This is a genomic window from Candidatus Dependentiae bacterium, assembly GCA_016191325.1.
In the GTDB taxonomy this organism is placed as follows: domain Bacteria; phylum Babelota; class Babeliae; order Babelales; family JACPOV01; genus JACPOV01.
In genome coordinates this window covers 57672-115342 of the sequence record JACPOV010000008.1, presented here as the reverse complement: position 1 = coordinate 115342, position 57671 = coordinate 57672, and the positions used below count along the sequence as shown (strand labels likewise).

The window sequence follows — 57671 nt, the reverse complement described above, 5'->3', positions numbered from 1 at the left end:
AAGCGCGCTTGTTTTTGGCTTTCTTTTTCTAACACAATGAGTGCTTTTTCTTTCGCTTTTTCCAGAAGCGCTAATCTTTTCTCTTCCTGTAATAACTCACGCTCTGCTGCTTGTCGTGTTGCAAGTTCTATTTTCTCTTGCTCGTTGCGCAATGCAGCAAGTTTATGTTCCTCTTGTATGCGTTTTTTTTCATCTTCAAGTTGCGCTGCCATCTGCTCTTTTTCTTTTTCTCGTGCGAGCGCTGCTAACTGCTTCTCTTGCTCAACTTTTCTTTTCAGCTCTTCTTTTTGTGCGAGTAAAAGTTCTCTGTGTTTTCGTTGTTCATTATTCGCAATGCGTTGTTCTTCCGCTCTTCTTTCCCGCTCCGCCTGCTTTTGGTTTAAAACAAGCACTCGTTGGCGCTCTTTCTCTGCTTGCGCTAGACGCGCAGCTTCATTCTGACGATCGCGCATTGCTTGCAGTTGCATATCCGTCATCTTTTTTTCGTGCTCTTTACGCATCGCCATCACACGATTTTCTTCTTCGATTCTTATTCTCTCAGCCTCTTTTTGCGCTAAAAGGTTAGCTTTCTGTTTTTCGATTTCCAGCTGCGCCAATCGTTTCTCTTCTTGGAGTTTTGCCCGCATCTCTTCTTTTTGTGCTAATAAAATCTCTTGCTGCTTTTTCTTTTCAAGATCGGCCAAACGTTTTTCTTCTATTTTGCGCTCTTGATCCAGCCGCTTTTGCGCAATCATCATCACGCGCTCACGCTCTTGTTCTAATTTAGCTAAGTGAGCTGTTTCTTTTTCGCGCTCCCGCATTTCTTTTTGTTGCATCGCTATCAATTGCTTTTCGTACTCTTTGCGCATTACGAGCATGCGATTCTCTTCTTCAATTCTTACTCGTTCAGCCTCTTTTTGCGCTAAAAGTGCCGCTTCTTCTTTTGCTATCGCTAATTGCGCCAATCGTTTCTCTTCCTGAAGTCTCGCTTGCATCTCTTTTTTTTGCGCTAACAAAATCTCTTGCTGCTGTTTTTTAGCAAGATCAGCCAAACGCCTCTCTTCTATTTTGCGCTCTCGATCTGCGTGCTTTTTTGCAAACATCATTGCACGCTCACGTTCTTGTTCTAATTTTGCCAACCGAGCAGTTTCTTTTTCACGCTCTCGCATTTCTTGCTGCTGCATAACCATGAGTTGCTTTTCATTCTCTTTGCGCAATGCAATCACTCGATTCTCTTCTTCAATTCTTACCCGTTCAGCCTCTTTTTGCGCTAAAAGTGCCGCTGCTTCTCTTGCCGTTGCCAATTGCGCCAACCGCTTCTCTTCCAGAAGTTTTGCACGCATCTCTTCTTTTTGCGCTAACAAAGTCTCATTGTGCATTTTTTGGGCGAGAGCAGCTAAGCGCTTTTCTTCCATTCTGCGTTCTTGATCCGCTTGCTTTTGCGCAACCATCATCGCGCGCTCACGTTCTTGTTCTAATTTAGCCAAGCGGGCAGTTTCTTTTTCACGCTCTCGCATTTCTTGCTGCTGCATAACCATAAGTTGCTTTTCATGTTCTTTGCGCAATGCAATCACTCGATTCTCTTCCTCTATTCTTACTCGCTCAGCCTCTTTTTGCGCTAAAAGTGCGGCCGCTTCTCTTGCTATCGTTAACTCCGCCATTCGTTTCTCTTCTTGTAGCCTTGCACGCATCTCTTCTTTTTGTGCTAACAAAATCTCATCGTGTCTTTTTTTAGCAAGGTCAGCTAACCGTTTTTCTTCTACTTTGCGTTCTTGATCCGCTTGCTTTTTTGCAATCATCATTGCGCGCTCGCGCTCTTGTTCTAATTTTGCCAAACGAGCAATTTCCTTCTCGCGCTCCCGTGCTTCTTTTTGTTGCATCGCTATCAATTGCTTTTCATGCTCTTTGCGCAATGTAAGCACCCGGTTTTCTTCTTCAGTGCGTATTCTCTCCGCTTCTTTTTGCGCTGAAAGTGCCGCTGCCTCTTTTGCTATTGCTAACTCTGCCACTCGTTTCTCTTCTTCAAGCCTTGCACGTATCTCTTCTTTTTGTGCTAGCAGAATTTCTTGCTGCTGTTTTTTTGCAAGATCAGCTAAGCGTTTTTCTTCCATTTTGCATTCTTGTTCTGCTTGCTTTTTTGCAACCATCATTGCGCGCTCGCGCTCTTGCTCTAATTTTGCCAAACGAGCAGTTTCTTTCTCTCGTTCTCGCATTTCTTTTTGCTGCATCGCTATCAATTGTTTTTCATGCTCTTTGCGCAATGCAATCACTCGATTCTCTTCCTCTAGTCTTATCCGCTCCGCTTCTTTGTGCGCTAAAAGAGCTGCACGCTCTTTTTCTACTTCCAGTTGCGCCAACCGCTTTTCTTCTTGCAGTTTTGCACGCATCTCTTCTTTTTGTGCTAGTAGAATCTCTTGTTGCTGCTTTTGAGCAAGATCCGCTAAACGCTTCTCTTCCATTCTGCGCTCTTGTTCTACTTGCTTTTGCGCAAGCATCATTGCATGCGTACGTTCTTGTTCTAATTTTGCCAAGCGAGCTATTTCTTTTTCTCGCTCTCGTAATTCTTTTTGTTGCATAACTACAAGCTGCTTTTCATGTTCTTTGCGCAAGGCAAGTACGCGATTTTCTTCTTCGATCCTTATTCGCTCAGCTTCTTTATGTGCTAAAAGAACTGCGCGCTCTTTTTCTATTTGCAGCTGCGCCAATCGTTTCTCTTCTTGAAGCTTTGCTCTCATCTCTTCTTTTTGCGCTAACAAAACTTCTTGCTCTTTTTTCTTGGCAAGTTCAGCTAGACGTTTTTCTTCAGCTTTGCGCAATTGCTCATCTTGTTTTTGTGCAAGAAGCGAAGTTTTAATGCGTTCTCGTTCTATTTGTGCGCACCTCGCTTCCTCTTTTTGCCGTTCGCGCAACTCTTGTTCTTGCAAAGCAAGCATTTTTTTCTCGTGCTCTTTACGCAAAGCAAGCACTCGTTGTTGCTCTTCTATACGAATTCGCTCCGCTTCTTTTTGAGCAACAACTAATTCTTTTTCTCTATCGAATTTGAGCTGCGCCAATCTTTTTTCTTCAGCTTTTTTTTCCTGAAGCTCTTTCTGCTGCACAATAAGCATTTCTTTTTGGCGATCTTTTTCAAGCTGAGCAATTTTTGCCGCTTCTTTTTGCTTTTCACGCGCTTCTTGTTGTTGCATTGCAACTATTTTTTTCTCATGTTCTTTACGGAGAGCAATTATTCTATTTTCTTCTTGGATTCGTAAGCGCTCCGCTTCTTTTTGAGCTAAAGTAATAGCTTTTTCTTTCTCTTGCTTAAGTTGTGCTAATTGCCTCTCTTTTTGGATTGCTTCGTTTCGGGCAAGCAGGGCCTCTTTTTGTGCTTTGCTTGCTATCTGTGCTTCTCGTTGAGCTCGCAATTTTTCTTCTCGTTCTTTTTGCTCTTGCATCGCAATAAGTTTTTTTTCTTGCTCCATCTTCAGTGCGATAATTCGTTTTTCTTCTTCTTGCTTTTCTCGCACCATTTCTCTCTGAGTCATTAAAATAATTTGTTGATCACGCTTTTTTCGTTCTGAAATTTTTGTTTCTTCAATTTTTCTGGCAGCTTCTATTTGCTTTTGCATCTGCTCAGCTTGCTGACTCGCTAAAAGCATCTTTTGCTCTGTCTCTTTTTTGGCAATCCGTTCCTGCTTTTCTTGGAAAGCTTTTTTCTGTTCCAATTTTTTTTGCGCAAGCATGCGAATTCGTTCTTGTTCACGCTCTTGGTGTACTAGTCGTTGCTCTTGTTCTTCTTTGCGGCGTATTTCTTCTTTTTGATGGGCGATAAGAGCGTCTCTTTTTTGTTGCTCTCTTTGTGCACACGCTCGTTGCTCTGCGTCTCGCTCTTGCTGCTGTTTTTTAATAGCGAGAGCCACTGCCTGTTCACGCTCTCTATTAAGCTGAGCTGCCACACGTGCATCTTCTTGTTTTCGACGCTCTTGCTGTTGCCTTTCGGCTAGCATTCGCCTCTCATCTTCTTTTTGCTTTGCTAAAAGTTGGCGTTTTTCTTCTAAGATCTTTTGCTGTGCTAATTTATTAATTTTTTCTTTTCGGCGTTCAAGCTCCGCCAGTTCTCGTTTTTGCTGGTCTCTTTTTTTTGCTTCTTCTTGTTGCTGCATCATCATTTGCTGCTGGCGCTCTTGCTTAGCAAGTGCCAAACGTTTTTTTTCCGCTTCCTTTTCAGACGCTTCACGCTTGAGAGCAATTGCTAACGCATCATCACTTTTGGTTGCCAATTGAGCACAGACTGGCGCCTGACGCATTAGCACGGCCAGCGACAATGCTCCATAACTCATCAACAATAGCTTTTTCATAAACAAATCCCCTTTTTATCGCACATCATACCATTGAATCATCTTCAATGTTTCACAATGCAAGGGATTTATTCAATAGTTTTAAATTTAAATGCTATTGTAAGTATATTATCAAATTAAATACGCGATATCGTGAATAGACCGCAAAAAATAAAGCTACCGTGCGTCTTAGATTTGAAATTATCTACATTAATGTTTTTGCAAGTTCCGTAATAGAATTCGCAGCAAAGACACCAGACCAGAATGGTTCCCAGTCTTCGCGATCTTTTACCATGAACGAAAGACATCCGCCAATAATCAATCCGATAGAATAGGTAAATGGCATTAATAAACCACCCAGCACCAGCATCGGATTCAATTTACATTTTTTAAGAATCAATCCAAAAATCCCACCGATAATTAAAACAAGCCAATTAAAATGAGAAACATTAATTAATAATGCGCGCGCTTGACCTCGTTGTGCCACCAAGGGTTCTCCGCCTAATCCGAATTTATGCACAAGGAGCCACATAATAACGCCAGCTGCAATTGAACTCACGACAAGACCAAGGATTTGAAACCAACGCAAAGTGGTACGATTTATTCCAGCCATTTGCCCCATTTTTCTGCCAAAGAGAACATCGGTAGCAACACCGCCACAAAGTTCCACAAACGTTGCTATTACTGTTACGCGCAATGGATCCACACCAAAGAGAAATAATGCTGGCACCATAACAAACGTCGCAAACCGGCCCAATTGCGCCAAACCAATTTTTCCTGCGATCACCACGATTTGGTATGCACAAACAAATGAGAGAATAATTAAATACAATTGTGAGAGCGCTGAAAAATGTACAGCACTCAAATAACCAATCACTAAAATTAAGGTAAGAAATGCTTGAATCATATGAGAACGCTGTTGCAATGGCGCAAAAAGTTCCATGTCCATCGATTTACGCGGACCCCCATCTCTTAATTTTCTAAACCATCCTCGCAGCATTTTCGGCAAATCAAAAAAACTTTGTACTGCGCCAACCGCTACTAATCCACTGCCAAATGCAAGTAAAAAATCGGGCCCAGAAATAGTTGGGAAAAATAAATTGTTAATTGGCTCCATTAAACCAATACGAGCAATTGCGCCAACAATTAATGGTATTGCAATTACATGCCCCGTAATAAAACCGATAGCTAAAAGCATCGGCAGTACATCGAAACGTAACTGAATAAGCGGAATCGTCACTGGCCCCAACGCATATTGTTTTGTGAGCGTGACACCCGAAGCCAAAACCGCTCTAAAAAGCCACGTGCCGCCATGAAGCGCGGTAAATATAAAGGTCGAGCATGCGCCGATAGCAAGCTCAAGCGCTTTGCGCGCCTGATTTTGTGCCGCAATCATTTTATATACCAACTGGCCAATCGGAAACGGCAGCTCATCTTTAACAATTAGATTGTGTTCGAGTAAGTCGGCAATCAATAGGCCAAAACTTCCCCCGGCTAATGAAAGCCCCGCGACAAGCGCGACAAAATAAAAGGGGCTAGCCATCCAACCACCAAAAAAAGATTGATCAAGAAAGTAGAGAGTTGGAAACGAAAACGAAAGCGCGGTTGCTAAAATACCACCAATAGATCCGCCGGCGGTTACCAATGCCAATCCATCTGAATACTGCTTGCCGCGCAAACCGATCAAATGAACTAAAAAAGTACCTATAAGTACCAGGGTCGGCGCAATCCACGGGCCAATGGGAGTAGCAAGTGCTATGTAACTCATTACACCTGTTGAAAAAATAGATAGACAAATAGTAATTATAACAAGGCCAATATTCATGCAATGTCCTCTTCCAATATAAAAAGTACCCCTGAAATCTAACATATATGGGCAAAAGCGCTACTCTCCTTTTTTGGCAAAAGCCACTAAATTTGATAGTATAGTAGAATCGTTATTACATAATGGGTTATGGGGGATTTATGAAATCATTACTATTTTTTTCTGTATTGTCGATCAGCTGCTCGATGATGACACGCAGTATGGCTGAAGATATCGGTTGTAATAACCAAGGTTTAAAAAAAAATGTCTGCGCTAGAGAAGACTACGGCGGTACAATTTGGCTAGAAGTTAAATCAACAGATCATAGTTCAACAATATACAATTTTACTATGGCTAACGAGATCCCCCTTATGCGTTCTTATTTTCAAAAATTAGGGCTTGTTAATGAAGATGGCACAATAAATGATTGCGTCTGCCATGTGATAATAAATAAGGAAAAATATGAATAACAAATTTTTATTAACCGCATTATTGGCACTGTCAATTTTGCCTCATTATTGCTTTACGCAAGAAAACCAAGATAATGAAATTAAGATATCGACAGATCAAGAAAAAGTATTAAACGTACTTATTGGTATCAATCAAACGTGTATTCAAAGAATTTCTGACGTACCACAAGTCACCATTAACCGCGTCGTAGAAGCTGTCAAAGAGGCAACACACCAAGATTTATTGAAGCCTCTTTTTCATATTTATCGTTTATGCGTTGATTCGCTTGTAAAAGACCAACAAGACGTTACGATCTTGCCAGATCCAATCTTCCTTCCTCACGATATTTGGGCTACACTTATTGAAGAAGGCTTTAAGCGCGACCTATGGACACTTAATGGCATAGCTCCTGCCCAGGTGCGCGATATCTTCTTAGCCTGTTACATCCCTTTTGGATTGCAACACTATGCAATTGTCGACCTTTCGCAACTAAACCGAGAACTCGCTCTGATTGAAAACAACTAAAGGACGATCATGAAAAAACTTTTAATTCTTTCGCTCATTTTTGCTTCTCAGCAAATCTACTGCGCAGCTACCAAGCTTCAAAATGGAAAGCGAATCGATCTTGTACGTTTTGATATCGTATGCTCCATTTTGGAAAAACTGCAAACTAAACATCCTGAACTACTCCAAGAGCTTTATTCTCTTATCAAAGAAACGCGCAGCAAAACAAAATGCTTTATTACTCCAGAACTTGCTGAAAAATTAACACTCGTTTTGAGTGAAATTGCAGATAATGAATTTGTTCTTTGGAGTGATAAGGGAGTTATTTACCCTGACGTGCGCCATCTTATTAAAGCTGCATGCAAGGCAAATGCCGGCGGCGCAATTGAAGTACGAACGCCGATTACTAAATCTTAATCTTAACTGATAGATAAACCATGCTTTTAATTGTTCTGATGTACGCCCTTTTTGCAGGAACCTTCTCGTTAGGAAAAGTACTTGCTTGCTATTCACAACCGATTTTCTTGGTTGGGATTCGCATGTTTTTAGCAGGAAGTTTTCTGATGGCTTACGAGTTTATGCAGCATGGATCAAATTGGCGCTTCGATAGAAAACACACGTGGTATTATGTTCAAATTATTTTATTCACGACGTATATTCCATATAGTCTTCGCTTTTGGGCGTTGCGAAGCGAAATGACCGCTTCAAAAGCGTGCCTTCTTTATAATTTATCCCCCTTCATGACCTATATTTTTTCATACTTTCTGTATTCAGAAAAAGTAACGATCAAAAAAATCATCGGGTTGATAATTGGCTTTATCGGTTTTTTACCAACTGTGTTACCGGCAATCAAATCTGAACATGGGCAAACAGCATTTCTCTCATTACCAGAAATTGCAATCTTATGCTCCGTCGCCTGTTTGAGCTACGGATGGATTATGATTCATCGCCTCGTTAAATTTCATAACTATGAAGCGACGACGATTAATAGTATGAGTATGTTCTGCGGTGGTTTACTTGCGCTTATTACTTCCTGGCTTTTTGAATCGGGCGAAGCGGCAATTGAAGTAGGCCATGTTGGTACATTTCTACTGATTCTAGCGGTAGTTATTATCGTTAGTAATCTGCTTTGCCACAATTTGTACGTGACCCTCTTAAAAACGTATAGCCCGACATTTCTATCGTTTGCAAGTTTTCTTTCCCCTCTTTTTGCCGCGCTTTACGGTTGGCTGTTCTTGAGCGAACCAACGCCTTGGACATTCTGGGCCACAGCGGTTTGTGTACTAACGGGGCTTGCAATATTCTATCACGATGAACTTTATGGCAATGTACCAATAAATAAACCTGCGCTTACGCAAGAATTGGAACCCGCATAGTCACACAGACTCCAATAGTACGAATTTAGTTTTCTTAAAAGATGAAAAATATTCCAACTTTTCCATGTACAATTTAAAGAGAAGTATTTTCATGAACCTCCAGTTTTCACCAAAGATATTATTAGCAGTTTCTCTTCTCACCTCATTAAGCTCGTGCTCGATCACTACAGATCATTATTCTGAAGCAACAGAGGATATATCGCCAATACATCAACCACTCGTTAATGAAAATCGACAAGTTTCGCCGGTGTTATTAGAATTATTAAATGAATTGCACGTCGAGCACACTGGAAATTTAGAAGGCATTGTTGCTGCTACGCAGAAAAAATTCTTACGACCTGCTGGCAAAGAGCGCTGGGAAATCGTGGATATTTATAAAGATGCGCATCCGGAAAAAATTAGAAGTATTATAGAAAAAATTGGACTTATTCATCAACACGCGCCAGAACAAAAAGAGTACGCGTATGCCCTCTTGCTTGGAGCTACCGTTCAACGAATGACCGATCGATTATTGTATCTGCTAGAGCTATCGCAAAAAAATATTATACCAGAAAAAATAATAGTCTTAGTTGGCGCTCGTCCATTGGATCCCAATATTGAAAACAGTTCAGCGATTATTACTGCTCTTAACAAATTACCATTAAAAAACGCGGTCGTAGAAAAAGATCTTGAAATTAAAACTGAAGCACAAGCCGCGCGACTTATTTTTGAAAAAGTGGCATTATCCGGACAATTAAAAAAAACAACAATTTCCATAGTGGAAACTCCAATGCAACAAAAAAATGATGGCTCGATTGTGCGCCCCACAACTGCCGATACCATCAATCAATGGTTAAAGGAAAACCCAACACCTGGCAAAGTCTTGGCAATTTCTAATCAACCATTTATAGGATATCAAAACGCAGTTTTGCAAACCCATCTGCCAAAATCATTCATTATTGAAACCGTGGGCGAACGAGCTGATGAAAAAACAACATTAGCCGTATACTTGGATAACTTAGCCCGCTGGCTTTACCAAGAAGAAAAAAGATTAGCTACCGATAACAATTGAATTAAGAAATATATTTATTCGCTCCCGATATTCATGCGGCTTATCAGTAAAGATTCTTGCATGGCCTGATCCAGAGACAACCCACAACTCTTTTGGTGCGGTGATTTCTTGATAAATTCTATGAGCATTTTCGATCGGCACTGTTTCATCATCTTCGGAATGAATCATGAGCACCGGAATTTTAAGTTGACGAGCAGAAGCGATCGAATCAACTTCAGTTAAATTGAAATTGCGCAATCGTTCTAAAAATTTTCTGCCAACTATACTAAAAGGAAAATGTGGCAATTTATAACGATGCGTTAGCATACGGTGTACTTGTTCATCCAAGCGCGCAAAAGGTGCATCCAGAATAATTACATCGCACAAATTCGATTCAACCGCAGCGCAAAGCAGTGTTACCGCTCCCATGGAAACACCAATACCAATAATAGGAAAATTCTCAGTTTCCTCATTGTTTTTTAGAAACTGCAATGCTGCAATAACATCATTTTTTTCATAGTAACCGATGCTCGAATGCTCCCCTTTACTTTCTCCATGAGCACGATAATCAAAAAGGAGAATGTTATCATTTGGAAACATGAGAGCGAATCGATGCATTCTTTCTTTGGCCATACGGTATCCGTGACAAACAAGAATATTTTTCTTTGCTTGCGGTCGCGTAAGCAGCAACCCAGAAATTTTAATTGAATCTGTTGTAACAAATGAAATTGGCTTTGCTTGAAAAATGTTAAGAAGCACATTGTTAAAAAGAGCATGCTCTTCTTTTCTGCGAGCAGGATATTCCGGCCGATTTGTATGCCGGTACAGCATTATGCAAAGCAAAGCAGATAGTAATAACGTTGCGATAACCAAAAAGATAGGAAAAATTCTGAGAAATTTGAAAACTTTATTTCGATTCATAGCACCCTCTTGGGCACTACTATACTGATTCAATACTATCGCCCGCTAGAAAATGCATATGCAGATGAGGAACATGCTGGAATCTTCCACTATTAATCGCTAGCTTAAATGAAGTGTTGCCAATCTTTTCAGAAAGCGTACGCACCATACCAAACATTTTACCAGCAAGCTCTTGATCGTTCAGCGAAAGAACATTTGAGATGTGTTTTTTTGGAATAATTAAATAGTGAATTGGCGCTTTAGGATAAAGATCTTTCAATACAACCAAATCTTTAGTTTCTGCAATAAACTCGGATGGGATTTCTTTTGAAATAATTTTACAAAAGATGCAGGAATCGAATGCCATAGAAAAACCTTAAGAATTAATGTTTAATGCCGTAATATTCTTCAATTTTAGCGCGCAATAATGTTTGTCGATTTTTACTTCCTTTTTTTACTGACTCTAGCATTGCCACGCTTTTTTGAACGTCATCGGGAGCGTCCACAAAAGTATTTATCACTTTTGCCCCAATCGCTACTTTATCAAAAAGAGGAAGCGCATCAACCACTTCTTTTGATTCGTAAAGAAGCTGTACAGCAGTATCACCACCAATCAATGCAGAGGCTTTACTTGCAACTCCCGCGGTCGCCGTTTTTATTCCTGTAGTAATCGCTGTTGCTTTTGCAGCAACGACAGTTCCAGGAAGTAAAACTGGTGCACATATTAAAAACGCACCTGTTGCCCCAATCACTACAACTACGCCTATAACAATTTTTGTTCCTGTGGCCATTCCTGTTTGATTTTGAGGAGGATGAGACCGCGATGCAGGAAGTTCGTCCATTACAGCATTGAATTCAGCATTAAATTTACTTAAAGGCTCAAAACCAGAGACTGCCGCATAGAAATCTGAAACTTTTTCGCAATTATATGGCAGCTGATTTTTTTCACGAAAATTATAAGCATTTTGAGAAACACATTTAATGAGCTCTTCTTCCGCTTTTTTAATTTCGCTGCCTCGATCATTAAAACGTTTTATTAATTGCTGCGATTCGGTTGGGTGCACGAAGCCAAGTGTCATATATCCTATATTGTATCCAGCTCTGGCGACTTCGATTCCACTTTGAATAGGATTAATGGCATCAATCGCGTAATCCATATCGAAATATCCTATAGACGCAGGCTTTGTAATCTCGATTCCATATCGAGTATTATCTATTGGCTCGATGGTTTGAGCAATGCTGATTAGTTGAAAGCTTGCTGAGCACAATAACCAAATTATGCGTAATTTATACTTATCTATTATTTTTGCTGAATGCATACGTAATCTTGTCTAATGCCTCTTGCCCTGCGACCGCTGCATAAAAATCACTTAACACCTCACATGCTCGAGGCAAGCCGTTGTGCTCTTTTTCACCTTTTTTATTTTTCACCAAACAACGATTTAATTCATCTTCAGCATCTAAGAGTTCTAAATTCTTTACAACTAATCGTTTGCGAAGTTTGGTTTCAGGACTTGGCGAAATAGAATCTTGAACAAAACTGATAAATTCATAACCAGATTTCATTATGTAAATAGTGGTTCCCGCGACAGTGATGACTTTAAATGCTGTCTCTGCTTTTTCCTTTAAGTCTCGAAATATTTCATTGTTTTCTTTTTGAGCGTCACCTATTTTATGAAGTCCAGCAGCGCATTGTTCAGTGTTTTGAACTATTTCTTTTTTTAGTGCAAGTTCTTGCTCAATACTTCTTTGCTCGTCGATATTTTTTCTCTCCTTTGAATGCCAAATATCGTCCGCTAAATTAATAATTTTTTTTACTGCGTCAAATATAATTTCCCCCGCAGAACAATGCGATTCGATTGGAAATGCGAGCAAAACAAAAAAGAATATCTTTTTCATCACAAAAATCCTTTGATTTTTTAGCTATTTTATTATTTTCTTACCTAAGCTGGCAATTTCTCTCATTATGATTTCCCATCGCTTAAGCAGTTCTTTCAAGGAAACTAATTCACAGCCATATCTGATTAGAAAATATTTTAGTACATCTATATCTTTATCAAAGAGCCGATCATCTTCGCTAAATAAAAAATTAGTTGCTATAAATTTCTTATCTTTGCCTTGCATCGCTTCCAAGCTCTCAAAAAAATCCCGACACTCTTTTTCTATAATTGAACTTATTTCTCGGCTATCAAATTTCTTCTCTTCATCAATTTTCTTTAATTCTTTTTCTTTTTGATCAAAAACAACTACGATCTGGTCACGGATACGCTTTTCCATAAAACTTATCAGTTGCTCTTTTTCAATAATTTCATCGTTCAAAGCATGTAACTGTTGTTCTTTTTCTTTCAGCTCAATGATTTTTTTATCATCTTTTGCATTAATAGAAACAACGAGAAATACCATCAACAACGCTGCTGTGTATCTTTTGATCATAAAACTTCCTAGTGTTTTTGTGCTCAACCATAAATAAGTAATTCGGCCTCTTATACTTATTTATTATCATTGAATGCATATTTAATTTTGTTTAATGCTTCATATCCCGCTACTGCTGCATAAAAATCGCCCACTTCGCCGCAGGCCCTCGGCAGTCCATTATTCTCTCTTGCACCATTTTCATTATTCGCTAAACAGCGATTCAATTCTCTTTCTGCTCGAAGGTTTTCCAAATTTCGGGTGGTCAATTCTTTGCGAAGCTCAGTTTCAGGATTTGATGAAATAGAATCACAGACAAAATCTACTAACTGATACACAGATTTAATTATTACAATACTACTCGCTACCATATTAATAGCCTTGTAGATGTTTTCCACTTTATTCGTGTCGTCTGCATTGGAGGTAAAAACTAAGAAGCTCATTAACAATGCTGTGAAACATTTTCTTATCATAAAGAACGTCCTAATTGGCTTTGTGTTTCGTAAACAAAAAATTAAAACAGATCCGATCAATATAATATAAAAAAAGCTTAGAGATTACTACCGCTGAATCGCAGTATTGAAAGAGAGAAAGATATTAAGATAGGTCAATATAGAATATATCGTGAATAGATCTTTAGAATTGATTGCCCTACTTCGCTCGTTCGAGCTTCGAAGGGCATACTTCGCTTCAATTTGCCTCTGATTGCTTATTGCAATCCATAAAAACTGGCCCGCCATAAGAAGCCTTGGCGAAGTATGGTGCCGGAAGTCGGACTCGAACCGACATGGTGTTAAACACCGCGGGATTTTGAGTCCCGTGCGTCTACCAATTCCGCCATCCCGGCACACTGAATAAAGAGTACCTAAAAAAACTAAGCCGGTCAACGCAAAATCGTGCTATTAACAGGTCTACTTCAGGAAATAATCATCGAAAGATCAAAAAGTGGAATATAAATTGCCACAATAAGCGCAAGAACCAGAAACGCGAGCACCATCATAAGAACTGGTTGAAAAAGAGCAGTGATCAGCGACAACTGACGGTTCACCTTTTCTTGATAAAGCTCAGCGCTTTTTATTAATAATAGACCGAGATTGCTTGATTGTTCACCAACGGAAACCAAACCACAAATCTCGGGCGAAAAAAGACCGCAATCTTCTAAGGCCTGACTGAGCGATTTTCCGTGATTTACATTCTCTTCAACGCTCATGAGCTCATACGCTATCCATCGGTTTTTTACGGCACTGCGCGCAATTTCAAGCGCGTACGCAATGCGCACTTTTCCAGAAACCAGCAGGCCAACTGCATAAAGATAAGAAGCTGCATTATTTTGGCGCACTAATGCACCAACGAACGGTATATTAAATATAATTTTACTGCTTTGAGGAATGCGGCGTATCGCATATCTAAAAATCAAAGCGAATAATACAAATGAAGAAAGAATCAGCGCTCCACCAAAACTGGTGAGAAGCGAACTGATAGCGATCATAATGCGTGTTATTTGCGGCAGCTCATGCCCTGCGCTGATAAATAATGAACTAATAGTCGGCACGATGCCAATCATGATAAAAATTACGATGAGGATAAAAGTCCCGAGTGTAATGAGCGGCACTAATGCCGCGCTTCGTAATTTTTTATAAAAGGCATCGCGAGATTCTGCATAGGCTGCGATCATCTCGAGTGCTTGCGCTAATTTACCCGATTCGTGGCCAGCTTTAATCATCTGGATCGAAACGTAATCAAAAATACCTGCCGATTCTAGAGCGTTTGCTATTGGAGTACCGTGCTGTACCTCTATGCTAATATCTTCAAGTAATTCGCGAAATGAACTATGCGCCGTTTGCAATGCAAGTAACCCGATGGCGCGATCAATATAAACGCCAGAACCGACAAGAATCGCGAGTTGTCTAAAGAAATTGATTTTCACCGCAATGGTAATGCGCTGCATAAACGATTGTTTCTTCAATCGAGCGTTCATTAATCCAATATCTTTATGCAAAAGCTGTTCATCAAGATCGCGTAAACTCCGCGCTCTTAAAACCCCTCGTAAAACACGACCATCAAGCGCTACGCCAGCCCATTTAAAATACGGCATGTTGCTCCCCTTGCTCGAGCCCTAATTTTTTATACACTTCTTGCATCGTCCACGTTCCTTCAAGCGAAAGCTTTTTGTTCCTGCTTGTAAAACCCGAAACGAGGCTCACCTGATTCTTTGCTAAACCCATTCGAGCTGCCACCAATCCGATAAGTTCTTCATTGGCTTTTCCCTTTTCAGCTTGGTTTTTTAAATAGCATTTGAGCTTGCCAGATTTATCCCTTATTAAGCGCTGAGTTCCTGATGCGGGTATCACTTTGATCTCAATAATAAATGCCATAAAACTCCAGCTTGAAAGAACGCCATAATATGGGTAAAATCATATAAGACTCTTGCATTAAATAGCAAATCATTTATCCTTGTTGCATGTTGAAATATGGCTCGCATGCACGATGGAGAGATGGCTGAGTGGTCTAAAGCGCTTGCCTGCTAAGCAAGAGCTCCAGAAATGGGGCGCGAGGGTTCGAATCCCTCTCTCTCCGCCAGTCTTCGCTTATCCACGGCATTTACCTCGGCGAGCGATACCTAGCACAGCAAGCTTCATCGGTGAGCTGTATTTTTGAAATTACACTGAAATTATACGCGCCTATAGCTCAACTGGACAGAGCGTCAGACTACGGATCTGAAGGTTAGAGGTTCGACTCCTCTTAGGCGCACCAGTCTTCGCTTATCCAGGGCTTCCGCCTTGGCAAGCTTCGCCTGGCGCTGCCAGTCTTCGCGCTCTGAAGATGGCAACGAATTTGAAATTATTATGTGGAGAGATGGCAGAGCGGTCTAATGCGGCGGTCTTGAAAACCGTTATCCTGAGAGATCGGGATCGAGGGTTCGAATCCCTCTCTCTCCTCCAGTCTCAGCCCTAAAGGGCTACGCCTGGCACGGCCAGCTAAATGCGGAGACTGCCCGGCATAGCCTTTCGCGACGACGGGCTAATCTGACTTTTCTCTACGTTAATCAAAAATAAAAACATCATCATATCTTCTGTTCAACAAAATAATTTATCTACTGTATCTTATTTTATTTATCTTGGTATCCCATTAAAATGGGCTTTAAATCTTTGGACAATTAAAGAGAAGAAATCCTCATGAAAAAAATAGTTATTATAGTAATGATCGTTTTAGCAAACCGTATTAGTGGAATGGAAAAAAAGGTTACTGAAACTGATCTAGTTTCTTTTGCCGAAAAAAACCTGAAACAAATGGCTCAGATTAATCAAGGCATTCAACTTATTGAAATCATTAAAAGTGTTGGTACCGATACAACTGAGTCAAAAAAAACAACTAAGAAAACATATCGAGTAGTAAGAAATCCGCAGACTGAAATTGCAGAATCAACGCATTCTATACGAAACAAAACCAGATTCAATACGGACGGCTCAGTTGAGTATCATGCCGCTCTCGAATTATATAAAAGCACATTACCAGACGAAAAGAAAAAAATATTAGAACAAGAACATGAAGAAGAAGATACACTTCTGGGATTATATAACATCGATTGCGCAAATGAATCGTTCACTCCAGAAAAAGAAGAGACAGCTGCGGTAGTTGATTCTAGTGAAAAAATCGAAGAACAAAATAAGATCGACGGTAAATAATGAATACTCAAGCTATCATTTCTGAACTTCATAACGATCTCCTTAAAAATAGCGATCCTGTGCGCCGCGAGCAAGCCAAACGATTTTTTAAAGAAGAGGTTAATCATCTTGGCGTTGCCGTTCCAGTTGTTCGTAAAATTTCTGCAGCGCATTTTTCAGAAGTTAAGCATCTTGATAAAAAAGAAATTTTTCAGATTTGTGAAAAATTACTAAAAAAAGAACAAGAATTTCAAATTATCGCATTTGACTGGCTCAATAAAATAAGAAAAAAATTTGAACCGTCTGATTTTGAATTCTTTCAATATTGCCTTGAGAACTATGTATCCAACTGGGCATCATGCGATGATTTCTGCGCGCATGCGCTTGGTTTTTTTCTTTATAAGTTTCCTCAGTTTTTACCAAAATTAAAAATATGGGCGCGCTCTGAAAACAGATGGATGCGCCGCGCAAGTGCCGTTTCTCTTATTTATTCGCTGCGTAAAGATTTTTATTTAGAAGATGCTTTTGAGTTAGCCACAATTTTACTCGAAGATAAAGATGATCTTGTGCAAAAAGGCTACGGCTGGATGCTTAAAGAAGCAACTAAAACAAGACAAAAAGAAGTCTTCACCTTTGTCATGAATCACAAAGCGAAAATGCCCCGCACTGCCCTCCGTTATTCAATTGAAAAACTCCCTTCGGCAATGAAGCAAGAAGCGATGAGATAAATCTCTCAATATGATAAAAGCCTTCGCTAAAATTATTTAATTTTATTGCTGCTTTCTTTATAGTGATCCCAAAAAGGACACTTCTATGAAGCGATTAATTTTACTATTAATTACGATTTTTTTTCCAGCCAATGCATCGGCGTACTTAAAGCTTTCAGTTTTAGATTCGCAACAACAATCAAATGAAATAACTCTTTCTGAACAAGATTCGAAACTATTAATCAAATTTTCACAAGTAATCGAAAATTTAGTAGGCGATATTGATTCCAAAACGCAATCAGCTTCTATCCCTTTACCTTTTTCTAAGCGACAACTTGACCTTATTTTGAGTTTCCTCAAATTTGAAAATGAAAAAGATGAAAAGCTGGTACATCGTGCTTCTCAATTGCCTCTAGAAACTATTGAATCTCTTTTGATCAATTCTGATTACTTGGGCATAGAGTCTCTTCAAACTATTTTTGAGAGAGCATTAGCAAGAAAGATTACAAGCCCAACAGAATTAAAAAAATTCTTGCGTGATCCTTCATATATAAAAAGCTTACGACTCCCCGACGTGTTAAGAAAAAGCCTTACGCAGGAAGTTACCAAACAAGCATGGGAGAATATGCTTCCCATGTTATCATCTCTGAAAGTAGAGAATAAGATTATAGCTCATGAAGGCGGTGAAGTTTTAAGCCTTGAAGCAACGGGTAATAAACTTTGTGCGAGCGTAGCCGATGGAAAAATTAGAATTTTAAATCTACAAACAGGAAAATCATCTACATTAACGACAAATCCCTCAGATTTCTCTGCACTCGTATGTAAAAATCCGTTCGCTTATTCTAGTGATGAATCAGGAACAATAACCGTTTGGGATTTAGAAAAATTAGCGAAACTTCAAGAATTGAAAAAGCATTCTTGGGCAGTTTTAGCATTAACATTGAATAATGATGGCACCTTTCTTTTTTCTTCAGGTAAGGATCACGCTCTTAATAAATGGGATACCAAAACAGGAAAACTAATAGCTACGCTTGAAACACCAAAAGAATATGCTTGGGCATTAGTCGCAAACGATCCCCTTTTGTTTATAGGATTATCAGATGGCGCCATTAAAGCGTATGATTTCATAAATGATGCACCCGCTTATGAGTTAAAAGGGCATGCCAAACGAATATCAAAACTTATTTTTGATCAAAGCAAAAAAATTCTTTTTTCTGCCGATGCCGCAGGAATAATCTGCGCATGGGATCTTGAAAAAAAAGAACCATTTTTTAGATCTTCAAATCATGACAAAGAAATTAATACCCTTGCGCATGCAACTGATGGCTTTCTTTTTTCTGGTGGCCAAGATGGAACCATTCGGCTCTGGGATGATAAAACAGGCCAATTGCTCTTCACTATTGCAAGCGTAACCCCTCGTATGATTTCTGGGCTAGCACTTCAAGATAATAATCTATTAATTTCTGGCTCTTTTGATAAAACAATTCGCCGCTGGAATCTGCAATCTTTAAAAAAAACCATCCATTCTTTGCGCAATAATTTGACGTTGGAGCAAGCGCTCATGCTTGTTGCACCGGAGACTATAGATTTCAAAAAATATCCCCATCTATTAAGCTCATTTAAGAATTTGGATGAAGAGATTCAATGTCTGGCTATAGAATCAAAGCATGTTTTGCCCCCAAATCTTTCATGGAGCGCCCCAGTTTTGACCGGTTATCAGTTCTTAAAATCAATTTTTGGTAATAAATAGTTGAATCGAATCAACCCACAGAAATACTAAGAGCCTTTTTTACAAGAATCGCAAAACGTGTTAGCATTTTATTAAGTTTAATATATAAACCTTAGGGACTTTTTTATGATCAACTATCTTTCACATCTTACGATTTTAGTAAAAAACCAGGACGAAGCGCTTAAATTTTACACCGAAAAAATTGGTTTTGAAAAACATACCGATGCTCAATTTGGGCAAATGCGTTGGTTAACGTTAAATCCAAAAGGAAGCCAGAATTTAGAGTTTGCTTTAATGCTTCCTGAATCACAAGAAGATTTAGCTCTGGTTGGCAAACAGGGTGGTTCTTTTCCACTCGCTTGCATGATTACCGATAACTGCAAAAAGGATTACCAAGAAATGAAATCTCGAGGCGTTGAGTTTATTATGGAACCAACCACCGAAGAGTGGGGAACGCAAGCTGTTTTTAAAGATCTTTATGGAAATATGTTTAATATGGTCGAATTACCAAAATAATGGATTTATCTTTTTTTATTAAAGGAATTATTATTGGAGCTGCAATCGCGTTTCCGGTAGGACCTATCGGAATTTTGTGCTTGCGAAGATTGTTGATTCAAGGCCCCCTTATGGGAATAGCTTCAGGATTTGGTGCAGCGACTGCGGATGTTGTTTTTGCAGTTGCTGCACTTTTGAGTCTTGGGTTTTTGTCGGCTCATCTAACACAGTTTGCTTTTGCCATACGGCTTTCAAGTAGCATTCTCTTATCAATTTTAGGAATCGTCATCTTATCATCTAAGCCGCCGCAAGCGATGCAGTCGAAAAGTCCGCTCAATATTTTGGAATCGTACGTTACTACATTTTTCCTCACACTCGCCAACCCTATTATTATTCTTACGCTTATTTTTCTCTTTGCTGCAGTCGGCATTGATCATGAACTTGATCGCACGAGCGAACTTATTTTAACTGCAAGTGGTGTATTCATCGGATCGGCTATTTGGTGGATTGTGCTTGGCATACTTGCCGCTTATTTTCAACCTAAAATTAAAGCCTCTACATTCAGGCGTATCAATCAATTTTCAGGAATTGGCATTATGAGCTTTGGCATTCTTTCACTCATCAAACTTATTTTGAAATAAGATCATTTTTTAGAAAACAAACCGCTCATACTGCAGAGCTCATATCTCGTATTTTTACCAAATGTCTTTTTTACCGCCAATAAATCGGGCTCCTTCAATACGCACCATTCTATTCTTGTATTGCTTGTGTTCAGAAGCTTCGTTTCAATTAAATTATTAACATCTGCCATTTTTAATTTATTTATTGATCCATCATTTAAAACGTTTTCGCCCACGTCAAAAAGAAAATATTTCTTATGAAACGAGCTACTTACAAGAGCAGCAATAAAATACCACGCGTCGTTTTTTACAATAGCCGGTTGATCTTTTGTTTCTTTATTCGTTTCCCCCAAGACTGTTAACTGCTTGGCAATAATTGGAGTGATTTCCACCTCGCTAATAACAGCTTTACCTGTAGTGGCAATGAGCAAAAAGATAATTGCACTATGAATGTGGTGTTTAGCCATATATTTTCCCTTTCTCTAGCATGTAAGTATGCATCGAATAAATGCACATCTCTATTTTTTTGATAGCTTTTATTCATGCGCGCAAATCATTTTCTGTTTGAAATAACAACTTGCTCAATTTATCGCTAATGTTTATACTACAACTATTATGCATTTATTTTCTGCGGGGGAACGGTATGTTAAAGAAAATCGGTATTTTCGTGGCTGTGTTGTTTTGCGTTGCATTCGGAGCAATTCTATTGCACAGACGGTACACGAAACAAAATCAAAACAGCCTAGGTACCATAGCTGAATATCCCCTACAAACAAAAACCGAATCTTGCGAGCCCGAAAAAATAGAATCAGAATTTATTCGCGGCAACGCTTCAGTTGGATTTTGTTCTGCAGCATGCCAAATCGCTCCCACGTATCTTCAAACAAAAGGAACCATACCAGTATGGCTCCATGGTTTTCTTTTGCGCACCGGCCCCGGCCTTTTTGAAGTGGGTGGTAATACTTTTAAATACTGGTTTGATGGTTTTGCACTCTTACAATCGTTCAAGTTTGATAAAGGAACAGTTCAGTATGCCAGCAAATTCTTACAAAGCGATTACTATAAAGGCGCTATGAAAAGTGGCAAGCTCCCCGTTCAGGAAGAAAAAAAATCATCATTCTTTTCAAAGATGGGCGCATTGCTTGCAAAACGAGAACCGTACGATAACGGCAACATTAATATCATGAAACTTGGCAACCAATTTGTTGCGCTCACAGAATCAACTTTTCCGGTTGCATTCAATCCTATAACATTAGAAACGTATGAATTCGATGATTTTGATGATGATTTAGATGGGCATGTAGTAACACCACACCCGATTATTGATCCGCAAACCGGAAATTCATTTAATGTGCTGACACAATTTGGCACAACGAGTTATTACCATGTTTACTCAATTGCACCAAACAGCACGAAGCGCGTAATAATTGCTTCAATTGAAGCAAAACAGCCTTCCTATTTGCATGGGCTTTCCATTACCCAAAACTATATTGTGCTCACGCTCACGCCGTTCGTAGTTAATCCACCAGATCTGCTCTTTGCAATTAAACCATTTCTTGATTACTTTTCTTGGAAGCCAGAGCTGGGCACGACGTTTATTATTATAGATCGAGCAACAGGGCGAATTATCGATTCTATGAAAGCAGAACCTTTTTTTGTTCTCAATCAGGTAAACGCTTTTGAAAAAAATAATGAGATTAATCTTGATATGATTGTTTATCCTGATGCAGGAATCATGAAAGCGACAACTATTGAACATTTGAGAAATCGTCCCGAGTCGTTTGGTGAACGATCTCAACTTACTCGTTTTATCATCAATTTAAAAACCAAAAATGTCACAAAGACAGTTCTTGGAGAAAGTTCAATAGAATTGCCACGCATTAACCCGTTCTTTAAAACGAAACACTATAGATATATTTACGGCATGGGAGCTGGATTTTCAAGTATTCAGAAAATAGATACCGAGAGCGATCGAATCATTGAATGGAAAGAAAACGGTTGCTGCCCAACCGAGCCAGTTTTCATTCCACGTCCTCATGAAAAAAAAGAGGATGATGGTGTGATAATCGCACAAGTGCTCGATACGATCAATTGCACTTCATTTATATTGATACTCGATGCACATAATTTACACGAAATAGGACGTGCTCAATTGCCGAGCATAGTACCATTTAGTTTACATGGCCTTTATAGCCAGGCTTAATATTTAGAAAGGATTTTATGATATTTAACAAAGCACTTATTCTTTTTGCGTGCCTGTTGCCATTTTCAATGTATGCGTCGGTCGATTGGCATCCTATTGCAGATCAAATCGCGCATACACACACGGGCGATTCAAGTTTCAATACGCAGCATGATATATGGATAGGCTCGCATCTTTATACTATTCGTGTAAAACAAGAACCAGTAGTGCAATGTACGATAAATGATACGTACGTCAATGTTCTTGAAAAGACTGTTGAAATTTTAGAAGGCGGTATTGTTATTGAACGAATGACGATACAAAATAACGTGGTAAAAAATTATTCGCGCCATTCGGTGTTCAGTAAATTCGCCTATGGAATTGTTTGGGGACTCTGCGCTCGCTTTGCGTTGCAATTCTTTTTTAACGATAACACAATAAGCCCTGAAGCTAAAGGCTGGATTGCCGGCGCTTACGGCTTTGGTGCTGCATTATCGCTGGATTAATATAATTTGTTTAATTTGTCGCTAGAGAGGGTAATTTTTAAACCCTCTCTTTTTTATTGCTTTTTTTTAGAAAATTGCACTAACGTAGTAAAGATTTAACAAAAAAAGGAGTTACTATGCTATTGGATTGGGTTGTAATTTTTCTGATTCTTGCAATTATCGCAGCGGTTTTTGGATTCGGTGGCTTTGCAGCTGATTTTGCTGGCATAGCAAAAATCTTGTTCGGCCTATTTATAATCCTCTTTGTTTTCTCACTTCTTCATAGAATGATGTACGGCCGCCCACCTCAAGGAATGTAATTCCCTTACGTATCTTGGATGCTTTCTAGCGCCATGATTATTGGATAAAAAAAAGAAGCAGAACGATGCATAAGCTGTTCTGCTTCTTTTAATTTTCTTATGCAAAACTTATGGTTTTTGCATTCGACAAACAACGTTAAAAACTAGGCAAATTACTTATTATTTTGCCAGTCGTTTTTGTTACCTTGTTTTTCGTATTGTTTATTTTGGTCGTGGCCTTGTTTCTTTTGTTGATCTTGGTTAGAAACATTACCTTGTTGACCTTGAGAAGATCCGTGTTTTTCTTTTTGACCTTGGTGCTTTGGATCTTGAACGTTACCTTTTTTGTCATTCCAATTGTTATTGTTATTATTGTGACTCATTGTATTTCCTTTTTTTATAAAAACATATTAATATAGTAAGCTAAATTTAGCGGTACGGGTTTCTGCCGTATGCGCCTTTTCCTTTAGCCTTAACCGCTTTTTTTGTAGTTTTACGTGCTGTAGCTTTTTTAGCGGTTTTCTTTTTGCTGTGAGTATGGTGAGCCTTTTTTCGTTTATTGGTATGTCCCAACAACAAGTCTAAAAGACTGTACTCGTGTTTTTTACGAGTCGATTTTTTTTTGTGTGCCATAAGAGTATCTCCTTTGTTAAACTATAGTTCTCAAGAGTTCTTTGTTTATAAGATTACATTTTTTATATTTCTAATAATGTTATTAAGAACTATTTTAAGCTTAACAATTATGTTCTTTTCCAATCAACACTATTACTAAATGAAATGTATAAAAATTGGCAAACAAGCAAAAACATGGCTATTTACCAGAGAAATAGGCGCTAAAAAAAAGGCCCACCGATAAAGGCGGGCCGTGATAATCGACAAATGTGATAGCAAATTACTCTTCGCGCTTGCTACCCATGACTCTCAATAAGAAAAGGAATAGGTTGAGAAAATCAAGATACATCGTTAAAGCGCCAATTAAAGCCGCTTTGTGTTCAACATCTCCTTGGCCAACCAAAGCATATCCCATCTGCTTAATCTTTTGGCTATCGTACGCCGCAAGCAGCGTAAAGAGGCCAACGCCAATAAGCGAGATGATATAATCAAATTGGGCACTTTTTAAGAAGAAATTGATCAACATAGCAATAATCATGCCAAAAAGAGCCATACGGCCTACTGAACCAATAGATGTTAAATCACTTTGGGTAAAGTAACCATAGAGAGCCATCACAGCAAATGTTGCAGCTGCGACGCCAAACGCTAGATAGATTGAAGTTGCTGTATAGATATAGAAAATTGAAGCAAGCGTAGCACCTGTCAGTACCGAATAACTAACAAATGCGCCGATCGCCATAGGCAAACTCATGCGCATAACCCAACCACTCAATGCAATTACGAGTGCAAATTGAGCTATTATTAAGCCAAAAAACAGAATCTGATTGCCAAATATAGCTCTAAAGAGCGTTGGTGATTGAAATATTGCGTACGATGTGCCCGCAGTTAGCGCAAGCCCTGCTGCCATCCAGCCATATACTTTATACATAAAGTCGGCTATTGATCCGCTCATAGAATAATTACGTTGAAACATAGCTTTCCTCCTTAACAAAAATTTCCATGTAACGATTTCATTCTACGAAAAAAAGGCATTCTAGGCAACAGCCCCCACCTGGAAGACGCGAGAAACACAGTGAAAATTTAGGGTTTGGCATGCACCTCCATAAAAATGCAAGTATCTTGTTTGCCAAGAAAGCGAGTGATATAATCAAAAAACATTCTAAAAAATCATTTTTAATGAGGGATAACAATATGCCAGTTTTAATAACAAAAGATAATTTTGAACAAGAAGTAACTCAATCCAAATTGCCTATTATTATTGATGTTTTTGCAACATGGTGTGGACCTTGCCAATACATGGCTCCAATATTTGATCAGCTAGAAAAGGAACTTGGCGCTTCATACAAATTCACAAAACTCAATGTCGATGAATCTCGAGAGCTCGCTATACAATATGGCGTCACTTCAATTCCAACCTTTGTTTTTATAAAAGATGGCCAAATAAAAGGCAAAGAAACTGGAAGCATCAGCAAAGAAGATTTGATTAAAAAAATAAATACCTATTTCAAATAGTCGCAGCAATTAACAAAAATACAGGGTATGCCAAAAAAGCGTACCCTTTTTTCCAAATTAAATAATTTCTAATTGAAAAATAATAACAAAAAATACCCCGTTTCTTGAGGGTATGCGGTTTCCATTTTTGATCGCTATGTTATACTTTCTAATGGGTTAGAATCAGTTCTAATCGATAATGGAGGTTATCATGCAATTCAAGTTTTTCATCCTTTCTTTAATACTTTCACTTTCATCTGTGCAAACGTATCTCAATGCTGTGCAATTGGCGCGGTTGCAGGTAGAGGAATTTCCGTTAGCTAACGGGCAGCCTCTTACTGGATATGGCGAAGGCGAAAATATTATCGATCAGAATAACAATTTTTACACCGTAGTTATTCGCGTAGAAGCTACGGAAACAAATCCGCTTGAAACCTTGTATCTAAAAAGAAATACATCACGCGAATGCACTGAGATGCTACATCTTCATAATGCCCCTAAATATGTGCGAATAAAGCAACGGCTTATTCATGAAGGCGTAAGAGCACCTGAAATTACTGAAATCACTCCCGTAACGGATGAGGAGGTTTTTCGTGCTCGCTATGAACAAATCCGATCACGATTAGGAAAAATCGGAAAAGAATTCAAATTATCTGATGGTGAGCTTTTTACACTGATTAAAGCAACAGTAAATGATGATACGTATATCGAAACATACTGGAAAGAAGCTGATGCTGTTTATCATAAGAATAGATCCTTTTTCAAGTATGATCAGATTGAACACCGTGCTCGATTGAATCCTAATCCAAAAGAAGATGTTGTCGATGAGAAATTAAGTACGCACTGGCGTAAAAAAAATCTCGCTCTTGCAACGGCGTGTGGAGTCGCTGTGGTTTATGCATTCGGGAATTTCTGGGCAAAGAGATAACATCTCCATAAGAAAAATAGTGTTCAAAAGGGAAGACATAAAAAGTCTTCCCTTTTTTTATAAAATCATTTTATGCATAAATATCAATCGTAAAAAACTATTGCATTCCACCTTAGTCAGAAAGTATCGTCAGAATTATCCAAACTCATTAAAGGAGAATTTTCATGGCCGCTACTTTTAATAAAAAGGGATACGATAACGCAGTTCGCTTAATTAAAGCTGGAGAAATTTCTACATTTGATGCTAATTGGAATGAAGAAAAACCAACGCAAGATGAAGTTGTTCGCTTTATCAATACACATTTTATGAGTGAATATGGATTATGGTTTTTAGGAACCGATAGCAAATTCCCTGCCGACGCAAAAGAGCATTATATTTATCCGTACGGCGATTTGAAAACAGTTCAACGATGCGCGATAGTCGATACGATGGAAAAAGCAAAAAAAAATAACGATGCTCAAATAGCAAACTCTGCAAAAGAACTCCTTGCCATGGTAGATAAGAATAAATAACGCCAGCCACAGAGCCGATATTATGGACTTCCATGCCGCAGATTTGTCATCTTATTAATGGTGTAACAAAATCTTGCAATGGGGGCACCATATGGTCAAACGACTTTTATGGTTTCTAGGGGCGTTAATACTATTTTCCTACTGCGGCAGAACAAAAACAGACGATTCTATTTCGCATGGCTATCTGCCTCATATCAGCGAGGGGCAAATTGTTTCATTAGCCAATAAATCTGAATGTGAAAAATATACGATTGTTTTAATTGAGCGGACACCGGGACAGACACATTTATTGGAGCCTCAAAATGACGCCATCAACATCTACTTAAGACCAACGCACCCTAATGCAAAGTACGCATTAGGAACTCTCAACTACAATGGGCAAAACCCAATGGTCACGTTTAATGCTGAAACAACAGGAACAGATGTAGTCAGCAAAAGAAAAAATCAGTTCAATCGCCGGCAAAAGGCTTTTCAAGAAAATATTAAAATCCCTTATTGGATTAATAACGAATGCTATTTTTTGCATTCTGCTCAAATTCCTCAAGAAGGAATAGCGACCGCTACCTATAAAAAAGAAAATTGGTTTTCCACCCAATGGGTTAAACAATGTGCGACCAACGAGCCTCCAGCTAATTATGAGCCAGTTTTTGAAACTGAATGGAAAATATATCACAAAAGAAAAATTCTTCTGACCAGTTCTACTCTGGCAGTTTCAACAGCAATCGGTGTTTATCTATTTTATAAAAAAGCATTGGATTCAATTTTTTTCTAGCAAGGCCCGCGGATGAAAATTAAATATTTTTTTTCAATAATTATGATTGCTTCATGCTCATTGCCACTAGTAAGTGCTCCATATGAAATTTCTCTCGAGGCTGGAAAACACGCACTAATGTTGAGCGAAGGCGACGTATTTGTCGATTCTCATGAAAAAAAACGTTACGAAATTGTTTCAATCGAAGATTGCCAGAGCGCAGAGGGAACAAGATTTTTAGTGTGTCGATTAATAGATTCCAGCCTTTCTCTCCACAAAAAATATAAAAATATAGAACAAGGCCCCAAAACCATTACCTCCATTAAACCTGTAGATTCTCTTGAAGCGTTCATGAGCAGATTCATAGAACTCAATCTCCGGAAAAATTACACGGGAGAAAATTTTATCATAAAGGGAGTTCCTTATACGTTGACTGAAGTTAAAATAGATGAAAAAACCCTCGATCGAACGAGACCTGGAGACGAGGATAAGAAAAAAGAAGAAATGAAGGAACTACAAAGCAAAAGACTATTTCCAAAAGATAAGTTCATCCGCGCAGATTACCTGCGCACTAGATTCTTTTGCGATGATCGCGTTATACAGTTCGCTTCTAATAATCCGCCATCCAATTATGAAACGGTAAGTGAACGATATCAAAGAAATTACCATTGGAAACGCATAATTCCCACAATAATAGCAGCAACAGCATTTACCGCTGCTGCATATTCTTTTTATAGAAAAATAAAACGAGCTAGAGGCTAAAATCACTTTTTTCGTGGGCGCCAGGGAAACATCGCATTTGTTCGTTTTGCATAAGCGAGAAATTCGGGGTTATTTGCAAACGACTTTTCTGCAAGCGGCACACCCGAAACAAGCCGCAAAAGAAGGGTAATTGTTACGGGACTAATAATTGCAGTCCATCCTAAATAAACGGGAAGTGTAATTAAAAAAATTGCCCACCACATAATACTTTCACCAAAATAGTTCGGATGCCGCGTATAATGCCAAAGCCCTTCTTGCATGATATGGCTTCTCTTTTTTTGACTGCGCAGAAATTTAGCCAATTGATAATCGCCAACGGCTTCCCAAAACATACCAAAGGCCCAAATACATACTGAAATCCAATCGAGCCAACGCAATGAAACAACTGGGGTGCTATTTACCAGCATGATAGGATACCCTATCACTAGCATTAGAAGCCCTTGTAGCATAAAAACATAAAAAAACGCATAGAGCGCTTGGTGCTTGCCCCATTTTTTTCGCCATAGCGCATAGCGCTCGTCTTCATCTTTATTGCGCGAACGCTTGAAAATATAATATGAGATGCGAACAGCCCAAATAAATACAAGCATTGAAATAAGAAATGCTCGCCCGGATCTGGCATAATGATAAAGAACTACTACTGAGCACATTGCCAGTAAAGCCATCGCACACGAACTTATCCTGTAAAAATTTGCATACTTCTTAGATAATAAGAAAAATAGGCAAATAAACAGCGCGACTAAAAATAAAAATGCTGCGTACAGATGAAACTTAGTCGACGCAATTGCTATAATTATAAATCCAATACCCCAACCAATATCTGCAATGCCGTTATTATGTTCTCGTTGAGCAATTAACCATAGAAAACTCATGTAGAGAAATACAAAAACACATTGAACCAGGAAGATCCACATAGTGCAAACCTCGGCAACTTGTGAAAGCTTATTGATTTAAGTTTTTAACCGAACGCCAATTGAGCAAACGTCCTTCAACAAGTGATTGATCTTGCTCACCAGTATAAACAACAATGCCATTCGATTGCATTGCGTGGCTCACCTTGTACCAGTGCATCAGTTTTTTAAAAGCTTGTGGCGAATAACTTTCGCTCGCGATAATCTCCATTGGCAAAACACCAGTAGATTTACTTACAAGGCATTCCACTTCATGGCCCGCTTTATCTTTCCAGAATGAGACGTTTCCTTTTTTACCAGCGCCAAACGCTTGTTTGTACAAATCAGAAATAACAAACGATTCAATAATTGCTTCACGCAATGGATGCTGTTTTAATTGTTCAGGTGTAGAAATACGCAAAAGAGAACACGTAATTGCCGGCTCAATAAAATAAAGTTTTGGGCTTTTTATAATTCGTTTTCCGTATGCTTGTTCATGTGGTGGCAATAAAAAAATAAGTTGTGTGAGTTCAAGCAACTCAATCCACGCCTTTGCTGTATGAATAGTAATATCGCATGCTCGGCGCAGTGATGAATAATTTACTGGTTGGCCAAGAGATTGTTCTGCGCAAAGTTCCATGAAGCGATAAAAAATCGTGTCGTTATGCAAACTTTTTGCCACACGAACATCTTGCTCAGTATAATTACGAACATAGGTTGTGTACCACTCAGGAATATCCCCTTCCCGCTGAGCCGCGGGAAATCCTCCACGAATAATAGCATCATCCACCGACTGCGGCAGAACTTGAGACATTTCCCGTTCCGTGATTGAAAGTGGCCAAAGTGTATATGTTTTTGATCGAGAACCAAAAAGCTCCTCTACCAACGTTGTGTGGTGGCGAAGCAAGCTCGTTGTTACTATAATTTTTTTGCCTTCTGGAAGCTCATACGTTCGTATCGCATCGATAATTGCAGGCGCATACTCACAATCATCTACAATCATTCCCTCGCCTTTTGAAAGCGCATCACGAATAAAAAATTCAGGATTTTTAAGAGCTTGTTGGCGCGGCTGCAATTCTCGCAATGAAAAATATGCAAAATGAGGTGCAACTGTTTTGACCAAGGTTGTTTTTCCAACAAAACGTGGCCCTTTGATACAAATTATTGAATAATTCGGCAAATCAATTTTTAACGTAGATTCTATGGTTCTTTTAAACACGGCATTCTCCTTTGGCATTTTGTATAGCCTAGTAATCTTTGTGGGTAATATTCAATAATTTGCCGTTGCCATCTCGATAAATTTTAAATAACGCGTATACTATAATAGTATTTATTTTTGAACTTTAGGAATCGCTCGTGAGTAATTGCTTTTTTAGAAATATCTGCCTGTTTATAAAAATGAGCACCATAACACTTCTTGCTCAAGCCAGCTTTCAGGATTTTATCCACTTAGCAAAAAAGCAAATAAATTTGGATCATTTACAAAAAAAATATTATCGAGAACAATTTATTTTACCATACAAATCTGAAATTCCATGCGCCGGAAAAAAATTGTGGATTAATAAAATAAATGGTAAAAAATACGTCACAATACCTATCGAAAAACCGTATAAATTGGAATTAATGTTTCCCTGTAGTAACATCGAAGACTTTGATGTTGCCAAATTTGGCAACATCAAATTTCAAAATCCAAGTGTATCTGAAGACGTCACCCCTTGGTATTGGAGTTATATACCTGATTTTATTCTTATACCAATGATCTTTCTAACCTCTCCGGGAGAGCCAGTGATCCGTTCACAAAAAAGAGACCAACTCGATTAATGGTTAAAACTCGTGGTACGCACTAAAGTGAACGCGCGTCGCCTCTTCACCTTTGCGTCGATCGAGCTTAAAGCCCCAATCAACTTTAATTGGCGTTGGGCGCAAGACGCGCAGCCCTAAACCAACAGCATGCCGATAGCTAAAATGATTGTTTCTCAAATTAGCCGGAGAAATTTGCGCCGCATCAAGCGTATCCCAACCAGCACCACCATCATAGAAAATGCCGCCCTTCATAGAAAAGTCTGCTGAGATTGGAAAAATCAATTCTGCGTTAATCCAGAATGCTTTTGTGGCGCCCAATGGATTAGATTTGCCGGCCAAGCCAGGGACAATCCATTGCGGCCCTATCTCGCCAAACTCAAACCCGCGCACCGATGCCGGACCGCCAATATTATACAATTCCCGATAGGGAACAGTTCTGTGTTTAAATGGCGCAATAAGACCAAGATGACCATGCAAACAGAATACCAAACTGCGCTCATCGATAAGTGGTGTGTACCAGCTCACATCAAAATCTGCCTTAAAGAATCCAAATCCATGGAGCGGCGTATCAATTGCATGCGTCGTTCTGCTAGGAAAAACAGTTTTTGTTAACATTTGCCATTGGTACCCGTTGCTTGGATGAACCGGATGATTACGAACATCTTTTGTTACGTTTAAAGCATAGCCAATAAATGTGCCACTTTGAAACCGTCGATTGATGATCCCTTGCAGCTCATCTTTCTGCGCTTGATTGATAAAGTTAGTACGCTGGTCAACCGCGGTATTGGTATAACGCACATCCTCTACAATAAGTCTGTTGATCCAAAGTGAATCAAATGCACGATGAGAAACAAATCCAAGATTAAATGCACCGCCTACGATATTTTCATGAATAGATGATTTTTCTAGAAAGAAGAAATCGCTATATGAGGTTCGCTTGGTAAAAATATCTATCCCAGCATGAATTGGTCTATCGAAAAGCCACGGCTGCGTTAAATTAAAATTAAAGTTAACTTCCCGTTTTGCATATTCGCCGCTGAGCGCAAACTGAATTCCTTTACCAAATAAATTCGAATCCGAAAGTGCAGCGCGTAATGATAGCGATTCAATAGGAGATGAAACATCGCGCGGCGAACCACCAAAACCAAGATTCATTTCGGCACGGCCGGTTTTCACTTCTTTCACCATCAAATCAAGCGATGCTCTATCTTTTCCTAAACGATTAATTTTCCAGTTGACGCCATTTCGCTGATCAAAGTAGCCAAGCAGTTCAACGCGCTGTTTGGAATCGTCCATCCCTTTGGTTGTGAGAATACCACCTTCTTGAAGTAACAATTGCCGACGAATAATTTTATCTTCAGTTTTTTCATTACCACGAATGTTGATGCTATCAAGGGTAACTTGTGAGCCAAGCTCCGTATAAAACGCAACGCTCACCGTTTTTGTTTCTTCATTCGGTTTAACTGATGGTTCAATATCGGCGTAAATATAGCCAAAATCGCCCCACAATAATCGAAGCCCTTCAATCGTCTCGCGAATTTTTTCTTTTGAATAAAGGTCGCATTCTTTAATTGGCAAACGCGACTTTAAAAATTCTTCCGAGATAAGATCATTTCCTGGAACAGAAATATCGGATATCGTATAGAGATCGCCTTCTTGAATATAGTAGGTAACCATAACTTCTTCTTGAGCTGCATCCGCTTGCACCTGCGCGTTTACTACACGCGCATTCAGAAAACCATTACTTTGATAATAGTTCTCGATAACTTGCTTATCAGCTTCGATCATATCGGGCTGATAACTTCCTGCGCGATCCATAAATCCAAGAATCCAATCTTCGCGTGTGTAAATTAAACTGCGTAATTTTTTATCAGTAACAGACTCATTTCCTGAAAAGAAAATTCGTTTAACAAGCGTTTTACTATTTTCTTGAATAGTAAAACGAACACACGCAGCGCCATCCACTGGCTGCAATTGCGCAGTTACCTGTGCATTGTGATAATCTTTGTCGCGATAGAGTTTTTTAATGATCGCAATGTATCGGGGCAAATCCATTTCATCAATGCTCGTTATTTTAGAAAAATTAATTTTCTTTTCTATTTCCTTGAGCGTTAAATGTTTATTGCCTTGAAATTCAAACCCCGCAAGTTTCAATTTCTCTTGCACCACGATAAAAAGATCTACTTCTTGGCTGCCGACCGGCTCACCATAAAGCTGCACATTTTTAAAATAATTAAGGTCGTTAACATTTTTAATAAGAGTATTGGTTTTTCGAGGATCAAATCGCTGACCTTCATGATAGGGAATGCGACTTACAATCGCTTGTGAAGGAACGGAAAAATTTCCCTCAACTGTAATTGATCTAATGATACGATCGGCCAGCGGTACTGGCGCAGGCGCAACTACCGCGGCAGTTATTTCATCTTCATCTTCGTAGTCGTCGTCAGATTCATTCTCCGCGTATTGATTATCGGATAATTCATCTTGATTTGCTGGTACAGATTGCATCGCAGCCAACGAAAATGGAAGGTTTCCACCACCGATAAATAAAATAATAAAGAGCCACAAAACACTCGCTCGTCGTGCAGACATCATGTATACGCTCCTGATTTGTTTGAAGGCGGACCTTTAAAAAGATCGTTTTTATAGAATACCTTTTTTTCTTAAATTGACCAGAGGAGCTGTTTTTTTCTACACTAAATTTCAGTAAGTGCCGATGGACCTTTCAAACGAATGAAAAATAGTATGATACAGCTTTATTCAACTCTTTCGACTCGAAAAGAAACTATAAGCCCGCTACAAGAAGGCAAAATTAAACTTTATGTGTGCGGTATCACGCCCTACGACAATCCACACATTGGCCACGGCAGAGTTTTTGTTACGTTTGATCTCTTGTATCGGCTCTTAAAAACAATTGGCTTGGATGTTACGTATTGCAGAAATTTTACCGATATCGATGATAAGCTGCTCAAAAAAGCGGAAACCGAATTTGGCGACCCTCTGCGCTATCATGAAATCGCTCAGCGTTACATTGCATCATTTAATCGAGATATGAAAGCACTTAATCTAGATACGCCATCTCACGAGCCGTTGGTTACTAAAACAATTCCTGAAATTATCGATTTTGTCGCACAATTAGTTGAGCAAAAAAAAGCGTATGCGATCGATGGCGATGTGTATTTTCGAATCAATAGTTTCCCATCCTACGGAAAACTTTCTAAACAAAAATTAGATGAATTACGAGCTGGAGCGCGCGTTGAGATAAACGATAAAAAAGAGGACCCGCTCGATTTTGCATTATGGAAAGGCGAGAAAGAAGGAACTTTTTGGGAAAGCCCGTGGGGTTATGGTCGGCCAGGTTGGCATATTGAATGTTCAGCAATGGCGCTCAAATATTTGGGAGAGCAAATAGATATTCATGGCGGCGGCGCAGATTTAATTTTTCCTCATCATGAAAATGAAATAGCTCAAACAGAAAGTTTAACCAGAAAACCGTTTTCAACTATTTGGAGCCATTGCGCATTTGTTCGAGTAAATAATGAAAAAATGTCCAAATCGCTCGGCAATTTTTTCACGCTCAACGATATATTCCAGCAATTTGATCCGATGGTAATTAGATATTATTATGCGATTCATCACTATCGAACACCGCTTGATTTCTCCTTTAATGATATTCAAGCAGCCCAGAAAGCGTATCAAAAAATATGTCTTTTCTTTGCGCACACAGAGGTGAAAAAAAATAGTCCTATCGATCGTGAGAATGCAACGCTTAAAAAAATGCTTACATTTCTCTACGACGATTTAAATACGCCCGGAATGTTTGGCGTTCTTTTCACTTTCATGCAATCAAAACCAAATGCGCACGAAAAAGCTGCCATTAAACAATTTTTAGTAAACGGATTGGGATTAACGCTTGAACCACTTCCAGAAAAAACGATCCAAATAACACCAGAAATTCAAAAGCTTCTTGATGACCGAGAAAAAGCACGCGAAGAAAAAAATTGGAAACGTGCCGACGAACTGCGTGCACAGTTAATTTCTCTGGGTGTCGATCTTCACGATAAAAAAAGCAAGGAAATCAAATGACGACAACTCAAATGCCGCGCGCACCACAACAAAACTTTTCACCGATTGTTCGCGTTGGCGTTGGCGTGCTTATTTTCAATAACGGAAAACTTCTTTTAGGCAAAAGAAAAAATGCGCACGGCAGCGGCACGTGGAGCCCGCCAGGCGGACATCTAGAATTTGGGGAAACGCCTTTTGAATGTGCCAGTCGAGAAGTGCTTGAAGAAACGGGGCTCACGATTAAAGAAATTATTGCCGGCCCTTATACCAACGATTTTTTTGAGCTTGAACAAAAGCACTATATTACGCTTTTCATGATCGGTGAGTATGCTGGCGGTGAACCAAAGGTTTTAGAGCCAAATAAATGTGAAGAATGGCAATGGTTTGATATAAACGAACTACCAAAACCATTATTTTTGCCGATGGTTAACCTTAATTTTTCTCTTATAAACCCTATTAACTAGCGGCTAAAGTTTTTATCCATATCTAATGAGATCTAATAGATAACAAGTTTTTTGATTTAATTCAATTTTAATATTTATTGCTATTCTGCATTATTAATTGATAAACTCTTAAAAGAATACCGGTTTAACAGGAATATATTATGCAAAAGAAATTCAGTTCTTTATTCTTGATTTTATGTTTATTGTCCACAAGTTCACTCTTTTCAATGGAATCAAACTCTGATGAAGAGGAGACCGGCAGTGATATCGAGCAAATGGCAATAACCCTAAATTACGGTGGCTTATCTGAAAAAGATCAGGACCTTATGGATGCAGTTGTAGCCGGAGAACCGAGCGAAATTCGCACTGCAATTCTAGCGGGCGCAGACCCGAATTCTTTTTATCATAATCCTTTAGCATTCGCCTTCAAAACAGCAAATTCAGATCTAGCTACCTTTCTAAAAAAACACGGGGCCTCAGCTGATACGCCAATTGCTGGCGATGCTACGCTAAGAGAACTGATGAAAAACACACCGAGCCAAAATGCTCTTAAAAGATTCAATGAGATGTTTAATAACCATTAACGTTAATACAGCACAAAGAATCTGCCGCATTTTTTACATGCAAACTATGATTCCTTCCGCAGTTATTAAAACTTCGTAAATCTAAACTCCGTATAATTGCTAAGATATCTTGCCGATTGATATAATTTATCAGGTAATAAAAAATGGAGATAAAAATGAAGAAACTTATTCTTATCAGTTCAGTAGTTCTTTTTGGTTTTTACTGCTTATATCAAAAATCGGCACACTCAATGGAGTACAGTTCCGATGAAGATGCACCAAGCGATGTGGAAATTTTCCCATTTTATCAAGCGTATGCTGATTTTACAGAAAGTGAGACCGATCTTTCTAACTCAGTGAGGAATAGTAGGCGTGATGGCATTATCAAAGCAGTTCAAGATGGCGCAGATCCAAATCAGTTTTATGATAATGCACTTTCATGGGCAATAACTAATAACGACTTAGAGCTCGCAAAATTTCTCTCAGATAAGGGTGCAACAATAAAGCAACCAATTTATGGCAACGTAACGCTCATTGAGCTTATTAAAAATATTAAAAGTGATGAAATAAGAAAAGAGTTTGAAACGTTGTTTAAAAAATATTTATGAATGAGCCCTATTAAGAAGCACCACGTATATCGGGCTTGTTAGTGCGTGCGCGCCACAATAGAATCCGCTTGATTTTCCGAATTCGGCCAGCATTTTTTTTGCTTCATTCATACTGATCATCTTTGCATTTTTCTCTTCGGGATTTTTCCAGAAATGCCATCGGGTTGGCACATGCCATGGATTAAATTCTAAAATAATTAATAAACCATTTGGCGTAAGAACACGCATCATTTCGCGCAAAAGATTTTTTTGCGAGTCAGTTTTTAAATGATGAAAAACGTATGCAGCATAAACGCAATCAACGCTCGCATCTTCAAATGGCAATCGATCATCGCAGGTAAAAAAATGCATTTCGGGAAATTCTTTTTGCGCATTTTCAATGGCGGTCTTATCGCGATCCACACCAATCACCTTTGACTCCCATAAAATATCTTGCACATAATGCGTGATCATCCCATTCCCGCATCCGACATCCAAGATTTTTTTGGGATCATTTGTGTGCGCAGAGATTAACTCTTTTATTCGTTGCGCTGTCCACTGCGCTAGTTCAATCTGGTGATCACTCGAATGCATTTACGCGTGTTTTTTCTTGAGTGTTGGAAATAAAATGACATCTTTGATCGAAGTGGTATTGGTAAGAAGCATTACAAGGCGATCGATGCCAATGCCGACTCCAACGGTGGGCGGCAGTGCATATTCGAGCGCTTGAATATAATCAGCATCATATTGATGCGCTTCTTCATCGCCCGCTTTGTGCGCCTCAAGCTGTTGCTTGAATCTATCTGCTTGATCAAATGGATCGTTTAACTCATTAAATCCGTTACTAATTTCCATACCACCAATGAAAAGTTCATAGCGCGCTGCAACAGCAGGATTTTCAGAATCGCGCTTTGCAAGAGGAGAAATTTCGATCGGATATTCGGTGATAAACGTTGGCTGAATTAACATTGGCTCAACAACTTTTTCAAACAATGCATAAAACTTAACCGCATTTGATGCGTTTTGAGCTAATTTAATTCCATGCTTTTTTAATAATTCATTAAGTACCGCATCCGTACATTGAGCGTCGGTCAATTGTTCAGCATCGAGCACCGATTGTTTAACCGAAATTCTTTTGAACGGTTTTCCAAAATCGATGACGTGATCCCCAAAACGAACTTCTAGCGTACCACATGCAAACTCAACCGCGGAGCGTAAAAGTTGTTCAACAAATTCCATAATATAAAGATAATTATGGTGAGCCATATAAAATTCAAGCATCGTAAATTCAGGGTTATGGCGCGTTGATACACCCTCATTTCTGAAATTGCGATTTATTTCATATACCCGCTCAAAGCCGCCAACAACTAATCTTTTTAAATAGAGTTCAGGCGCGATGCGTAAATAGAAATCATCGCCCAGCGCATTATGATGCGTAATAAACGGGCGAGCGGCCGCGCCGCCAGCGATCGGATGAAGCATGGGAGTTTCCACTTCCATGAATCCGTGCGCATCAAGAAAATTACGTACCGATTTTAAAATGCCGGTTCTTCGAATGAACTTTTCGCGACTTTCGGGATTACTAATCAAATCCAAATAGCGTTGGCGATAGCGTACTTCAACGTCGGTGAGCCCATGAAATTTTTCTGGCAAAGGATGCAAACATTTACTGAGCAGTTTAAACGATTTTACTTCTAAGGTAATTTCACCCATCTTGGTGCGAAACGCAGGCCCTGTAGCCCATAAAATATCGCCAATATCGATCATGTGCTTAAAAAATTCAAATTGCTCAGCGCCCACATGTTCATCTTTGAGATAAATTTGCATTTTCGCGGTACGATCCTGAAGATGTGCAAAAATAGTTTTACCATGTGATCGAATAGAAACGAGGCGTCCGGCAATCGTATAAGTTGGTTTTTGATCGTGATGCCCAAAATGCTTAAGTATTAATTCGCAGGTATCGGTAACATGTTGTGCAGCAGGCCACGGTTCAATCCCCTGCTTTCTTAGCGCCTCAACTTTTTGCGCACGAATCTTCGATTCCCCACTTAATTCCAATCTTTGTTGCCCTAAAGAATTGGCTTTATAAATTTCCAAAGGTGGCAAATTTGGTTCTTCCGGTTCTTGTAGCGACTCAAAAAATGCATCGTCAGTGTTAATTTCAGATGTCTCCTTATCAAGAAAGGCGTATCTTACTTTCCCGCCACAATACTTTTGTAACAGCCAAGCCAATTCATTAATGGCAGCTGCAATAATTTTTTGGTTTGCAGGGGGCAGGCCCTCTAGAACAAAAAGTGCATCTTCGGAATCTTCGGACAATTTAACTCTATCTGCTTCGCGCCAATTCCATTTGCAACAAACGGCTCCTTTGCCATCCTTATAAAAGATCTCACCTAGCTCGGGCTTATAGGCTTCGGTTTGACCAAGAATCCTAATAGGTTGTTCGTTTTCTCCTGCTATTGTAAGTTCCATATCTCCGTCAATTTTCTTTAAATCTTCACCGCCAGCAGGCAACAAATATTTAAACGAAATAGCATTATAGAGATCAACTAGTGGATTGATTGATTTTATTTCTCCCCCTTTTGCCACTCGCATTGAGATCGCCTCGATGGAGCTAAGATATTTTTTGGGATTCGCACCAAATTTTTTAAAGGCATCTCGCCACACGGTAATAAATGGATGATGTTCAATTTGATCTGCAGTTAAGTTCATTCGCAACTTCTGCTGGGTTTCTGCAAGAAATTCTCGCGCCTTTGTTTGGGCTTCACTTTGTTTGAGTCCGGTAGCGACTATTAATCCTACTTTGAGATCTGGAAACTGTGTAAAAATACGTCTATCAATTTTGAAAAGCATATATATTTAACACCATCATTTTGTGTGACATAATATATTGGAATATACTATAAAACAGATTTTTCTGCACGCTAGTTTTTTATTAATGGGCATATTTTCTATTTGTTTAATCTCTTTAAAAACCGGCTCCACCTAGATAAGCTGGTATCAAAATAGAAAGGTCTGCTCAGTGAAAAAAAGAACTTTTATCGCTTTTTTTGTAGGTGTCCATCTTACCTTTATCGTCCTTCTGATTCATAAGCAGAGTCTTTTCATCAGCCTTTCTTTTGAAAAACAGCGTCTTGAAAAACAAAAACTGGAATTGCTCCAGGAAAAAGATACCCTTTCTCAAGAGCTGTTTGCTCTCAACAATAAATCTGATATCAAAAAATTTGCTACCGAGCAGCTCAATATGAAACAACTTGCACTGGGTAGCCTCATAACAGGCACGCAGCATGAATAAACGGTACACCTTTCGAGCGGGTCTTGTTTTTCTTTTTTTTTGTTTTTTGTACCTCGCGATTGCGTGCAATTTATATTTGATACAAATCAAACAACGTGATTTTTTTAGTAACCTCGCGCAACAACAATACACACTTTCAATCACAACCCATCCGCCCCGCGCACTTATTCTAGATCGTGCAGGAGTCCCGCTTACTATAAATAAAGAAAGTATTTCGGCGTTTATTGAACCGTCTAAAATAACAAACATTGCACCGTTGGAAAGATTTCTAAAAAAAGAGTTTCCGCAAAGCTTAGAACGCTTAAAAGCGCATAGAGACGCACAATTTTTATTCATAAAAAGAAAATTGAGCCCTGAGCAACGAGCTGCGATCGAACAAAATGAACAAACGGATATTCAATTTATGAAAGAACCACACCGTTGGTATCCTATGGAATCGATGGGCCACATTATCGGCATTACCGATATTGATAATCATGGCCTCTTTGGTATTGAATCGCTCTTTAATAATCGTTTGGCAGGATTGCCATCAACATTCGCCCTCCAAAAAGATGCGCGTTCCGGTACGTACTATTTTGCAAAGAAAACAACTAAAGAGGGGCACGATGGCGATCAGGTCAAATTGACAATCGATTCCACGCTCCAGTTTTTAGCATATGAAGATTTGAAAGAAACGGTGAGCGCTTACCATGCACGAGAAGGTGCGGTTTTAGTTCTCAATCCAAAAACGGGCGAAATAATTGTAATGGCCCAATATCCAAATTTCGATCCAAATAACACGCATGAAGTTGCGATGGAATTAACTAAAAATCGGGCTGCCACAGAAAGCTATGAATTAGGTTCTGTTATGAAAGCGTTCACCGCGCTTGCCGCTCTTGAAGAACAAGTAGTAACTGCAGATGAAATGATCGATTGCCGCAATATGAAGGTTGGTTATTTTGATGGATTTAAAATTAGCACATGGAAAGCGCATGATATGCTCAGCTTTTCAGAAGTAATTGAACTCTCAAATAATTTTGGGATCGCCGATGTGGGCAAACGGCTCGGCCCAAAACTTTATGATCATTATAAAAAGCTGGGATTTGGCCAAAAAACTGCATTAAATTGGCCTGGCGAACAAACAGGATTTGTAAATCCACCAGCTTCGTGGTCTCGCCAATCGATTATTTCTCTCTCATTCGGGTATGAACTGAGCGCAACTCTTTTACAATTAGCGCTCTCATTTTGCATGATTGCCAATAATGGAATTCCGGTCATCCCATGGATTATTGCGCATCCACAGCAACAAATTGTACAACCAACAGATCCAATTTATCGGCCCGAAACAATTGAAACAATGCGAGGCATTCTAGAACGCACTGTAAGCCACGGAACCGCACATCGCGGCGCGATTAAAGGCTATAAAGTTATGGGAAAAACTGGTACTGCAAATATGGTGGTTGATGGAAAATATGATACAAAGCGAAATACGTACACCTTTGCTGGCATTCTAGAAAAAGGCGATTACCAACGGGTCATTGTAACGTTCATACGAGAAGTGCCAAATCCACACAGCATGCTGTATGCTTCTTCAGTAGCGGTTCCGCTCTTTGAAAAAGTTGCAGAGCATGTAATTTTGCACGATCGCGTTTTATAAAAAGGAAATTATGATAATCAAAAAAATATTTTTCCCCTTATTCATTTTTAGCATACATGGTGCACTGTTTGGGATGGAAATTAAATTACCAAGCGAAACAGATACGCCGAGTAGTGATAGAAAATTTGTACAATTGATCGAAAAGCTTGAGCCCGGGCAGTTAATAATTACGAGAAAATCGGAAGACGACAAAAAGGAATCTTGGCGCTTTATTGAAGGTAAGGCTTTGGAGCATAGTTTAAGCCATGAGGGTAAAGATTTAAAAACTCCTGAATTTTATTTACTTCTCAAATCTGTAAAAAATAAAAGTTGCTTGATCACGATTAAAGAACTTGCTGCAGTGGCTCTTTATTATGAAACTCATGAGGGAGTAAAGCTCGATGTTCCTGAGCGTATAAGGAATCTTAACGTAGGCGATAAAAAATTGCGCGATGTTCAAAAAAAAGGCCTTCATAAAATTGAATGTACCGACGATGTAAGAGCGTGTGAAAACAACTTGTATGATATTAAAACAAAACGGCTTGACGTTCTGACTACTGGAATCGAATATTTTAGCTATGAAGACCCTTCAACACGCCAAAGAGAGACTCTTGTGTTTAAAATCTTAAACAATACGTATAGTAAAACAACCGGTAATGGAATCGTTACATACGCTCGCTCAAAGGGTTTATTTTCTCCTTATCAGATAGAACGAACCGATATTTTTGTAAATCCCGACACCAATGGAAAGAATCCAAATAATTGCGCGTATTCATTTGACTGGAATCACAATGCGCTCAATTGGCGAAAAGTAATTGGCGTATCTGTTGCGGCGGCAACAACTGCTGGTGTTCTTGGTACAGTATATGTAAAGTGGTTCAAAAAATAAAAAATCGCCAATAATAAGTTTGTAGCGATGGCTTATTTATTATAATCAATCTTCATCGTCAAGTGGCCCATTTTTTTCTTCAGATGTAGTATTAAATTTCCAAGCCATGTTAAGCGAAAACTGAAAAGCAACTTTATTTTGCTGGCCATTTAAATGCTGCACAATAGGAAATGCGACCCCTGCTTGCACAAGAAATTGCTGTGTTGACCACCACAATGAAGGACCAATGAATACTATATGCTCCCCCGAATTGGGATTAATAATTCCACTCACTTTATCACGTTTTGAATAAAGGCCCGTCAATTCAACCATAGCGTTAAAAACCCATTGGCGTGGACCATAACTAATATTGCGCGAAAGTCCAAGCTGATAAAAATAATCATTGGCAAGTTGTGTTCCATCATGAGGGGTTACCAATTGAACCCCAAGCGCAGCAAATTCATACCAGACAGTATCCATATATTCAGCAGTGGTTCCAAGAAAAAATCCAACTGAGCCGAACCCAGTAGGGGGATTTTTTTTAAATGACCCGGATGGCGCAGAAATGGCTGCAAGCACTGTTGCTTGTGCACCATCATATAAACTGTCTCTACGATAATATGCATATTCAAAAGCGGTGAAAAAATCGCCGGCACCAGATGAAGTATTTGCACCATATTCAAATTTTGCAAAATACGGTACACCTGCAAGGATTGCCAACCTATCGGTCGCACCATAGAGTATACTGGGCATATATTCATCAATAAGAACCTTCTTCCCCCTGAAATGATCGATGTACATATATGCCTGCAAGTCTCCCTCATCAATAACGTTTTGCCCAAAACCAAAGAGGGGCCCAGGCTGCTGCGATGTTGGCAATGCGTAATTTCCAAAGGGTAACTGTATGGTCTCTTCAATTTTTGCCAATAAATGAATATGCAATATCAATAATAGCAAATAAACGTTTTTCATATTAATCCTAAATAACCGACTTAAGTTTAAAATCAGATTAATACGTTGACATTCATACACGCAAGTTTAAATTTAGTGATCGAATAAAAGAGAAGGAGTCTTATGAAACTAAAAAAATCTTTGTGCTTTTTGGCATCATGCGTAATTATGTTCAATGCGAGAATTCATTCCATGGATCTCGAGAAACAACGTGAAATCATCTTAAATAAAATTACAGAAAATCCAGATGCCAAAGAAAAATTGCGAAACTATCTAACTTCGGGATTTACCTGCGCATTTAATATTAAAACTGAACTCTCAAATGATGGAAAACTAAAGCTCAAAGGAACTCAAGAAAAAATCCTATGGGATATCGCGCAAGAAGAAGATTTAGCACCGATCGAGTCCTTGCTTAAAAAAACGCGGGAAAGCGATTGATTCCAAAAAACGTAAGTTTCTAATGGATCGCTCGTTACGAAAACAAATTCGGATAAATAACAACAATTATTTGAAGCGAAATTAATTATGAAAAAAATAATATTTTTGAGCGTATTGTCTTGCGCAATCAATTCTGCATTCACAATGGATGATTCTTGGCAGAGTACGGGTCTGCAGGTCGGCAAAACGATACAGATTACAACACAAACTCATTCTATCCAAGGAACAATCGTTCATATCGAGCATTTAACACTCTTTATTAAAGATACAAACTTGCTTAATAATCCTGATATTCCATGCCATGTGATTGATCTGTCAAATACCAAAGTTAAAAAAACAGGTGATAATTCTTTTCGCTTTGAACCTAATCAAAATTAAGGTTTTGCAAAAGAAATAGTCGGATAGCTACTCACGGCCAATTATCGTATAAGTTGCAATTATTCCTTTCATTTTGCTTATAATAAAAAGAAAAGAAATGGAGAAAAATGAAGCATAATGAAATTCCTGCAGATGTTGTGCAATCGGCCGCAGATGAATATATAAAAAATTATCGTGCTATCACACGAGATGCCAACAGATTATTTTTATTTTCTGGTGATCAAAAAATAGAACATTTGAACGAATATTTTTATGGGCCAGAAATTTCAGAGGAAGATAACGATCCATTGCATCTTTTCAAAATAGCTGACGCTGGATTTGTGGGTGCGTTTGCTACACATCTTGGATTAATATCGCGGTACGGAAAAAAATTTCCCTCTATTAATTACATTGCAAAATTGAATGCAAAAACAAATTTAATTTCATCAAAAGAGCACGATCCATTTAGCGAACAGCTCTTTTCGGTTAACGATGTTCTTAAAATAAAACAGTCCACTAATTTACCAATTCGCGGCGTTGGCTACACGATTTATCCGGGCAGTGAATTTGAAGGGCGGATGCTGCAATCGGCAGCACAAGTAATAATGCAAGCGCATGAACATGGGCTTATTGCAATTTTATGGGTTTACCCTCGCGGATCTGCAATAAAAAATGAACATGATGGCAGTCTCATCGTAGGAGCAAGCGGATTAGGATTAAGTTTGGGAGCAGATTTTGTAAAAATCTTAATACCCGAAGAAACTGATGAAAAAAGCTCTCTCGATTGGCTGAAGCTGGCAGTGCAAGCAGCAGGTAATACTAAAATAATTCTTGCCGGTGGCGATTCAATTAATGAAAAAAAATTTATCGAGCAAACGTATGAGCAGATTCACAAAGCAGGAACCGCGGGCTGCGCAATCGGCCGTAATATTCATCAAAAACCACTGCACAATGCTATTGCGTTCACGAAGGCCCTAGCCGCTATTATTTATGAAAATAAGCCGGTAGATCAAGCACTGAAAATGCTAGTCTAACAAACAATCCTCATCTGCGGTTGATCTAAATGTCGCAGGTCGAGAAAAAAAGCTATGCGAATGATCGCGCATCGGTTGAAATTCATAGCGTGCAATAGTGCGCGATGAACAATGCAAATAGTAAACACAAAGCGCCCCGGTGACACCGCCTAAGAAACACAAAAGAAACGCGTAGCGATACGGGAGTACCTCCACGGTTTGCGTTTTACTGAGTATATTTTGGCCATACCCAAGCATCTTAGCCACCCACTCACGCGCATTTTCTGCTCCTGAATATACCGTTGACCCCCAGCTATCATTTTGATCGGTAGGAGTCGCATTCGATTGAAATGGTATCAACACACAAAAAGAGAGGCTCATTATAATGAATAACTTTTTCATACTTTTTTCCTACCTCCGTAGCACGAGCTGCATCGCTTGCAGATCGATCTTAAACTCCTGATTCACTATAGCGCGCCTCGTACTATCAGTTCAAGAAAAATTGTTTCAAGAATTACTATAGGATGCAATCTCCGTCAGAAAATTTTATTCCCGGAATATTAGTACTTGCAGTAAAGTAACTCAAAGCTGCAATGGCGCTATCGGTTTTATCACCACGGGCCCCATAAACAATATTTTTGTGTACCTTTTCCATTAATTGTAAAAATGTTTTATCATCGTTTCTTTCCAGCATTTCAAATTTTCTTTTTTCTTTTTTTCCGTTCGTTGCTATCTGAAACAATGGCGGATCATCTGCATACGATACAACATCTCGCTGCACTGAAGTGATCAAACTAAACGAGATCTTTTCATTGTTCATGAGGCGAGATATTCTTTCTGGCGACGCGTAACAAGATTCTACCCCAATGGTGGATCGAGGAAATTCACTATTTAAATAGCAGAGCAACGAAGTCATTCTCTCTGGTACAAGGCCACAAAGAATTGGCAATTCAGATTTCTCAGGATTTCCATGCCCATTTAAATGAAATAAGAATTGGGCGGTTTCATCGACTGGTTGGCAATGGAGTAGGCAGTTCATTTCACACGCCCAGTTCATTGAGTTGCTCGGAACCGATGAAAGCCCTTCCGGATGATCGATGAGCGCAAACTTTTCTTTCTTTACGATATAATTTTCCTTAAGATCTGCAGGCTCTAAATAATAAAGACCGAGTTTAGTATCATAAAAGCACCACTGATTCTTATTGAAGGCAACCAATGCCCCATCATCATCTTTTATTTTCTCCTCACCTCCAAGCAAGTATTTTGCCACTTCCTTACTATTTTCGGCATACCAATACTTAGTCCCTAATTTTTGAGCACTTCTTTTTTGCAAATCCAAAAAAACTTTCCAAACCATATAGGAAATAAAAATATGGGATTGTGCCTTTCGCTTGAGCAAACGTTGAAAATCGGTTTGCAGCGGATCGATACTTTTACGCTCAGTCGTATCCAGCATGTTATTAATAAAGTTAATGCGAATAGTAGAATCAGAATACTGCGTGGCAAGATCAGTAACAACGTTGGGATTTTCCATTGCATAATGGTCGAAAGAAAAGAAAATAAGTACTGCGCAAAAAATCCTCAATAGGTTCATATTTTTTTCCTATTTTTTTCATACTGAAAACATTAAGAATTAAAGTTTTACCGTAATTTGAAAAAAAAGAAAGAAAAAGAATTGAATTTTGAGATTCGTTGAGCGAACAGCATTCCTTGTCTGTAAGAGTATGCGTTTTTAAAAAACCGCATACTTCTGCCCTTTTTACGGATACGGGGATCTGTTTTCTATCATTATTAACCAATTTATATATTTTCTATGAGAAATAATTATATAATTAATAGTAACTTATTGGGAAAACGTGTTTATAAAATAATTGGCGAGCGTATGAAGAAAATAAACAAAAAACAATTTCGAATGTTAGTCTTTTGCATTTTTATTGTGAGCATTCCCTTAAATGCGCAGCTTCCTAGCGATGAAAAAAAAGGCAGAAAACAAGAAGAAAGCGAATTAGAAACGCAATCTAAAAAAGTGCGCGTAATAGTTCCTGAAGTTACTCAAAATGAAAAAGGTGAAATACAGATCACCGTTCCTTCCTCAACTTCTGAAGCTTATAAAACACTTTTGAACTTAGTTAGTCATTCGGCCAAACTTAAAAAAATGGCGAAGGCGAACGCAAATTTATTAACAGCAGGGCAAATAATACAGCTTCCTAGGTTATCATCAAGTGCCATTGAAGCTATTTTAGATTTTGCGTCAGAAAACATTCTTGATAAGGCCCAAGCGATTCAAAAAGCATTAGAAAAATATTCTACTTCTGCACTTAGTTATATTATCCAAGCTGCCGATTATCTAGAAATGGAAACGTTATTAAACACGGCACGGCAAGCAAGTTGCTCTTTACCATTGCAAAAACAATCTTCAGAAATTACTATTCCTGAAATTACTGACGATGAAGGAATGATAACTATAATTGTTCCCGAAACAGGATCAACCGCCTATGGAACATTAAAAAAAGTTATTGCTAGCTCAAAAACCCTTAAAAATATGAGTGAAGAACATACCTCCATTCTCTTGCAAGGAATGGCTATTCCTCTCGCCCATTTATCGTTGAAAGCAGTCCAAGATATTTTTAATTTGGCCAATCAAAATACTCTTAATCAAAAAAAAACAATACAAAGCTATTCACTTATAGACCTTGCATATCTAGCCCAAACCGCAAATTATTTAGATATGCCCGCTCTACTTAATGCCACTGTACTCCTTTTAAGTGAACAATTAATGGACCCAAACAAACTCGCGCTCATTAATACAGATACTAACCTAATCAATCAGCTAACAACTATCCTGGGTCCGGATTTAGAAAAATTAATCTCGAACAGAATAATAAAAGCCAACCATTATTTTAGGCAAATAAGAGTGCTGAAAGATCATACTGGTTCAGTAAGGGATCTCGCGTTCAATCAAGATGGCAGTAAATTAGTATCTGGTGGTAATGATAAATTAGCCATTGTTTGGAATTGGGTAACTGGTGGCGTACTTAAAAAATTAAGCGAAACAGCCCAAGATGTAATGGGTTATATAACGAGTATTGCGTTTAGACCCGCTAGCACCCAACTAGCTATAGGATCGGAGAACGGCTCCATTGCCATTTATGATGATAACGGAGAAAGACTATTTAATATCGAGCCAGAATCAGATGAAACAAGTGTATCGTCTCTCGCATTTAGCCCAAATGGCATTCTCCTAGCAATTGGATGGTCTAACCATGGCATTTCCATACTAAACCTTCTTTCTCAAGAACTAAAATATCTACCAGAGTTAGAATCATCTACGGAACCCAAAATTATTTTTATTAATAATAATATATTAGCAGCCGCTTCTCCAGAAGGTTCAGTTATCTTATGGGATATTTCTAATAATAAAAAATTAAATACGCTAGAAAGTGGTGCTTCTAAAGAGAAATACGTAAATAAAGATGACATCTCTTCTATAGCTTACAATCCCTTAGTTCAGAAATTGTCCGTAGCGCAAGCAAATCAGGCGATAGTATGGGATCCGTTTCCCAATATGGGCAAGGAACTTCAAATATTTAAAGACCCGTTTGACAATAATCGTCAAGTCACAAGAGCTATGCTAAGCCCTGATGGCACTTTACTTGCAGTTGCATCTACGTATGCAATCACTGTTTGGAATTTTATTAATAGAAAAAAACAAATCTTAGTCAGTGGATACAGTGAAAAATTTAAGCATTTCTTTCCACCCATTGCTCTCGCATTTACGCCCGATAACAATGTACTAGCTACTGCACCAACTACGCAAAAAGAAATTACATTATGGCAATCTGACGCCGCAAAATTAAAACTGCTTTCATTCAGGCAATTACTTATTTTCTTAATCGCAAAAGAATTGGGTATCAATCAATTAAGCCAAGATGTAAATACCGAATTTGGTCAGCTTCCTGAAAATGTTAAAAATCTGGCGGAAAAAAAATAATATTTTTTAAGGGAAAAATGAACTATTCAAAATTATTGAGTTTGGTAATCGCCATGTTCATCTATTCAACAGCGCAATCAGCTCCCTATCAATTTCGCCGAATAGTCATCTTAAAAGATAATAAAATTATTAAAACAATCGATCTGATTTCTGATTTTCATCAACCCGTACATGAAATGGTAAAAAAACCATCACGCAAACAAAAGTTGCTCAGCCTTGATGAAAGGCATGCCTTCACCGCCGCCGAACGCACGTTGCTTATAACTTTGCGCAGACTTGCAAAACAAAATAAGCAAATACAATTATTATGGGAAGAAACTCTGGTTGAAAAAGGATGGATACTCCCAAAGCTTAATAATCCTGTCGAAATGGATTGGATAGTATACAGTCACCATTTAAAGGAAGAATTTAGTCCTTTAAAGAAGGCGGCAATCGTTTACGAAAATGGTGACACCTATAGAATACCCTCCTCGTCACAATATGACCCAGATAACCTCAGCCCTTCAGTTCCTAATGAATTAATAGAAAAAATGTTAGATACACCGGTAAAAGACACAACAGCTTTCATCGGATCGTTGTTGGATCCTCAATTTTCCAAAGCCTTAAAGGATTTAGATAGTGTTAAAAATTCACCTTATAAAGATTTCTATGATGAACTTGTACTGTTATGGCAACAATATGAGAACAATAATATTAAACCCCTGCACCACTATTTAGAGAGATTACTTAATAAAAACCCAAAAATAACTATTGGGCAAGCCCGTAAAAATATTATTAAACTTCACGAGGAAGACAAAATCGAAGAGTTGATTAACGCTTTTTCCGATCTTCCTGATATTGAATTTCTTATAAAACTTTTTGCATCGATAGATCACACAATAATATATGCGGGCGGTGATCATTGCGACAAAATTGCTACTTATTTACTAGATAATTTTAACGGAAAACTCCTTATCGATTTGGGCACAACTACTAAATCTTTCCGAGTCGATCCAAAAATAACGTCAAATGAAGTTGAGCTCACACCCGTCCTTCTATCAAAAACTTGGTTTTACTTGGCCGAAGAGCCGCAAAAATCTTTTTCTCGGTTTAAATCTCGAGCACGAGCTGTTACAAATCTGGCAAGCGATAAAATATGGGATGAATTTATAGAACTACGAAATCAAATGAGTGATGTGTTTGATAGAGTGCGCAATGAAAAAAATATTGCCGCCGCTCTTAAAAAAGAAGATCTTCAGATTTTGAGCAAATTGTCTCTTTTTTTTAATAAATCATCAAAAACCTTTATTGATTTTATGAATGTACGCGATGGATTTATGTTTACGTTGCTTTACTATGCAGTTAAAGGAAACTTATTAGAAACAGCCAAATTTTTGATAAAACACGGATCGAAAATTAATGCGCAAGATGGCCAAGGAAATACACCTTTATTTTATACATCAACCGTAGATATGACTAAGTTATTACTCGAAAATGGGGCGAGCATTGATATAAAAAATATAAACGGTGCAACGGCCATTCAGAATGCAATAGTATTAGAAAATACCGATGCCGTTTCCATTATGCTAAAATTTGAATCGTCAAAAAAGAAGGAAGAAATTAAAAGCGAATCAAAATTTTTGAAAGAATCAAAACAAGAGATTCCTGAATGCGAAACGCCAGAAATTACTATTCCCCAAGATGGTAACGATTAAATAGATCTAAGAGATTCTTCAAAAAAAAGAGCCGGTTTTTTACACCGGCTCTTTTTTGATCTTCTATTTTCTAAAGAAGGCTTTAGTACATGCCTCCCATGCCGCCCATTCCTGGAGCGCCATGGCCGTGACCGCCTACAGCTTCTTTTTTCTCTTCTGGAATTTCTGAAATAATCGCTTCAGTCGTAAGAAGCAAACCAGAAATAGATGCTGCATTTTGCAATGCAGTACGAGTTACTTTCGCTGGATCAATAATACCCATTGCGATCATATCAACAAACTCGCCTGATTTTGCATCAAATCCGATGTTGCCGCTTTCAGCTTTAACACGATTAACAATAACTGATGCTTCGTGCCCTGCATTTGAAGAGATAATTCTCAATGGCTCTTCAAGTGAACGGTACACAATTTGGCCACCAAGTTTTTCATCGCCTTCTAGTTTGAGCGAAGATACAACACCTTGTGCGCGAAGTAATGCAACGCCGCCACCAGCAACGATGCCTTCTTCAACTGCTGCGCGTGTTGCGCTCAATGCATCTTCAATGCGATCTTTTTTCTCTTTCATTTCAGTTTCGGTTGCTGCACCAACTTTGATAATTGCAACGCCGCCAGCTAGTTTTGCCAAGCGTTCTTGCAACTTCTCGCGATCGTAATCTGAAGTTGTTGCTTCAGCTTGCGCGCGAATTTGAGCAACGCGTCCTTTGATCGATTGCGCATCACCTTTACCTTCAACAATTGTGCAATTGTCTTTGGTGATGATAACTTTTTTTGCACGACCAAGATCAGCTACCGTTACCGATTCAAGTTTCAAACCGATATCTTCTGAAATCAATTTACCGCCAGTTAATACTGCGATATCTTCAAGCATCGCTTTGCGACGATCGCCAAATCCAGGCGCTTTAACAGCCGAAACTGTTAGCGTGCCACGTAATTTGTTTACTACTAATGTAGCTAGCGCTTCGCCTTCAACATCTTCTGCAATAATTAAGAGCGAACGGCCAGATTTTGCAACTTGCTCAAGCATTGGGAGCATGCTCTTCATGCTTGAAATTTTCTTTTCGTAAAGCAAAATCATTGGATCGTTAAGAACCGCTTCCATTTTTTCTGCATCGGTAATTAAATAAGGCGAAATATAACCGCGGTCGAATTGCATACCTTCAACCACTTCAAGTTCGCTTTCCATACCTTTTGCTTCTTCAACGGTAATAACACCATCGCGGCCAACTTTTTCCATTGCTTGCGCAATTTGTTGACCAATTTCAGCATCAGCTGCAGAAACGGTTGCTACTTGCTCGATCTCTTTTTTTGAATTTACTATTTTTGATTGCGATTTAATGAACTCAACAGCCGCCGTTACCGCTTTATCGATACCGCGCTTAAGTTCCATTGGATTCGCGCCGGCAGTAACAAATTTATTACCTTCGCGGAAAATTGCTTGCGCTAAAACGGTTGCAGTCGTGGTGCCATCACCAGCAACGTCTGCTGTTTTGCTTGCAACTTCGCGCACCATTTGCGCGCCCATATTTTCTATTTTATCGTGCAATTCGATCTCTTTAGCGACCGTTACACCGTCTTTGGTGATCGAAGGAGCACCGAACGATTTTTCAAACGCAACGTTACGTCCACGGGGCCCGAGAGTCACTTTTACTGCATCGGCAAGCGTATCAACACCTTTGCGAATCTTTTCGCGTGCTTCAACGCCAAATACGATTATTTTTGCCATTCTCATTTACTCCTAGAACAAACCGGCATGATCTTATAAGTTAGATCCAACCACGCCTAAAATTTCATCTTCTTTAACAATAAGATATTCATTACCAGCTTCTGTGCCTGCATATTTTGGAACGAAGACAATGTCATTCGCCTTAACAGTCATCGGAAGGTTTCTTCCTTCGCTGGTTGTTTTTCCTGGTCCTACTTTTACCACTTTGTAGGTTTGTGCTTTTTCTTTAGCAACTTCAGGGATATAAAGCCCACCAGCTGTTTTTTCTTCTACTTCTAACCTTTTAAGCAGAACTCGGTCTGCCAAAGGAGTCAGTTTATCGTACATGAGGCCTCCTTAAAGAATGTATGCCGTTTTTTTAGAGAAATTCTTTCAAAAACAGGGAGAACTTTCTATCTAAAAAACTCCCTGTTTCCAGTATACTTAAAAGTCTCTGCTTTGCAATATTTACATCAAAGCACTCAACTTTTATACAGGAAACGGTGTATATTTTAGCCACAAAAACATATGTGCGAATGACCCTAGAATTCCCCACTACTTAGGGAGACTTTCTCCTAAATACCTGTTTTCGCCTGGTCCATCGCCGCCTTTACTCTTTCAGGAGTTGGCTGCACTAAACCAATGATATTATTGCCGGGGTCTTTTATACGAGCAATATACGCATATTCAAGATCGGTAGGTGGGGTGACGAACGTAATTTTCTCTTTAAACTCTTCGTAAAATTTGGCGACATCATCAACATGCAAAACAAGACCGCTGTAATGATCCGGAAGCTCCTCATCAACTTGATAAAGAAAGAGCTTTACCCCGTGCAAATCAAATTCTGCCCATTTTGCTGGAACTTGAAAGGTTAAGGGAATACCCAACATTGAATAGAAAGCAATTCCCGCATCAAGTTTATTGTGCATCAAACTTACCATTGATACACGAAGATTAAAGTTCATAATAAACTCCTGAATAGTACTGTGTAGCACAAAAAAATCGGGACTATAAAACCTCATGCGGGTAGACGTATCAACGACTTGAAATATCTAGCTTTCTGAGGATAGAATAACATGTATCGTCATAGTATAAGCATGATCAAAAAAGGAGTCACGTTTTGCCAGGAGCCCTGATGAATCGATCACAACTAAAAATATTTCCCTCGCTCATAAGCGCCGATCTTCTTAATTTGAGGCATGAAATTGATCAACTTGCTCCGCACTGCGATGGCTTTCACATCGATGTGATGGATGGCATTTTTGTGCCAAACCTTACCTGGGGTTTTCCTTTTATTAGCGCAATAATGGGGGCCACAAGCAAACCGCTTGCCATTCACTTAATGGTGATAGAACCTGAATCGTTCGCTCGCCGCCTTGAGCTGTCCGCAAATACTATCATTTCATTTCATATTGAAGCGGTTACCGCTCCCGAAATTTTAATCAATTACCTAAAAAGCAAAAATTGGCGGGCAAGCATAGCGCTCAAACCATCAACAGATCTGAAAAAACTCATTCCCTACTTACCGATCGTTGACGAAGTTCTTTTAATGTCGGTAGAGCCTGGTTTTTCTGGCCAACCTTTTATTCAAAGTTCGTTAGAGCGGTTAAAAGAATTAGTTTCATTACGGGAGATAAAAAATCTGCATTTTACCATTGCAATGGATGGCGGGATAAACGTCGAAAATCTTCCAAAGCTTTTTGAGAGTGGATTACAAAGTGCTGCAATCGCTTCGGCACTCTTTTGCCACACCGATAGAATTGCTGCGTTAAAAAAATTATATCAATCTGCTCAATAAAATTAGCGCGCACCGTTCTTTTTTAGATAATCTCTAATACGCGGCGAAAGAGCATACGCAACTGATGATTGCCGATCTAAATCTCTCGCATTAATGAAACGCTCATAATCGATCGAGTCTCGCCCCATTGCCCCTAGAGTTCGCTCAACAAGTATTTTTATCATATCAAGAGAAAGTTCATCATCTGCGCTACGAAATGCTGCAAGTAGAAGTGGCGTAAAACCGTTCAACTCGGTGCGATGATTAATAAATCGATTAAAGGTACGGCGGTCATTGCCTAAATAGTCCTTCTCTATAGAAAGAAGTGTCTTAAATGCATCAAAGTGCCGTCTCGCGATTGCCAAATGTAAAGAGGTGCGACCATGCACATCAGCGTTATTTAAAACGAGACTAAACCAAAGGGGATCTTCTTGACGCTCTCCCTCTCTTCCAGGTGTTGCAACACGCGCGGTATCAGTTTTAAAAAGCTTGTGCGCATTACTCAAAATAATCCTAACATATTCAGCATTGCCATCAGCTGCAGCGTTCATGAGTGCCGTCCACCCGCCCTCATCGCGCGCCGTCAACACAAAAAGGAATGCTTGATAGTTCTCGGGGTATTTCTCAGCGAGCGTCTGGAAAAATTCTTCAATATCTTGCTCATGCCCATCATGAGACGCATAATGCAAAAATTTCAATCCCATTGTTTTTAAATCTTTAGTCAATGGATCTTGAGGCTCTACATCGTCTCGAGCACCATATTGCAATAAAAGCCATCGATCCCGGGGCGCAATGCTCAAAAGGATTGCACTTCTGCCAAATGACCCGCGTGCATTAAGAACATCATTATAATATTCAGTACCAACGCCAAGCACTTGTGCTGCAGCTTTCAATATCGCCTCAATAATCTCAGAAGCGCTATCATAAGTAGCTGCCATTAACGGCGTCCACCCTAAATGGCGATCACGATTATTAAGTATTTCAAAAAAAGATTTCTTATCGTTTTTAAAAAACTCTACGAACCGTTTAAGCAATAATCGTGCTTCGTCATTTTGCCGCCGCTCTGCAGCAAGATGCAGGGCCGTTCGGCCGTGAACATCTTGAAAATTTACAATTTTAAGGAGCGAGGCGGTATCATTTGCTAATACTTTTTGGAAAGCATCCATAAACATATTAAGACGCGAAGGATCGCCAATTTCTACTGCGTGCATAAATGGGGTCCAGCCACTGGCATCTGGAAGCGTCATAAATTTAACGAACTCTGCCGGGTTTCTTTTGCCGCGCACAACCGATTCGTTAAGAAGCTTTTGCAGAATAGCAGGATCTTTTTTATGCACCGCTTCTACAAATTGCTTATTAATTCTTATTTCTTCTGCAGGGGTTAATGTAGGGGCAACTCTCCCGAGATTAATTTGGGGTGCCGAACCCCCCTCATAATAATCACCAACCGGTACATTTTGTGCATATGGCCGCTGCACCAATTGCCAACCGGTGCCTTCAAGGCCCTGCTCCATTTCAACAACGCCAGCGGCGCACCCGCTGAGGAAAAAAATTACCATGAGAAATTTATTTAAATTCTTTATCATCGCTCCCCCTCCAAAACCTATCCCACTGCCTCTAGCATACAGAAAGGATAATTGAGGAAACAAGCATCCTCGATAATAATTGAGCCATTGCTTATTCTCTGCTTATAATTTATTTTTATCTCTCTTTGTAAATACAACAAAAATGAAAGCTTTTATTGACTATGATCAAAAGTTCGGTCTTTATTGCATTGACTTCCAACCCATCCGGCGAACCCCAATTTGAGAAGTGCTTTTTCCTTTTGAAAATGCCCTTTTTACCGCTTTGCTGTTCTTTCTTTATATAGAGCTATAAACAATAGATTAATTGCCAAATAGAACATTAATTGTTATAATCATAATAACTAATGTTTTTTGTGAGGCAAAACACTATGAAATTATATCCTATCTACATACTATTATTCGCTTTTTTCTTTTGCTTTCAACCGCAAATGAGTGCTGCCTTAGCGCCTGAACCTATTGAAGAAAAGTCTCCAAAAAAGGTGAAGCTCTATGGTCCTGAAGATCAGTACGGCTTTCAAGAGATGCTAACCGATTTAAATAATGCAAAACCGAATGATATAATTTTCGTTCACCAGTTTATGCTTTCTAATACAAATTATCTTAAAGCATTGGAGCAAGCAGTAATAAATGGCGCAATTGTTCAGGCTATTATTAATCCCACGCCGCAATCGATCCAAATGGGACTTGATTTACAAAAAAAAGGCGTCCAAGTATTTGTTTTAAATCCCAAGTTAAACCAATCATTACACACCAAATCTACCGGCTCCGTCGGTAAATTTCTTTATGATGGATCAGCGAATGCAACTCATCAGGCCTATTCAGGTAATAAAGAAACCGCTATGAAAATCACCAATCAAGATATGATCCAATCCGCATTTGACGCTCACAAAACTTTAATTGAAAAAAAATCTATTCCCCTAAAAGAATTTGACGAATCGTCGCTTGTTTCAGATAAGTTAATCGGTTCACCAGTAAAGCCGACGCTGGTTGAAACACCAAAAAAACCAACCCGCCTCACCAGCTTGGCAACAAATCTGAGAGGCACGCTTAAACGGCGGATAGAAAATACTCAAGAAGAAGATTTGTGGATAAATATGTATGGCATCGATCAAAAAGATATGGAAAAAGTCATCACAGGAAAACATAAAAACATTAAAGCATTCTGTGTCAATTTCCATAATTTAGCTAATGAAGAAACAAAAAAATTCCTTATTGATCTCAGAAAGAATGACGTTCCTGTATACATATATAACGTTGGTGGGAAAGAAAAATTCGCTAATAAATATTCACTAATAAACCATCAGAAAATAATAATTCGTGGAAATTTAGTAATGACCGGTTCAGAAAATCTGACAGAAAAGAACAGCCGCGATATTAATCAGATCACATTTCTTCCAGATGCTGATCTTGCAGAGGCTATGAGAAAACAAATAGCAGCGATTGCCGCCGAGTCAACACCGATTGAAGATATCGAAGCACTGAAGAAAGATTTTGCAGATTGGTTTATTAAAAAAAGTCTCGACCGTTTTGAACAACGAACGAATTTCGATAATCTTTCTGCCAAATACGAGGCGCAACATTATAAATTTATCGATAGTATGGCCCAGCACGTAGAAGCGTTAGGCGCAAACCATCCAGCTTATGAGTTTCTCAGAGCACGTATTGTCGCTCTCAAACAAAAAATCAAAGACGCTACAAGCAAATCCGCAAAACCAGATCTGCAGGATGCCCCTTCTTGTATGTTTTAATAAGTTATTGACTTGTTATTGCCGCCAAGTTTAGATTCATTTTTGTCTAAAATGTTTTCTAAAAAAAGGAGTTGGCGTGAGAAGATTAATCATGGAATTTCTCGGTACTTTTTTCTTTATTCTTACGATTGCATTAACGAGCAATCCTTTTGCAATTGCGGCAATGCTCATGGCGTGGGTATATATTGGTGCATTTGTTTCTGGTGCGCATTACAACCCAATGGTTTCTCTTGCAATTGCAATCAGACGCCGCCTTTCTTGGGATGATTTACCAAC

General features: G+C 38.9%; 60 protein-coding genes and 4 tRNA genes (2 of these 64 cut by a window edge). 37 read left to right on the top strand and 27 right to left on the bottom strand.

Translation table 11 applies throughout. From position 1 onward, the window contains the following. Both HYX58_00755 and HYX58_00750 read right to left on the bottom strand, forming a co-directional pair. Nucleotides 1-4316, bottom strand: partial view of a hypothetical protein gene (locus HYX58_00755; protein ID MBI2774523.1) — the 5' portion only. Its footprint begins 2140 nt before the window's first position; 4316 of the gene's 6456 nt are visible here — the first part of the coding sequence; the start codon lies at nt 4314-4316; its stop codon lies beyond the left edge, outside the window. Nucleotides 4317-4500: 184 nt separating this feature from the next. Further along, entirely contained in the window at nt 4501-6120 is a 1620-nt protein-coding gene (locus tag HYX58_00750; protein MBI2774522.1) for an OPT/YSL family transporter, read from the bottom strand. A gap of 140 nt (nt 6121-6260) precedes the next feature. Here HYX58_00750 and HYX58_00745 point away from each other — a divergent pair, with 140 nt between their 5' ends. From HYX58_00745 to HYX58_00725, 5 genes are all read left to right on the top strand, one after another. Further along, entirely contained in the window at nt 6261-6569 is a 309-nt protein-coding gene (locus HYX58_00745; protein ID MBI2774521.1) for a hypothetical protein, read from the top strand. Beyond that, the gene (locus tag HYX58_00740) at nt 6562-7074 is read left to right on the top strand and encodes a hypothetical protein (GenBank protein ID MBI2774520.1); all 513 of its coding nucleotides are present in this window, start codon (nt 6562-6564) and stop codon (nt 7072-7074) included. Before HYX58_00745 ends, HYX58_00740 begins: the two co-directional genes overlap by 8 nt. A gap of 9 nt (nt 7075-7083) precedes the next feature. Then, nucleotides 7084-7470: a hypothetical protein gene (locus HYX58_00735; GenBank protein ID MBI2774519.1), complete on the top strand. Its 387-nt coding sequence runs from the start codon at nt 7084-7086 to the stop codon at nt 7468-7470. 20 nt (nt 7471-7490) lie between these two features. Continuing rightward, nucleotides 7491-8429, top strand: coding sequence for a DMT family transporter (locus HYX58_00730; protein ID MBI2774518.1), 939 nt, complete (start codon nt 7491-7493; stop codon nt 8427-8429). Nucleotides 8430-8520: 91 nt separating this feature from the next. Then, a complete protein-coding gene (locus HYX58_00725; GenBank protein ID MBI2774517.1) occupies nt 8521-9480 on the top strand; it encodes a hypothetical protein in 960 nt (319 codons plus the stop codon). On the opposite strand, the gene HYX58_00720 is transcribed toward HYX58_00725, so the two are convergent. The 9 genes from HYX58_00720 to HYX58_00680 all read right to left on the bottom strand — a co-directional run bounded on the left by HYX58_00720 (nt 9460) and on the right by HYX58_00680 (nt 15146). Beyond that, nucleotides 9460-10380, bottom strand: coding sequence for an alpha/beta hydrolase (locus tag HYX58_00720; GenBank protein ID MBI2774516.1), 921 nt, complete (start codon nt 10378-10380; stop codon nt 9460-9462). The two genes, HYX58_00725 and HYX58_00720, sit on opposite strands and share 21 nt — an antisense overlap. Before the next feature lie 19 nt (nt 10381-10399). Beyond that, nucleotides 10400-10726, bottom strand: a complete 327-nt coding sequence (locus tag HYX58_00715; GenBank protein ID MBI2774515.1) for an HIT domain-containing protein — start codon at nt 10724-10726, stop codon at nt 10400-10402. A gap of 16 nt (nt 10727-10742) precedes the next feature. Continuing rightward, complete coding sequence (locus HYX58_00710) at nt 10743-11678, bottom strand: hypothetical protein (protein MBI2774514.1); 936 nt, start codon at nt 11676-11678, stop codon at nt 10743-10745. After that, entirely contained in the window at nt 11653-12258 is a 606-nt protein-coding gene (locus tag HYX58_00705) for a hypothetical protein (protein ID MBI2774513.1), read from the bottom strand. The genes HYX58_00710 and HYX58_00705 overlap by 26 nt, the downstream gene beginning before the upstream one ends. A 24-nt stretch (nt 12259-12282) precedes the next feature. After that, the gene (locus HYX58_00700) at nt 12283-12792 is read right to left on the bottom strand and encodes a hypothetical protein (GenBank protein MBI2774512.1); all 510 of its coding nucleotides are present in this window, start codon (nt 12790-12792) and stop codon (nt 12283-12285) included. A gap of 56 nt (nt 12793-12848) precedes the next feature. After that, a complete protein-coding gene (locus HYX58_00695; protein ID MBI2774511.1) occupies nt 12849-13244 on the bottom strand; it encodes a hypothetical protein in 396 nt (131 codons plus the stop codon). 286 nt (nt 13245-13530) lie between these two features. Beyond that, nucleotides 13531-13618, bottom strand: a tRNA-Leu gene (locus tag HYX58_00690). A gap of 69 nt (nt 13619-13687) precedes the next feature. Next, nucleotides 13688-14866, bottom strand: coding sequence for a type II secretion system F family protein (locus tag HYX58_00685; protein ID MBI2774510.1), 1179 nt, complete (start codon nt 14864-14866; stop codon nt 13688-13690). Next, on the bottom strand, nt 14853-15146 hold the full coding sequence (locus HYX58_00680; protein ID MBI2774509.1) for a DUF167 domain-containing protein: 294 nt from the start codon (nt 15144-15146) through the stop codon (nt 14853-14855). Before HYX58_00680 ends, HYX58_00685 begins: the two co-directional genes overlap by 14 nt. A 114-nt stretch (nt 15147-15260) precedes the next feature. On the opposite strand from HYX58_00680, the gene HYX58_00675 reads away from it, so the two are divergent. The 8 genes from HYX58_00675 (at nt 15261) to HYX58_00640 (ending at nt 20008) form a co-directional block, all read left to right on the top strand. Continuing rightward, nucleotides 15261-15351, top strand: a tRNA-Ser gene (locus HYX58_00675). Between the two features lie 97 nt (nt 15352-15448). Further along, nucleotides 15449-15525: transfer RNA gene (locus HYX58_00670), tRNA-Arg, on the top strand. Nucleotides 15526-15621: 96 nt separating this feature from the next. Further along, nucleotides 15622-15713, top strand: a tRNA-Ser gene (locus HYX58_00665). A 234-nt stretch (nt 15714-15947) separates the two neighbouring features. Further along, nucleotides 15948-16457: a hypothetical protein gene (locus tag HYX58_00660; protein MBI2774508.1), complete on the top strand. Its 510-nt coding sequence runs from the start codon at nt 15948-15950 to the stop codon at nt 16455-16457. Continuing rightward, complete coding sequence (locus HYX58_00655) at nt 16457-17164, top strand: DNA alkylation repair protein (GenBank protein MBI2774507.1); 708 nt, start codon at nt 16457-16459, stop codon at nt 17162-17164. The genes HYX58_00660 and HYX58_00655 overlap by 1 nt, the downstream gene beginning before the upstream one ends. A gap of 85 nt (nt 17165-17249) precedes the next feature. Next, nucleotides 17250-18893 carry a WD40 repeat domain-containing protein gene (locus tag HYX58_00650; GenBank protein MBI2774506.1) on the top strand — a complete coding sequence of 548 codons (1644 nt, stop codon included), beginning with the start codon at nt 17250-17252 and terminating at the stop codon, nt 18891-18893. 105 nt (nt 18894-18998) lie between these two features. Further along, nucleotides 18999-19388, top strand: coding sequence for a VOC family protein (locus tag HYX58_00645; protein MBI2774505.1), 390 nt, complete (start codon nt 18999-19001; stop codon nt 19386-19388). Further along, nucleotides 19388-20008: a LysE family transporter gene (locus HYX58_00640; protein ID MBI2774504.1), complete on the top strand. Its 621-nt coding sequence runs from the start codon at nt 19388-19390 to the stop codon at nt 20006-20008. The genes HYX58_00645 and HYX58_00640 overlap by 1 nt, the downstream gene beginning before the upstream one ends. A 2-nt stretch (nt 20009-20010) precedes the next feature. Here the strand turns inward: HYX58_00640 and HYX58_00635 are convergent, their stop codons facing one another. Continuing rightward, nucleotides 20011-20454, bottom strand: a complete 444-nt coding sequence (locus HYX58_00635; GenBank protein MBI2774503.1) for a hypothetical protein — start codon at nt 20452-20454, stop codon at nt 20011-20013. 176 nt (nt 20455-20630) lie between these two features. Here HYX58_00635 and HYX58_00630 point away from each other — a divergent pair, with 176 nt between their 5' ends. The 3 genes from HYX58_00630 to HYX58_00620 all read left to right on the top strand — a co-directional run bounded on the left by HYX58_00630 (nt 20631) and on the right by HYX58_00620 (nt 22974). Then, on the top strand, nt 20631-22190 hold the full coding sequence (locus HYX58_00630; protein ID MBI2774502.1) for a carotenoid oxygenase family protein: 1560 nt from the start codon (nt 20631-20633) through the stop codon (nt 22188-22190). Between the two features lie 17 nt (nt 22191-22207). Continuing rightward, on the top strand, nt 22208-22675 hold the full coding sequence (locus HYX58_00625) for a hypothetical protein (GenBank protein ID MBI2774501.1): 468 nt from the start codon (nt 22208-22210) through the stop codon (nt 22673-22675). Between the two features lie 116 nt (nt 22676-22791). Beyond that, complete coding sequence (locus tag HYX58_00620) at nt 22792-22974, top strand: DUF1328 domain-containing protein (protein ID MBI2774500.1); 183 nt, start codon at nt 22792-22794, stop codon at nt 22972-22974. 152 nt (nt 22975-23126) lie between these two features. Here HYX58_00620 and HYX58_00615 read toward each other — a convergent pair whose 3' ends face one another. The 3 genes from HYX58_00615 to HYX58_00605 form a co-directional block, all read right to left on the bottom strand. Further along, nucleotides 23127-23336 carry a hypothetical protein gene (locus HYX58_00615; protein ID MBI2774499.1) on the bottom strand — a complete coding sequence of 70 codons (210 nt, stop codon included), beginning with the start codon at nt 23334-23336 and terminating at the stop codon, nt 23127-23129. 46 nt (nt 23337-23382) lie between these two features. Next, complete coding sequence (locus HYX58_00610; protein ID MBI2774498.1) at nt 23383-23586, bottom strand: hypothetical protein; 204 nt, start codon at nt 23584-23586, stop codon at nt 23383-23385. Between the two features lie 259 nt (nt 23587-23845). Continuing rightward, a complete protein-coding gene (locus HYX58_00605; GenBank protein MBI2774497.1) occupies nt 23846-24538 on the bottom strand; it encodes a Bax inhibitor-1/YccA family protein in 693 nt (230 codons plus the stop codon). 218 nt (nt 24539-24756) lie between these two features. Here HYX58_00605 and trxA point away from each other — a divergent pair, with 218 nt between their 5' ends. From trxA to HYX58_00580, 5 genes are all read left to right on the top strand, one after another. Further along, nucleotides 24757-25077: a thioredoxin gene (gene trxA / locus HYX58_00600; GenBank protein MBI2774496.1), complete on the top strand. Its 321-nt coding sequence runs from the start codon at nt 24757-24759 to the stop codon at nt 25075-25077. Nucleotides 25078-25267: 190 nt separating this feature from the next. Continuing rightward, nucleotides 25268-25984 (top strand): hypothetical protein, encoded by a 717-nt coding sequence (locus HYX58_00595; protein MBI2774495.1) that lies wholly within the window; start codon nt 25268-25270, stop codon nt 25982-25984. A 164-nt stretch (nt 25985-26148) separates the two neighbouring features. Continuing rightward, entirely contained in the window at nt 26149-26496 is a 348-nt protein-coding gene (locus tag HYX58_00590) for a hypothetical protein (GenBank protein MBI2774494.1), read from the top strand. Nucleotides 26497-26587: 91 nt separating this feature from the next. Further along, nucleotides 26588-27268, top strand: coding sequence for a hypothetical protein (locus HYX58_00585; GenBank protein ID MBI2774493.1), 681 nt, complete (start codon nt 26588-26590; stop codon nt 27266-27268). Between the two features lie 12 nt (nt 27269-27280). Beyond that, complete coding sequence (locus HYX58_00580; protein MBI2774492.1) at nt 27281-28009, top strand: hypothetical protein; 729 nt, start codon at nt 27281-27283, stop codon at nt 28007-28009. A 2-nt stretch (nt 28010-28011) separates the two neighbouring features. Here HYX58_00580 and HYX58_00575 read toward each other — a convergent pair whose 3' ends face one another. Further along, nucleotides 28012-28923: a DUF1295 domain-containing protein gene (locus HYX58_00575; GenBank protein MBI2774491.1), complete on the bottom strand. Its 912-nt coding sequence runs from the start codon at nt 28921-28923 to the stop codon at nt 28012-28014. Nucleotides 28924-28951: 28 nt separating this feature from the next. Then, nucleotides 28952-30118 (bottom strand): ATP-binding protein, encoded by a 1167-nt coding sequence (locus HYX58_00570; protein MBI2774490.1) that lies wholly within the window; start codon nt 30116-30118, stop codon nt 28952-28954. 137 nt (nt 30119-30255) lie between these two features. On the opposite strand from HYX58_00570, the gene HYX58_00565 reads away from it, so the two are divergent. Continuing rightward, entirely contained in the window at nt 30256-30720 is a 465-nt protein-coding gene (locus HYX58_00565; GenBank protein MBI2774489.1) for a hypothetical protein, read from the top strand. Between the two features lie 3 nt (nt 30721-30723). Here HYX58_00565 and bamA read toward each other — a convergent pair whose 3' ends face one another. Then, nucleotides 30724-33297 carry an outer membrane protein assembly factor BamA gene (bamA, locus tag HYX58_00560; GenBank protein MBI2774488.1) on the bottom strand — a complete coding sequence of 858 codons (2574 nt, stop codon included), beginning with the start codon at nt 33295-33297 and terminating at the stop codon, nt 30724-30726. Nucleotides 33298-33447: 150 nt separating this feature from the next. On the opposite strand from bamA, the gene HYX58_00555 reads away from it, so the two are divergent. From HYX58_00555 to HYX58_00540, 4 genes are all read left to right on the top strand, one after another. After that, complete coding sequence (locus HYX58_00555; protein ID MBI2774487.1) at nt 33448-34788, top strand: cysteine--tRNA ligase; 1341 nt, start codon at nt 33448-33450, stop codon at nt 34786-34788. A gap of 11 nt (nt 34789-34799) precedes the next feature. Further along, on the top strand, nt 34800-35231 hold the full coding sequence (locus tag HYX58_00550; GenBank protein ID MBI2774486.1) for an NUDIX domain-containing protein: 432 nt from the start codon (nt 34800-34802) through the stop codon (nt 35229-35231). A gap of 140 nt (nt 35232-35371) precedes the next feature. Further along, the gene (locus HYX58_00545) at nt 35372-35794 is read left to right on the top strand and encodes a hypothetical protein (protein MBI2774485.1); all 423 of its coding nucleotides are present in this window, start codon (nt 35372-35374) and stop codon (nt 35792-35794) included. Between the two features lie 155 nt (nt 35795-35949). Further along, a complete protein-coding gene (locus HYX58_00540; GenBank protein MBI2774484.1) occupies nt 35950-36381 on the top strand; it encodes a hypothetical protein in 432 nt (143 codons plus the stop codon). Here the strand turns inward: HYX58_00540 and HYX58_00535 are convergent. Next, complete coding sequence (locus tag HYX58_00535; protein ID MBI2774483.1) at nt 36376-36954, bottom strand: class I SAM-dependent methyltransferase; 579 nt, start codon at nt 36952-36954, stop codon at nt 36376-36378. The genes HYX58_00540 and HYX58_00535 overlap by 6 nt on opposite strands. Continuing rightward, nucleotides 36955-39213: a lysine--tRNA ligase gene (gene lysS / locus HYX58_00530; protein ID MBI2774482.1), complete on the bottom strand. Its 2259-nt coding sequence runs from the start codon at nt 39211-39213 to the stop codon at nt 36955-36957. A 169-nt stretch (nt 39214-39382) separates the two neighbouring features. Between lysS and HYX58_00525 the strand changes: the two genes are divergently transcribed. The 3 genes from HYX58_00525 to HYX58_00515 all read left to right on the top strand — a co-directional run bounded on the left by HYX58_00525 (nt 39383) and on the right by HYX58_00515 (nt 42159). Continuing rightward, nucleotides 39383-39655 (top strand): cell division protein FtsL, encoded by a 273-nt coding sequence (locus HYX58_00525; protein ID MBI2774481.1) that lies wholly within the window; start codon nt 39383-39385, stop codon nt 39653-39655. 76 nt (nt 39656-39731) lie between these two features. After that, nucleotides 39732-41291 (top strand): penicillin-binding protein 2, encoded by a 1560-nt coding sequence (locus HYX58_00520; protein ID MBI2774480.1) that lies wholly within the window; start codon nt 39732-39734, stop codon nt 41289-41291. Nucleotides 41292-41301: 10 nt separating this feature from the next. Beyond that, complete coding sequence (locus tag HYX58_00515; protein MBI2774479.1) at nt 41302-42159, top strand: hypothetical protein; 858 nt, start codon at nt 41302-41304, stop codon at nt 42157-42159. A 45-nt stretch (nt 42160-42204) separates the two neighbouring features. Here the strand turns inward: HYX58_00515 and HYX58_00510 are convergent, their stop codons facing one another. Next, entirely contained in the window at nt 42205-43110 is a 906-nt protein-coding gene (locus HYX58_00510) for a hypothetical protein (GenBank protein ID MBI2774478.1), read from the bottom strand. Nucleotides 43111-43212: 102 nt separating this feature from the next. On the opposite strand from HYX58_00510, the gene HYX58_00505 reads away from it, so the two are divergent. The 3 genes from HYX58_00505 (at nt 43213) to HYX58_00495 (ending at nt 44918) form a co-directional block, all read left to right on the top strand. Further along, nucleotides 43213-43527 carry a hypothetical protein gene (locus tag HYX58_00505; GenBank protein MBI2774477.1) on the top strand — a complete coding sequence of 105 codons (315 nt, stop codon included), beginning with the start codon at nt 43213-43215 and terminating at the stop codon, nt 43525-43527. 87 nt (nt 43528-43614) lie between these two features. Then, nucleotides 43615-43905 carry a hypothetical protein gene (locus tag HYX58_00500; GenBank protein ID MBI2774476.1) on the top strand — a complete coding sequence of 97 codons (291 nt, stop codon included), beginning with the start codon at nt 43615-43617 and terminating at the stop codon, nt 43903-43905. A 107-nt stretch (nt 43906-44012) separates the two neighbouring features. Continuing rightward, on the top strand, nt 44013-44918 hold the full coding sequence (locus HYX58_00495) for an aldolase (GenBank protein MBI2774475.1): 906 nt from the start codon (nt 44013-44015) through the stop codon (nt 44916-44918). Here HYX58_00495 and HYX58_00490 read toward each other — a convergent pair. Continuing rightward, nucleotides 44910-45299, bottom strand: a complete 390-nt coding sequence (locus HYX58_00490; GenBank protein ID MBI2774474.1) for a hypothetical protein — start codon at nt 45297-45299, stop codon at nt 44910-44912. The two genes, HYX58_00495 and HYX58_00490, sit on opposite strands and share 9 nt — an antisense overlap. A gap of 115 nt (nt 45300-45414) precedes the next feature. Beyond that, on the bottom strand, nt 45415-46491 hold the full coding sequence (locus HYX58_00485) for a hypothetical protein (protein ID MBI2774473.1): 1077 nt from the start codon (nt 46489-46491) through the stop codon (nt 45415-45417). 288 nt (nt 46492-46779) lie between these two features. Here HYX58_00485 and HYX58_00480 point away from each other — a divergent pair, with 288 nt between their 5' ends. Both HYX58_00480 and HYX58_00475 read left to right on the top strand, forming a co-directional pair. Continuing rightward, complete coding sequence (locus tag HYX58_00480) at nt 46780-48888, top strand: hypothetical protein (GenBank protein MBI2774472.1); 2109 nt, start codon at nt 46780-46782, stop codon at nt 48886-48888. 17 nt (nt 48889-48905) lie between these two features. Continuing rightward, complete coding sequence (locus tag HYX58_00475; GenBank protein MBI2774471.1) at nt 48906-50582, top strand: ankyrin repeat domain-containing protein; 1677 nt, start codon at nt 48906-48908, stop codon at nt 50580-50582. A gap of 82 nt (nt 50583-50664) precedes the next feature. Here the strand turns inward: HYX58_00475 and groL are convergent, their stop codons facing one another. The 3 genes from groL to HYX58_00460 all read right to left on the bottom strand — a co-directional run bounded on the left by groL (nt 50665) and on the right by HYX58_00460 (nt 53249). After that, entirely contained in the window at nt 50665-52305 is a 1641-nt protein-coding gene (gene groL / locus HYX58_00470; GenBank protein MBI2774470.1) for a chaperonin GroEL, read from the bottom strand. A gap of 33 nt (nt 52306-52338) precedes the next feature. Beyond that, complete coding sequence (locus HYX58_00465) at nt 52339-52632, bottom strand: co-chaperone GroES (protein MBI2774469.1); 294 nt, start codon at nt 52630-52632, stop codon at nt 52339-52341. A gap of 227 nt (nt 52633-52859) precedes the next feature. Then, nucleotides 52860-53249, bottom strand: a complete 390-nt coding sequence (locus HYX58_00460) for a hypothetical protein (GenBank protein MBI2774468.1) — start codon at nt 53247-53249, stop codon at nt 52860-52862. Nucleotides 53250-53419: 170 nt separating this feature from the next. Here HYX58_00460 and HYX58_00455 point away from each other — a divergent pair, with 170 nt between their 5' ends. Then, nucleotides 53420-54082 carry a ribulose-phosphate 3-epimerase gene (locus tag HYX58_00455; GenBank protein ID MBI2774467.1) on the top strand — a complete coding sequence of 221 codons (663 nt, stop codon included), beginning with the start codon at nt 53420-53422 and terminating at the stop codon, nt 54080-54082. Between the two features lie 2 nt (nt 54083-54084). On the opposite strand, the gene HYX58_00450 is transcribed toward HYX58_00455, so the two are convergent. Next, entirely contained in the window at nt 54085-55647 is a 1563-nt protein-coding gene (locus HYX58_00450) for an ankyrin repeat domain-containing protein (protein ID MBI2774466.1), read from the bottom strand. 368 nt (nt 55648-56015) lie between these two features. Here HYX58_00450 and HYX58_00445 point away from each other — a divergent pair, with 368 nt between their 5' ends. Together HYX58_00445 and HYX58_00440 are read left to right on the top strand one after the other, a co-directional pair. Then, the gene (locus HYX58_00445) at nt 56016-57395 is read left to right on the top strand and encodes a hypothetical protein (GenBank protein ID MBI2774465.1); all 1380 of its coding nucleotides are present in this window, start codon (nt 56016-56018) and stop codon (nt 57393-57395) included. Between the two features lie 76 nt (nt 57396-57471). Then, nucleotides 57472-57671 carry the 5' end (the start) of an aquaporin gene (locus tag HYX58_00440; protein MBI2774464.1) on the top strand. It continues 418 nt past the right edge of the window, so only the first 200 of its 618 coding nucleotides appear in the window; the start codon lies at nt 57472-57474; its stop codon lies beyond the right edge, outside the window.

What these genes read in the sequence shown, in the direction of transcription:
- HYX58_00750 (MBI2774522.1), bottom strand. Translation starts at nt 6,120, where the DNA reads ATGAATATTGGCCTTGTTATAATTACTATTTGTCTATCTATTTTTTCA.
- HYX58_00745 (MBI2774521.1), top strand. Translation starts at nt 6,261, where the DNA reads ATGAAATCATTACTATTTTTTTCTGTATTGTCGATCAGCTGCTCGATG.
- HYX58_00740 (MBI2774520.1), top strand. Translation starts at nt 6,562, where the DNA reads ATGAATAACAAATTTTTATTAACCGCATTATTGGCACTGTCAATTTTG.
- HYX58_00735 (MBI2774519.1), top strand. Translation starts at nt 7,084, where the DNA reads ATGAAAAAACTTTTAATTCTTTCGCTCATTTTTGCTTCTCAGCAAATC.
- HYX58_00730 (MBI2774518.1), top strand. Translation starts at nt 7,491, where the DNA reads ATGCTTTTAATTGTTCTGATGTACGCCCTTTTTGCAGGAACCTTCTCG.
- HYX58_00725 (MBI2774517.1), top strand. Translation starts at nt 8,521, where the DNA reads ATGAACCTCCAGTTTTCACCAAAGATATTATTAGCAGTTTCTCTTCTC.
- HYX58_00720 (MBI2774516.1), bottom strand. Translation starts at nt 10,380, where the DNA reads ATGAATCGAAATAAAGTTTTCAAATTTCTCAGAATTTTTCCTATCTTT.
- HYX58_00715 (MBI2774515.1), bottom strand. Translation starts at nt 10,726, where the DNA reads ATGGCATTCGATTCCTGCATCTTTTGTAAAATTATTTCAAAAGAAATC.
- HYX58_00710 (MBI2774514.1), bottom strand. Translation starts at nt 11,678, where the DNA reads ATGCATTCAGCAAAAATAATAGATAAGTATAAATTACGCATAATTTGG.
- HYX58_00705 (MBI2774513.1), bottom strand. Translation starts at nt 12,258, where the DNA reads ATGAAAAAGATATTCTTTTTTGTTTTGCTCGCATTTCCAATCGAATCG.
- HYX58_00700 (MBI2774512.1), bottom strand. Translation starts at nt 12,792, where the DNA reads ATGATCAAAAGATACACAGCAGCGTTGTTGATGGTATTTCTCGTTGTT.
- HYX58_00695 (MBI2774511.1), bottom strand. Translation starts at nt 13,244, where the DNA reads ATGATAAGAAAATGTTTCACAGCATTGTTAATGAGCTTCTTAGTTTTT.
- HYX58_00685 (MBI2774510.1), bottom strand. Translation starts at nt 14,866, where the DNA reads ATGCCGTATTTTAAATGGGCTGGCGTAGCGCTTGATGGTCGTGTTTTA.
- HYX58_00680 (MBI2774509.1), bottom strand. Translation starts at nt 15,146, where the DNA reads ATGGCATTTATTATTGAGATCAAAGTGATACCCGCATCAGGAACTCAG.
- HYX58_00660 (MBI2774508.1), top strand. Translation starts at nt 15,948, where the DNA reads ATGAAAAAAATAGTTATTATAGTAATGATCGTTTTAGCAAACCGTATT.
- HYX58_00655 (MBI2774507.1), top strand. Translation starts at nt 16,457, where the DNA reads ATGAATACTCAAGCTATCATTTCTGAACTTCATAACGATCTCCTTAAA.
- HYX58_00650 (MBI2774506.1), top strand. Translation starts at nt 17,250, where the DNA reads ATGAAGCGATTAATTTTACTATTAATTACGATTTTTTTTCCAGCCAAT.
- HYX58_00645 (MBI2774505.1), top strand. Translation starts at nt 18,999, where the DNA reads ATGATCAACTATCTTTCACATCTTACGATTTTAGTAAAAAACCAGGAC.
- HYX58_00640 (MBI2774504.1), top strand. Translation starts at nt 19,388, where the DNA reads ATGGATTTATCTTTTTTTATTAAAGGAATTATTATTGGAGCTGCAATC.
- HYX58_00635 (MBI2774503.1), bottom strand. Translation starts at nt 20,454, where the DNA reads ATGGCTAAACACCACATTCATAGTGCAATTATCTTTTTGCTCATTGCC.
- HYX58_00630 (MBI2774502.1), top strand. Translation starts at nt 20,631, where the DNA reads ATGTTAAAGAAAATCGGTATTTTCGTGGCTGTGTTGTTTTGCGTTGCA.
- HYX58_00625 (MBI2774501.1), top strand. Translation starts at nt 22,208, where the DNA reads ATGATATTTAACAAAGCACTTATTCTTTTTGCGTGCCTGTTGCCATTT.
- HYX58_00620 (MBI2774500.1), top strand. Translation starts at nt 22,792, where the DNA reads ATGCTATTGGATTGGGTTGTAATTTTTCTGATTCTTGCAATTATCGCA.
- HYX58_00615 (MBI2774499.1), bottom strand. Translation starts at nt 23,336, where the DNA reads ATGAGTCACAATAATAACAATAACAATTGGAATGACAAAAAAGGTAAC.
- HYX58_00610 (MBI2774498.1), bottom strand. Translation starts at nt 23,586, where the DNA reads ATGGCACACAAAAAAAAATCGACTCGTAAAAAACACGAGTACAGTCTT.
- HYX58_00605 (MBI2774497.1), bottom strand. Translation starts at nt 24,538, where the DNA reads ATGTTTCAACGTAATTATTCTATGAGCGGATCAATAGCCGACTTTATG.
- trxA (MBI2774496.1), top strand. Translation starts at nt 24,757, where the DNA reads ATGCCAGTTTTAATAACAAAAGATAATTTTGAACAAGAAGTAACTCAA.
- HYX58_00595 (MBI2774495.1), top strand. Translation starts at nt 25,268, where the DNA reads ATGCAATTCAAGTTTTTCATCCTTTCTTTAATACTTTCACTTTCATCT.
- HYX58_00590 (MBI2774494.1), top strand. Translation starts at nt 26,149, where the DNA reads ATGGCCGCTACTTTTAATAAAAAGGGATACGATAACGCAGTTCGCTTA.
- HYX58_00585 (MBI2774493.1), top strand. Translation starts at nt 26,588, where the DNA reads ATGGTCAAACGACTTTTATGGTTTCTAGGGGCGTTAATACTATTTTCC.
- HYX58_00580 (MBI2774492.1), top strand. Translation starts at nt 27,281, where the DNA reads ATGAAAATTAAATATTTTTTTTCAATAATTATGATTGCTTCATGCTCA.
- HYX58_00575 (MBI2774491.1), bottom strand. Translation starts at nt 28,923, where the DNA reads ATGTGGATCTTCCTGGTTCAATGTGTTTTTGTATTTCTCTACATGAGT.
- bamA (MBI2774488.1), bottom strand. Translation starts at nt 33,297, where the DNA reads ATGATGTCTGCACGACGAGCGAGTGTTTTGTGGCTCTTTATTATTTTA.
- HYX58_00555 (MBI2774487.1), top strand. Translation starts at nt 33,448, where the DNA reads ATGATACAGCTTTATTCAACTCTTTCGACTCGAAAAGAAACTATAAGC.
- HYX58_00550 (MBI2774486.1), top strand. Translation starts at nt 34,800, where the DNA reads ATGCCGCGCGCACCACAACAAAACTTTTCACCGATTGTTCGCGTTGGC.
- HYX58_00545 (MBI2774485.1), top strand. Translation starts at nt 35,372, where the DNA reads ATGCAAAAGAAATTCAGTTCTTTATTCTTGATTTTATGTTTATTGTCC.
- HYX58_00540 (MBI2774484.1), top strand. Translation starts at nt 35,950, where the DNA reads ATGAAGAAACTTATTCTTATCAGTTCAGTAGTTCTTTTTGGTTTTTAC.
- HYX58_00535 (MBI2774483.1), bottom strand. Translation starts at nt 36,954, where the DNA reads ATGCATTCGAGTGATCACCAGATTGAACTAGCGCAGTGGACAGCGCAA.
- lysS (MBI2774482.1), bottom strand. Translation starts at nt 39,213, where the DNA reads ATGCTTTTCAAAATTGATAGACGTATTTTTACACAGTTTCCAGATCTC.
- HYX58_00515 (MBI2774479.1), top strand. Translation starts at nt 41,302, where the DNA reads ATGATAATCAAAAAAATATTTTTCCCCTTATTCATTTTTAGCATACAT.
- HYX58_00510 (MBI2774478.1), bottom strand. Translation starts at nt 43,110, where the DNA reads ATGAAAAACGTTTATTTGCTATTATTGATATTGCATATTCATTTATTG.
- HYX58_00505 (MBI2774477.1), top strand. Translation starts at nt 43,213, where the DNA reads ATGAAACTAAAAAAATCTTTGTGCTTTTTGGCATCATGCGTAATTATG.
- HYX58_00500 (MBI2774476.1), top strand. Translation starts at nt 43,615, where the DNA reads ATGAAAAAAATAATATTTTTGAGCGTATTGTCTTGCGCAATCAATTCT.
- HYX58_00495 (MBI2774475.1), top strand. Translation starts at nt 44,013, where the DNA reads ATGAAGCATAATGAAATTCCTGCAGATGTTGTGCAATCGGCCGCAGAT.
- HYX58_00490 (MBI2774474.1), bottom strand. Translation starts at nt 45,299, where the DNA reads ATGAAAAAGTTATTCATTATAATGAGCCTCTCTTTTTGTGTGTTGATA.
- HYX58_00485 (MBI2774473.1), bottom strand. Translation starts at nt 46,491, where the DNA reads ATGAACCTATTGAGGATTTTTTGCGCAGTACTTATTTTCTTTTCTTTC.
- HYX58_00480 (MBI2774472.1), top strand. Translation starts at nt 46,780, where the DNA reads ATGAAGAAAATAAACAAAAAACAATTTCGAATGTTAGTCTTTTGCATT.
- HYX58_00475 (MBI2774471.1), top strand. Translation starts at nt 48,906, where the DNA reads ATGAACTATTCAAAATTATTGAGTTTGGTAATCGCCATGTTCATCTAT.
- groL (MBI2774470.1), bottom strand. Translation starts at nt 52,305, where the DNA reads ATGGCAAAAATAATCGTATTTGGCGTTGAAGCACGCGAAAAGATTCGC.
- HYX58_00465 (MBI2774469.1), bottom strand. Translation starts at nt 52,632, where the DNA reads ATGTACGATAAACTGACTCCTTTGGCAGACCGAGTTCTGCTTAAAAGG.
- HYX58_00460 (MBI2774468.1), bottom strand. Translation starts at nt 53,249, where the DNA reads ATGAACTTTAATCTTCGTGTATCAATGGTAAGTTTGATGCACAATAAA.
- HYX58_00455 (MBI2774467.1), top strand. Translation starts at nt 53,420, where the DNA reads ATGAATCGATCACAACTAAAAATATTTCCCTCGCTCATAAGCGCCGAT.
- HYX58_00450 (MBI2774466.1), bottom strand. Translation starts at nt 55,647, where the DNA reads ATGATAAAGAATTTAAATAAATTTCTCATGGTAATTTTTTTCCTCAGC.
- HYX58_00445 (MBI2774465.1), top strand. Translation starts at nt 56,016, where the DNA reads ATGAAATTATATCCTATCTACATACTATTATTCGCTTTTTTCTTTTGC.